The organism is Cetobacterium sp. ZOR0034, assembly GCF_000799075.1.
In the GTDB taxonomy this organism is placed as follows: Bacteria; Fusobacteriota; Fusobacteriia; order Fusobacteriales; family Fusobacteriaceae; genus Cetobacterium_A.
In genome coordinates, this window is the sequence record NZ_JTLI01000007.1 from 57,672 (window position 1) to 115,342 (window position 57,671).

47 protein-coding genes (2 of these 47 cut by a window edge) are annotated in these 57,671 nt (G+C 31.1%); 23 read left to right on the forward strand and 24 right to left on the reverse strand.

The window, feature by feature from the left end; all coding sequences use genetic code 11:
* Positions 1 to 1,272, reverse strand: partial view of a maltose/glucose-specific PTS transporter subunit IIBC gene (malX, locus tag L992_RS02465; protein ID WP_047383653.1) — the 5' portion only. 267 nt of this gene lie to the left of the window's left edge; only the first 1,272 of its 1,539 coding nucleotides appear in the window; its start codon is at positions 1,270 to 1,272; its stop codon lies off the left edge, out of view.
* A gap of 224 nt (positions 1,273 to 1,496) precedes the next feature.
* On the opposite strand from malX, the gene L992_RS02470 reads away from it, so the two are divergent.
* On the forward strand, positions 1,497 to 2,927 hold the full coding sequence (locus tag L992_RS02470; RefSeq protein ID WP_047383654.1) for an amino acid permease: 1,431 nt from the start codon (positions 1,497 to 1,499) through the stop codon (positions 2,925 to 2,927).
* 60 nt (positions 2,928 to 2,987) lie between these two features.
* Here L992_RS02470 and L992_RS02475 read toward each other — a convergent pair whose 3' ends face one another.
* Positions 2,988 to 4,592 carry an AAA family ATPase gene (locus L992_RS02475; RefSeq protein WP_052193881.1) on the reverse strand — a complete coding sequence of 535 codons (1,605 nt, stop codon included), beginning with the start codon at positions 4,590 to 4,592 and terminating at the stop codon, positions 2,988 to 2,990.
* Between the two features lie 32 nt (positions 4,593 to 4,624).
* Entirely contained in the window at positions 4,625 to 5,968 is a 1,344-nt protein-coding gene (locus tag L992_RS02480; protein WP_047394186.1) for an MATE family efflux transporter, read from the reverse strand.
* 316 nt (positions 5,969 to 6,284) lie between these two features.
* On the opposite strand from L992_RS02480, the gene L992_RS02485 reads away from it, so the two are divergent.
* The gene (locus L992_RS02485) at positions 6,285 to 6,914 is read left to right on the forward strand and encodes a PBECR4 domain-containing protein (protein ID WP_047394188.1); all 630 of its coding nucleotides are present in this window, start codon (positions 6,285 to 6,287) and stop codon (positions 6,912 to 6,914) included.
* Between the two features lie 32 nt (positions 6,915 to 6,946).
* Here L992_RS02485 and L992_RS02490 read toward each other — a convergent pair whose 3' ends face one another.
* Positions 6,947 to 8,260: a sodium-dependent transporter gene (locus L992_RS02490; RefSeq protein ID WP_047394190.1), complete on the reverse strand. Its 1,314-nt coding sequence runs from the start codon at positions 8,258 to 8,260 to the stop codon at positions 6,947 to 6,949.
* A 350-nt stretch (positions 8,261 to 8,610) separates the two neighbouring features.
* Between L992_RS02490 and L992_RS02495 the strand changes: the two genes are divergently transcribed.
* Positions 8,611 to 9,522 (forward strand): GTP pyrophosphokinase family protein, encoded by a 912-nt coding sequence (locus tag L992_RS02495; protein WP_052191783.1) that lies wholly within the window; start codon positions 8,611 to 8,613, stop codon positions 9,520 to 9,522.
* Between the two features lie 24 nt (positions 9,523 to 9,546).
* A complete protein-coding gene (gene pap, locus L992_RS02500; protein WP_052191784.1) occupies positions 9,547 to 10,995 on the forward strand; it encodes a polyphosphate:AMP phosphotransferase in 1,449 nt (482 codons plus the stop codon).
* A gap of 19 nt (positions 10,996 to 11,014) precedes the next feature.
* On the opposite strand, the gene L992_RS02505 is transcribed toward pap, so the two are convergent.
* Entirely contained in the window at positions 11,015 to 11,251 is a 237-nt protein-coding gene (locus tag L992_RS02505; protein WP_047383658.1) for a hypothetical protein, read from the reverse strand.
* Positions 11,252 to 11,403: 152 nt separating this feature from the next.
* Here L992_RS02505 and L992_RS02510 point away from each other — a divergent pair, with 152 nt between their 5' ends.
* Complete coding sequence (locus L992_RS02510) at positions 11,404 to 12,165, forward strand: hypothetical protein (protein ID WP_047383660.1); 762 nt, start codon at positions 11,404 to 11,406, stop codon at positions 12,163 to 12,165.
* Between the two features lie 64 nt (positions 12,166 to 12,229).
* Here the strand turns inward: L992_RS02510 and melB are convergent, their stop codons facing one another.
* Genes melB through L992_RS02525 form a run of 3 tightly spaced genes read right to left on the reverse strand, consistent with a single transcriptional unit; the run spans position 12,230 to position 16,861 of the window.
* Positions 12,230 to 13,585, reverse strand: coding sequence for a melibiose:sodium transporter MelB (gene melB / locus L992_RS02515; protein WP_047394194.1), 1,356 nt, complete (start codon positions 13,583 to 13,585; stop codon positions 12,230 to 12,232).
* A 42-nt stretch (positions 13,586 to 13,627) separates the two neighbouring features.
* Positions 13,628 to 15,823: an alpha-galactosidase gene (locus tag L992_RS02520; RefSeq protein WP_047394195.1), complete on the reverse strand. Its 2,196-nt coding sequence runs from the start codon at positions 15,821 to 15,823 to the stop codon at positions 13,628 to 13,630.
* 12 nt (positions 15,824 to 15,835) lie between these two features.
* Positions 15,836 to 16,861 carry a LacI family DNA-binding transcriptional regulator gene (locus L992_RS02525; RefSeq protein ID WP_047394198.1) on the reverse strand — a complete coding sequence of 342 codons (1,026 nt, stop codon included), beginning with the start codon at positions 16,859 to 16,861 and terminating at the stop codon, positions 15,836 to 15,838.
* Between the two features lie 237 nt (positions 16,862 to 17,098).
* On the opposite strand from L992_RS02525, the gene L992_RS13060 reads away from it, so the two are divergent.
* The 11 genes from L992_RS13060 (at position 17,099) to L992_RS02580 (ending at position 28,588) form a co-directional block, all read left to right on the forward strand.
* On the forward strand, positions 17,099 to 17,428 hold the full coding sequence (locus L992_RS13060) for a DUF1622 domain-containing protein (protein ID WP_052191785.1): 330 nt from the start codon (positions 17,099 to 17,101) through the stop codon (positions 17,426 to 17,428).
* Positions 17,429 to 17,576: 148 nt separating this feature from the next.
* Positions 17,577 to 18,488 carry a ribokinase gene (gene rbsK, locus L992_RS02535; RefSeq protein WP_047394201.1) on the forward strand — a complete coding sequence of 304 codons (912 nt, stop codon included), beginning with the start codon at positions 17,577 to 17,579 and terminating at the stop codon, positions 18,486 to 18,488.
* A 2-nt stretch (positions 18,489 to 18,490) separates the two neighbouring features.
* A complete protein-coding gene (gene rbsD / locus L992_RS02540; RefSeq protein ID WP_047394204.1) occupies positions 18,491 to 18,898 on the forward strand; it encodes a D-ribose pyranase in 408 nt (135 codons plus the stop codon).
* Position 18,899: 1 nt separating this feature from the next.
* Positions 18,900 to 20,396, forward strand: coding sequence for a ribose ABC transporter ATP-binding protein RbsA (gene rbsA / locus L992_RS02545; protein ID WP_047383667.1), 1,497 nt, complete (start codon positions 18,900 to 18,902; stop codon positions 20,394 to 20,396).
* Complete coding sequence (gene rbsC / locus L992_RS02550) at positions 20,396 to 21,322, forward strand: ribose ABC transporter permease (protein ID WP_047383668.1); 927 nt, start codon at positions 20,396 to 20,398, stop codon at positions 21,320 to 21,322. Before rbsA ends, rbsC begins: the two co-directional genes overlap by 1 nt.
* Positions 21,323 to 21,355: 33 nt before the next feature.
* Positions 21,356 to 22,234 carry a ribose ABC transporter substrate-binding protein RbsB gene (gene rbsB / locus L992_RS02555; protein WP_047383670.1) on the forward strand — a complete coding sequence of 293 codons (879 nt, stop codon included), beginning with the start codon at positions 21,356 to 21,358 and terminating at the stop codon, positions 22,232 to 22,234.
* 124 nt (positions 22,235 to 22,358) lie between these two features.
* Complete coding sequence (locus tag L992_RS02560; protein ID WP_047394205.1) at positions 22,359 to 24,431, forward strand: molybdopterin oxidoreductase family protein; 2,073 nt, start codon at positions 22,359 to 22,361, stop codon at positions 24,429 to 24,431.
* A gap of 11 nt (positions 24,432 to 24,442) precedes the next feature.
* Positions 24,443 to 24,847, forward strand: coding sequence for a 4Fe-4S dicluster domain-containing protein (locus L992_RS02565; RefSeq protein WP_047383672.1), 405 nt, complete (start codon positions 24,443 to 24,445; stop codon positions 24,845 to 24,847).
* A gap of 2 nt (positions 24,848 to 24,849) precedes the next feature.
* On the forward strand, positions 24,850 to 26,124 hold the full coding sequence (locus tag L992_RS02570; RefSeq protein ID WP_047394208.1) for an NAD(P)/FAD-dependent oxidoreductase: 1,275 nt from the start codon (positions 24,850 to 24,852) through the stop codon (positions 26,122 to 26,124).
* Between the two features lie 22 nt (positions 26,125 to 26,146).
* Positions 26,147 to 27,088 (forward strand): TDT family transporter, encoded by a 942-nt coding sequence (locus L992_RS02575; protein ID WP_047394209.1) that lies wholly within the window; start codon positions 26,147 to 26,149, stop codon positions 27,086 to 27,088.
* A 192-nt stretch (positions 27,089 to 27,280) separates the two neighbouring features.
* The gene (locus L992_RS02580) at positions 27,281 to 28,588 is read left to right on the forward strand and encodes a bifunctional diguanylate cyclase/phosphodiesterase (RefSeq protein ID WP_047394212.1); all 1,308 of its coding nucleotides are present in this window, start codon (positions 27,281 to 27,283) and stop codon (positions 28,586 to 28,588) included.
* Here L992_RS02580 and L992_RS02585 read toward each other — a convergent pair.
* The 4 genes from L992_RS02585 to L992_RS02600 all read right to left on the reverse strand — a co-directional run bounded on the left by L992_RS02585 (position 28,585) and on the right by L992_RS02600 (position 33,813).
* Positions 28,585 to 29,379 carry an endonuclease/exonuclease/phosphatase family protein gene (locus tag L992_RS02585; protein WP_047383676.1) on the reverse strand — a complete coding sequence of 265 codons (795 nt, stop codon included), beginning with the start codon at positions 29,377 to 29,379 and terminating at the stop codon, positions 28,585 to 28,587. The genes L992_RS02580 and L992_RS02585 overlap by 4 nt on opposite strands.
* Positions 29,380 to 29,384: 5 nt before the next feature.
* Positions 29,385 to 31,019 (reverse strand): PTS transporter subunit IIBC, encoded by a 1,635-nt coding sequence (locus L992_RS02590; RefSeq protein ID WP_047383677.1) that lies wholly within the window; start codon positions 31,017 to 31,019, stop codon positions 29,385 to 29,387.
* A gap of 18 nt (positions 31,020 to 31,037) precedes the next feature.
* Positions 31,038 to 32,687, reverse strand: a complete 1,650-nt coding sequence (locus tag L992_RS02595; RefSeq protein ID WP_047394214.1) for an alpha-glucosidase — start codon at positions 32,685 to 32,687, stop codon at positions 31,038 to 31,040.
* 142 nt (positions 32,688 to 32,829) lie between these two features.
* Entirely contained in the window at positions 32,830 to 33,813 is a 984-nt protein-coding gene (locus tag L992_RS02600; RefSeq protein WP_047394217.1) for a LacI family DNA-binding transcriptional regulator, read from the reverse strand.
* Between the two features lie 181 nt (positions 33,814 to 33,994).
* On the opposite strand from L992_RS02600, the gene L992_RS02605 reads away from it, so the two are divergent.
* The 3 genes from L992_RS02605 (at position 33,995) to L992_RS02615 (ending at position 38,006) form a co-directional block, all read left to right on the forward strand.
* Positions 33,995 to 34,846 (forward strand): sensor domain-containing diguanylate cyclase, encoded by an 852-nt coding sequence (locus L992_RS02605; protein ID WP_047394219.1) that lies wholly within the window; start codon positions 33,995 to 33,997, stop codon positions 34,844 to 34,846.
* Positions 34,847 to 35,052: 206 nt separating this feature from the next.
* Complete coding sequence (locus L992_RS02610; RefSeq protein ID WP_047394221.1) at positions 35,053 to 36,669, forward strand: alpha-glucoside-specific PTS transporter subunit IIBC; 1,617 nt, start codon at positions 35,053 to 35,055, stop codon at positions 36,667 to 36,669.
* An 11-nt stretch (positions 36,670 to 36,680) separates the two neighbouring features.
* Positions 36,681 to 38,006, forward strand: coding sequence for a 6-phospho-alpha-glucosidase (locus tag L992_RS02615; protein ID WP_047383688.1), 1,326 nt, complete (start codon positions 36,681 to 36,683; stop codon positions 38,004 to 38,006).
* A 25-nt stretch (positions 38,007 to 38,031) separates the two neighbouring features.
* On the opposite strand, the gene L992_RS02620 is transcribed toward L992_RS02615, so the two are convergent.
* The 4 genes from L992_RS02620 to L992_RS02635 form a co-directional block, all read right to left on the reverse strand.
* Positions 38,032 to 38,748, reverse strand: coding sequence for a MurR/RpiR family transcriptional regulator (locus tag L992_RS02620; RefSeq protein ID WP_047383690.1), 717 nt, complete (start codon positions 38,746 to 38,748; stop codon positions 38,032 to 38,034).
* Positions 38,749 to 38,844: 96 nt separating this feature from the next.
* Positions 38,845 to 40,470 (reverse strand): PTS transporter subunit EIIC, encoded by a 1,626-nt coding sequence (locus tag L992_RS02625; protein WP_047394223.1) that lies wholly within the window; start codon positions 40,468 to 40,470, stop codon positions 38,845 to 38,847.
* Positions 40,471 to 40,486: 16 nt separating this feature from the next.
* The gene (locus tag L992_RS02630) at positions 40,487 to 43,048 is read right to left on the reverse strand and encodes a glycoside hydrolase family 38 C-terminal domain-containing protein (RefSeq protein WP_047394226.1); all 2,562 of its coding nucleotides are present in this window, start codon (positions 43,046 to 43,048) and stop codon (positions 40,487 to 40,489) included.
* Positions 43,049 to 43,127: 79 nt separating this feature from the next.
* Positions 43,128 to 43,844, reverse strand: a complete 717-nt coding sequence (locus L992_RS02635) for a MurR/RpiR family transcriptional regulator (protein WP_047394229.1) — start codon at positions 43,842 to 43,844, stop codon at positions 43,128 to 43,130.
* Positions 43,845 to 43,984: 140 nt separating this feature from the next.
* Here L992_RS02635 and L992_RS02640 point away from each other — a divergent pair, with 140 nt between their 5' ends.
* The 4 genes from L992_RS02640 (at position 43,985) to L992_RS02660 (ending at position 49,051) form a co-directional block, all read left to right on the forward strand.
* Entirely contained in the window at positions 43,985 to 45,136 is a 1,152-nt protein-coding gene (locus L992_RS02640; protein ID WP_047394231.1) for a glycerate kinase, read from the forward strand.
* 116 nt (positions 45,137 to 45,252) lie between these two features.
* Positions 45,253 to 46,467: a molybdopterin molybdotransferase MoeA gene (locus L992_RS02645; protein WP_047394234.1), complete on the forward strand. Its 1,215-nt coding sequence runs from the start codon at positions 45,253 to 45,255 to the stop codon at positions 46,465 to 46,467.
* Entirely contained in the window at positions 46,460 to 47,545 is a 1,086-nt protein-coding gene (mobB, locus tag L992_RS13295) for a molybdopterin-guanine dinucleotide biosynthesis protein B (protein WP_081982668.1), read from the forward strand. Before L992_RS02645 ends, mobB begins: the two co-directional genes overlap by 8 nt.
* Positions 47,546 to 47,704: 159 nt before the next feature.
* Positions 47,705 to 49,051 carry a diguanylate cyclase domain-containing protein gene (locus L992_RS02660; protein WP_197053373.1) on the forward strand — a complete coding sequence of 449 codons (1,347 nt, stop codon included), beginning with the start codon at positions 47,705 to 47,707 and terminating at the stop codon, positions 49,049 to 49,051.
* 54 nt (positions 49,052 to 49,105) lie between these two features.
* On the opposite strand, the gene L992_RS13065 is transcribed toward L992_RS02660, so the two are convergent.
* The 8 genes from L992_RS13065 to L992_RS02700 all read right to left on the reverse strand — a co-directional run.
* Positions 49,106 to 50,794, reverse strand: a complete 1,689-nt coding sequence (locus L992_RS13065) for a hypothetical protein (RefSeq protein WP_052191786.1) — start codon at positions 50,792 to 50,794, stop codon at positions 49,106 to 49,108.
* A gap of 11 nt (positions 50,795 to 50,805) precedes the next feature.
* Positions 50,806 to 51,402 carry a hypothetical protein gene (locus tag L992_RS02670; RefSeq protein ID WP_047383700.1) on the reverse strand — a complete coding sequence of 199 codons (597 nt, stop codon included), beginning with the start codon at positions 51,400 to 51,402 and terminating at the stop codon, positions 50,806 to 50,808.
* An 82-nt stretch (positions 51,403 to 51,484) separates the two neighbouring features.
* A complete protein-coding gene (locus tag L992_RS02675; protein WP_047394238.1) occupies positions 51,485 to 53,866 on the reverse strand; it encodes a glycogen/starch/alpha-glucan phosphorylase in 2,382 nt (793 codons plus the stop codon).
* Between the two features lie 19 nt (positions 53,867 to 53,885).
* The gene (locus tag L992_RS02680) at positions 53,886 to 54,719 is read right to left on the reverse strand and encodes a hypothetical protein (RefSeq protein WP_047383702.1); all 834 of its coding nucleotides are present in this window, start codon (positions 54,717 to 54,719) and stop codon (positions 53,886 to 53,888) included.
* Between the two features lie 19 nt (positions 54,720 to 54,738).
* The gene (locus L992_RS02685) at positions 54,739 to 55,512 is read right to left on the reverse strand and encodes a TrmB family transcriptional regulator (protein ID WP_047383703.1); all 774 of its coding nucleotides are present in this window, start codon (positions 55,510 to 55,512) and stop codon (positions 54,739 to 54,741) included.
* A 9-nt stretch (positions 55,513 to 55,521) separates the two neighbouring features.
* On the reverse strand, positions 55,522 to 56,379 hold the full coding sequence (locus L992_RS02690; RefSeq protein WP_081982672.1) for a sugar ABC transporter permease: 858 nt from the start codon (positions 56,377 to 56,379) through the stop codon (positions 55,522 to 55,524).
* On the reverse strand, positions 56,376 to 57,266 hold the full coding sequence (locus L992_RS02695; RefSeq protein ID WP_052191787.1) for a carbohydrate ABC transporter permease: 891 nt from the start codon (positions 57,264 to 57,266) through the stop codon (positions 56,376 to 56,378). The genes L992_RS02690 and L992_RS02695 overlap by 4 nt, the downstream gene beginning before the upstream one ends.
* 55 nt (positions 57,267 to 57,321) lie before the next feature.
* Positions 57,322 to 57,671 carry the end of an extracellular solute-binding protein gene (locus L992_RS02700; RefSeq protein ID WP_052193882.1) on the reverse strand. It continues 892 nt past the right edge of the window, so 350 of the gene's 1,242 nt are visible here — the last part of the coding sequence; its start codon lies beyond the right edge, outside the window — the gene reads right to left on this strand; the stop codon is at positions 57,322 to 57,324.

Consider the following 57,671-nt stretch of genomic DNA (forward strand, 5'->3'; position numbering starts at 1 on the left):
TCCTTCTGAGTTATCTCTTCCTGGAGTAGGAATATCATACTTTTCAATATACCACTTAAATACAAAGTAGTAAATAAGGAACCAAACTATTCCCACAGGAATAACTAAGTACCATTTTGTCCATAGGCCTTGGAACACTCCAAACACTAAGAAATCAATTATATTTCCATCTGTATTTCCAATAACTACTTTTAATAATCCCATAACCATAAATCCAAGTCCTGTCATAATAGCATGGAACACATAAAGAACTGGTGCTATAAACAGGAATATAAATTCGATTGGCTCCGTTATTCCTCCAACTGCTGATGCAACAACCGCTGATAAAAGAAGACCTTTTATTTTATTTCTATTTTTTAAATACGCCGATTTATATATTGCTAATGCTGCTCCTGCTAAACCAAACATGAATGTTGGCATTTTCCCCTGAGATAAGAACTTTGTTACGTCTGGTGATACAAACTCTGGTCCTGCTGCAAACTGATTGTAGAATATATTTAAAGCTCCGTGAATTGTTTCTCCAGCCGCTGTAACATAAGTTCCCCCAGCTTCAGTAAATCTAATTGTTGCTACTAAAATATGGTGTAATCCAAACGGAAGTAACAATCTCTCTCCTGCTCCGAATAAGAATGGTCCAAACGCCCCTGCACCTGCAATAATAGCTCCAACTTTATTTATTCCAGCTGCAAAGAACGGCCATACCATAGGTACAAACAATCCTATAACTGACATTATTAAAACTGTAGCTACAGCTACAAATCTTGTTCCTCCAAAGAATGAAAATGCATCTGGTAACTCTATATTCTGGAATTTTTCATGAATAAAGAATACTATAACTCCACAAATTAAAGCACCTAAAGCTCCTGTATCTATACTTTGAATTCCCATAACCATTCTTGTATCTACAACATCTAGCAACCCTCTTTCACTCAGATAGAAATTTGTTCCAAGTTGCATAGATATATATCCCATAAGTCCTGCGAATGCTGCAATCTCTTTATTTTCTCTTGCCATCCCCAACGGTATTGCAACAGCAAACATCAATGGTAAAAATGAAAATGCTACCAAACTCACTTTTATCATAAAATTAAATATACCTTGTAAAAAACCATTTCCTAAAAATGGAAACATCTCAATTGTAGTTCCACCCGTAAATGCTGCTCCTATTCCTAAAAGTATTCCCATCGCTGCTAATAATGAAACTGGCAACATAAATGTTTTTCCTAAGCTTTGGAAAAATTCCCATGCACTTATTCTATTTTTAGTCGTCATCACACACTCCCCTTATTTTTTTATATACTAAATTGTATATTTAAAATTTATTTTGTTCAATTGTTAATCTTCTTCATATTTTTTTGAAACAAATTTATAGTATATATTTTTTGAAAATCATTTTTCATTTTTTTATATATAAAAAATATTTGATTTATGTACTTTTTTACTGTACAATTGTACATATTAAAGTGAAATATTTAACAAAAAGGAGTACTGTAACAATGGAATCAAAAAAATTAAACTGGCGTATGCTTGCAATGATGGGATTCACAATTGTTTGGGGATTTGGAAACGTTGTTAATAACTACGCAAACCAAGGACTTACAGTTGTTGTATCTTGGATTTTAATCCTTTCTCTTTATTTCTTACCTTATGCACTTATGGTAGGAGAGATGGGATCTGTATTTGAACAAAAAGCTGGAGGAGTTTCAGGTTGGGTTGGCTCAACTTATGGTCCTATGATAGCTTATCTTGCTGGATGGACTTATTGGGTTGTACACATCCCATACTTAGCACAAAAACCACAAAGTGCACTAGTTGCATTAAGTTGGGTTTTCTTCCAAAACGGAGATATTATAAAAACATTTAACCCATTACTTTTACAAAGTATTGTTTTAGGGATATTCATACTATTCCTTTGGTTATCATCTAAAGGAATGAACTCTTTAAAGAAAATCGGAGCCCTTGCTGGAACATCTATGTTCTTTATGGGTATTTTATATATCTTACTAACTGTAGCTGCTCCATCTCTTGTAGATGCAAAGTCTGCAACTGAGGTTTGGACACTATCAACGTTTTTACCTAAGTTTGACTTTACATACTTTACTACTATATCTATGTTAGTATTTGCTGTTGGAGGTTGTGAAAAAATATCTCCATATGTAAAAGATGTTGAGAATCCTAACAAGAATTTCCCTAAAGGGATGTTAGCTCTTGCAGCTATGGTTGGAATGTCTGCACTGCTTGGATCATTCGCTATGGGAATTATGTTCAACAGTAGCAACATACCAGCTGACTTAAAGATGAACGGTCAATACTACGCATTCAAACTTCTTGGTGAATACTATGGAGTTGGAAATGCTCTTATGGTTTTATATGCTGTAGCTAATACTCTATCTCAAATATCAGCACTTATGTTCTCGATTGATGCTCCACTTAAGATATTAATCGGAGAAGGGGATAGAAACTTTATACCAGCTGCTTTCACTAAAGTTAATGAGAATGGTGCACCAATAAATGGTTACAAATTGACAGCTGTATTAGTTGGAATTTTAATAATAATCCCTGCAATCGGTATTGGGGATATGAACAACCTTTATAACTGGTTACTAGATCTGAACTCTATCGTTATGCCTCTTAGATATCTTTGGGTATTCTTAGCATATATAGGACTTAGAGGATTTGTTAGAAACAAAAACTTACACTCTAATTCTGGATTTAAATTTGTTAAAAATGATAAGATCGCAACTGCAATCGGAGTTTGGTGTTTTGCCTTCACATCATTTGCTTGTCTAATGGGAATCTTCCCTAAAAATATTGAGACATTCAGTTCAGAGTGGTTCTTCCAAATTACTCTTAACATTATGACTCCAATAGTTTTAGTTGGACTTGGACTTATCTTCCCTAAGATAGCTAGAAAACATAATAAATAAGATATTAAAAAAGCTTAGAAGCTGGTTTTACTAGCCTCTAAGCTTTTTTACTTTTTTACTTTAATCAACTTGGCTCTCAATAGCGACATCTTTTCCACTAAAAGCCATTCCTATTTTTATGATTTTCAACACTCCGTTGTTTTTCATAGATACATCATATTTTTTTTCATTTATTTGAGCTAAAGCTTCTCTTGCTTTTTCTTCGATGGAATCTTTATCACTCGTTTTAAACTCAAATATAAGTCCATAATTTCTTTTATCTTTTGGCTCTAAAGCGATATCGTATCTCCCATATCCACTCTCTCTATTTGAAGTTATTGTATATTTATCTCCTAATGTTAAAAGAAGTCCTAACATAAAGTGGTGATAGTATTTTTCACTATCTGCACTATCGTGATAACTGATTGCTGATAAATACATCTTTTTGAATTTACTTGTAAAAGAATTTAAATTCCCCAAAAATAGATCTTCCATCATAGTTCCATAAAAATGAACATCACCTTTTGTATAAACTTCTATAAAACTTTGTCTAAAAAAGCTTTTAATCTCTGCGTTAGGTATTTTTAAAGAGTATGATTTAAGCCCGGTTATTGATGAGACTCTAGCTTCTTCATATGTTAAATATCCAGAAAATAACATTAACGACCATATTGTATTTATATTATTTAAATCATCAAAGATTATATTTTCTGAAATTGCTTCCCAAATTGTATCACCTTTAAATATTAGTTCTAACTCTTCAAAAACTTTGCTGTCATTTTTATTTAATAACTCTTTTATTAAACTATTATCGCTTGTGTTTACCCAATATGAGTTCAGTTCATTTTTACTTGCAAAGTTAATTATAGACCAGGGATTGTACACGCAGCTTTTTCCAAACTTATAGCCGTTATACCATTTTTTAACATCCTCTACTTCATACTCTAACTCGTAGTATTTTAACAGCTCTACAACTTCATCTTCAGTCAATCCAAAATGATTAAAATCACTATCTAAAAGACTCGAAACAGTTAGGTTGTTCAATCCTGAAAATATACTTTCTTTTGCTATTCTCAATATTCCTGTAAGCACAGAAAACTCTAGATACGGATTCCCTTTTAATCCTGCACTTAAAAAATTACGGAAGAAAAATATCGCATCATTATAATACCCTTGTGAATAAGCTGTAACTAGAGGTGTATCGTATTCATCTATTAAAATAATAACTTTTTTATCATATTTTTTATAAAGAGCTGCAGATAATGTCAAAAGAGCATTTTCTTGTTCTGCTCTCTCTTCACCTAAACTCAAACCATGTTTAGTTGCTTCACTTTTTAGTAATAATCCAAGTTTATTTAAACAAAGCTCCCAATTATCAACTTTTATATCTTTTAAACTTATATATATAACAGGATACTCTCCAAAATATATCATTTTATCTGTGGCAGTTATTGCCAAATTATTGAATAAAGTTTTATTACTCTCTTTATTTTCTATATCAAAGAAATATTTTAGCATCGACATATTCAAAGTTTTACCAAACCTTCTCGGTCTAGGTAGCAAAGTTACCTTAGATTTCTTTTCCAACAACTCATCTATAAACATAGATTTATCAACTAAATAAAAATCATTTTCTCTCGCTTCTTTAAAATCATCCACTCCTAAAGGTAAATTTTTCTTAATCATTCTCCACCTCACTTTAAGAATTTTTCATTATATTATACCACATTTTTATAAAACTTGTCCCGATAGAACTTTGCAAAAATTGCAGCTTCTACTGTCCACTGAAGTGAGGTAATCCACCAGAAATATGTCACTGGCATCTTTTTTAAATATATAAAGTAGTACATCAACGGTAATCTTATACACCAGTTACAAAACAGAACTATTCTAAACGGCGTCTTCGTATCTCCCATTCCCTTTAGAGCTGCTGATAATACCATATCTATAGCGGTCGGGATTTGTTGAATTGAAGCTATTGTCAAACATGCCGCTCCAAGAGCTATAATTTCAACTTCATCACTTTTAATAAAAATTCGTATGAGATCTTTTGAAAAAATCAAAAATATTATCGAGAAAAATCCCATAACCATAACAGCTAAAAGTAGTGATACATTAGCATATTCACGGGCTTCTTTTAAATCTTTCTTTCCTATACTATATCCAACTAAAGAAACAGCCGAGATAGCGAATCCCCATCCTGGCATAAACGAAACACTCTCTATCGTAACTGTTATTTGGTTTGCTGAAAATGCCAAACTTCCGAGCTTCATCACCATCATTACACTCAAAAGCCTCACTATACTAAAAGCTCCTTCACTAAGAGCGGAAGGAATAGATAGCTCCACTAGCTCTTTTAAATTAGAATAGTCTATCCTACCTTTCAAAGTCAACTTAAAAGGTAACTCTTTTAATTTTGTCAAAATAAATATAAAAGCAAGTATATTTCCAGTTGTAGTTGCTATTGCTGCCCCAGCAATCCCAAGCTCTGGAAAACCAAACTTTCCAAAAATAAGAACATAGTCGAGCGATAAATTAACTATATTAAGTATTGCAGCAGCGTAAAGAGGGATTTTTGTATTTTTGGCTCCTCTAAAAACACCATTTAAAACATTTGTAATCATATTAAACAGCAATCCAATAGAACATATCCTCATATATTTATAGCTCAACTCTAATACTTCACCTTTTGCTCCACCTAAACTCAAAATCTCTTTTGAAAATATAAAAAAGATAGAAAACATAATAAAGGCTATGAAAATACCAATCTTCACTCCAAGATTAGCTACACTCTTAGCTTTATCTTCATCTCCTCCGCCAAGAGCTCTAGCTACTATAGAAGTAATAGATATTGATAATCCCATACCTATCAATATATTTATGAAAGTATACATAATCTCAGAGCTAAATCCTACGGCTGAAACAGCTGTTCCCCCTCCATACTTCCCAACCATAAGAGTATCTAAAACCCAGATAAGCATATAGAGTATCATCTCTCCAACCGCTGGAATAGCTAACTTTATAATCTCTTTAGATCTATTTATAAAAACCTCTTTTTTCATAAACTCACCCCTTTAATCGCGAATTTAATCTATAACTATTCTTATTTACTAAAATATACCATAGTTTCATTCGTTTTACAAAAATTAAAAATTGACTTTTAACATAATAAAGAGTATAATTTATTAAAGTAAAGGTGAACTAGCACCTAAAAAACCTAAAATTTAAATCAGACATAAGGGCTGATACCGTTGGTAGGCAACAGAAAAACCTAAAATTTAAATCAGACATAAGGGCTGATACCGTTGGTAGGCAACAGAAAAACTAGAAGTTAAAGACCACTTTAAAGTGGTCTTTATATTTTCATTAGGAGACTATGTGAATACAAATATTAATAAAAAAGATATTTTAAAGAAACTAAAAGTTGCTTTAAATAACTACGAAACTTTTTTAAAAAATAAAGATTTCATAATTATTTATAAGGATAATTCTAACAATTTCATCTTCAAAAGAATGATTTTTTTAAAGAAAAACTTTTTTCATCTAACAGGGCTAAAGTCACACCTGAAAGCCGAAGTATTTTATAATCATTTAAAAAATGGGACTCTTGGTTTAGCTGACTTTAATTTAAAATCTGATGGTACAACTCGCTTAAAACTTGATGTTTTAGAAAGCTTTCATTTTTTACTTTCTTCTGAGTGCGAAATTGGAGAATACGATTCTAACAATTATAAGAATATTCGATTAATGTCACATACAGTTTTAGGAAAAAAAATAACCTGTTTAGGATTTATTCGTTCAAATACATGTTACTATCCAAATACTTTATTAAAGGAAAATCTTAAACAAATAACCATATCAACCAATAAAGTAATTACAATTTTGAAAAAATCACTAGAAAATAAAGATTACTCAATTAACTTTCTTAATAAAAATTATACTCAAGTAGACTTAGAAATAATTTTAAATTCATCAGAATCTAAAATAACAATTGAAAAAGTGGATTGAAATCTCAATCCACTTTTTATAATTTAACCCTTCTATCCTATCCCTCCATATAAAACACCTAAAATCAGTATTATTATAACTCCGGGAACAAATATATATTTTCCTATTTTAACAACATATTTTCCTATCTTATAATTTGAACCAGAATCTATCTCATACTCTATAGCTTCAGCTTTTATACCATAGAAATAGAATCCTAAAACTAAAAGTGCACCTAGAGGTATTAGATATATCGTCATTAAATCAGCAAAAGCTCCAAACATACTCATATCTAAATCAAGTGGCAATCCTAAGCAGAAAAGCCCTAATCCAACAACAACACTCGCTTTAACTCTTGAAATCCCAAACTTTTGCATAGCTGCTTCTACTGGAACTTCTAACTGATTTATAGCTGAAGAAACCGCTGCAAAGATAACACTTAAAAAGAATATTATTCCTAAAAACTTTCCACCTGGAATATTATTGAAGACAGATGGTAAAGTTATAAACAGTAAACTTGGACCTGCTCCGGGATTAAATCCAAAAGCAAAAGCTGCTGGTATTATTATAAACCCTGCCATAAGTGCAGCCAAAGTATCTAAAACACATGTTTGAATTACACTTGTAGATATATTAACATCCTTATCTAAATAACTTCCATACACAAGAAGTGCTGACCCACTCACACCAACCGTGAAGAAAGCTTGTCCTAAAGCCATAACCCAAGTCACTGGATTTAAAAGTTTATCCCAATCTGGATTTAAAAGATACTTCACTCCCTCCATAGCTCCAGGTAGAGTTAACGATCTTATCATAAGACCGAAAAATATTAAAAACATCAGTGGCATTACAACTTTATTTATCTTTTCGATACCTTTTATAACTCCTAACGATATAACTCCAATACTGATTAATACCGCAATCAAATGCCAAACTATAGATTCGGCATTTCCAGCAAAACTACCAAAATATTGTTCAAAATTTATTGTTGCAACATCTAAAGTTAAATATGTCACAAAATATTTTATTATCCATCCAAAAACTATAACATAAAATGTAAATATTCCCGCTACAGATGCTATCGGCAAAACTGGTAAAATCTTTGCAAGAGGAACACCTCTTTTTTGCATCAACTCACCAACACCTAAAACACCCTTTTTCATCATTCTACCAAATGATATCTCTCCAACTAATCCTATATACGCAAATAATGCCATAAATATAAAATACGGAATTAAGAAAGCTCCTCCACCATATGTTCCTAGCTTCCAAGAGAAAAGCCAAATATTTCCAAGCCCTATAGCTGCTCCTACACATGATAAAATAAATCCAATTCTGTTACTAAACTTCTCTCTTTTGTCGTTCACTTAACGCACCTCCTAAATTTTAAATAAAAAAAATCCACAGACTATACCTGTGGAATAAATGTTTTTCTCATTTTTATCTATCAGATACAATCTTTTTTAGTTTTTACCAAGCTAAAATAAGTTTGTATCCTTTTTTCTAGGTTACAAACTGACTATGGCCACCACCAAAATAAAATTGTCGCTGTTAAAGATGTATTAATTTTTTGAATATCTATTCTTTTTATCATTTTTAATACACCTCCTAGATTTATTATTTCAGCTATTGTAGCATTATAAAATAAAAAAAACAAGGATTTTTTAATTTTTGTGATATAACTATAATATATATTTTTATTTAAAGGATGGAAACTATGGAAAATATTAATTTTAGTCAATTTCAAATTTTAAATTATTATAAAAAAAATAGAGAGCTCTACAGAAAAATGGGTAAAAGATTAGAACGTTTTCTTAAACACTCCTTTGAAAAAGAGAAAATTGTTTATCACTCAATAACTAGTCGTGCTAAAACACGTGAAAGTTTTCAAAAAAAATTAGAACGAAAAGGCTATACATCTATCGATTTAGCAACTGATCTTTGCGGGTTGCGTGTTATAACCTTCTTAGAAAGTGAAACAAAAATTGTCGAAGCCTATCTGAGAACTGTTTTTCTGATTGACGAGAGTAACAGTGAGGATAAAAGTGATAATCTTGGTGAAGATAAAGTTGGATATAAAACTATACATCTTGTTGCAACTCTACCTGAAAATCTTCTAGCTCTTCCAGAGTTTGAAAGATTTCGTGATTTAAAATTTGAGATTCAAGTAAGAACGATTTTACAACATGCTTGGGCCGAAGTTGAGCACGATAAAAATTACAAATTTAGCGGACATCTTCCTCCAGATATAAAAAGACGTTTTAAACTTTTAGCTGGATTTTTAGAGATTGCAGACAGAGAGTTTGAGAGTATTTCAAAAGAGATAAGTGAGTATGAAAAGAAAGTTGTTAACACAATTGAAGGAAATACGCTTCATGAAATTGAAATCAACTCTACATCTCTTAGAAAATATCTAAATAACAAATTCAATATAAACTTCTCTCAAGGAATAAGTCCAAAAATTATCAATCTTCTTCATGAAAGAGGTATAAATACCTTAGAAGATTTTGTAAAAATAGAAGAGCTAGAGATTATGCAAAAATATTTTGGAAACAACAGTAAAAAATTTCCAGCTCGTTATGATCTGATGATAAAGCATCTTTTGGATTATCGTGAAAAGTTAAATTAATATAAGTTTAAGGAGGATTTTTTTATGGGTATTTTAACTAATGAAAGTTGTCTTAAAATGAAAAGAAAAGAGTTTGAAAAAACAATCGAACCTTTAAAATTAAAACTTGGTGAACTTCAAAGAACAGCTAAAGAAAAGGGGCTACCTATTTTAATTATCTTTGAAGGCCTTGAAGCTTCAGGAAAAGGTGCTGTTATAAATGATATATTACTTACTTTAGATCCTAGAGGATATAAAGTTGTAAGTCATAATCATCCTTTAGAAGGAAACTCTCTACCTTTTAAACAATATATAGAAAATATCCCTGGAAAAGGAGATTTTCATATCTTTGACAGATCTTGGTATGATTATGCTTTTACAGAGGAAAGTAATCTTACAAGAAGATGTAAAGAGATAAATAAAATAGAACGTTCTCTTCTTAGAAGTGGAATGCTTATTATAAAGTTCTTTCTGCATGTATCTAAAAAAACTCAGAAAAAAAGATATATAAAAGCCAAAAAAAATCCAGCACAGTCATGGAAAGTAACCCCATACGCTTGGCAACAAAATTTTAATTATAAAACTATTGCTGGTACTTGGGAAGATATTTTAGAACGTACAAATAATTTCGATTGTGGTTGGAATGTGATTTCTTCAGATAGTATTTATGGAGCAAAGTCAGAGATTTTCAGAATTATTGTTGAAAAAATAGAGAGTCAATTAAATGCAAAGGAAGTTAGACCAGATGATGTTCTTTTACCTTATAAAAAACCGTTCTCTCTGGATAAAATAAATCTAGAGAAAGCCCTAGATAAAAAAGAGTATAAAAAAGAGCTAGAAAAACTTCAAAAGAAAATTTATAATCTTCATCATGAAATTTATACAAGACGTATTCCTGTAATTATAGCTTATGAAGGATGGGACGCTGCTGGAAAAGGTGGAAATATTAAAAGATTGGTTGGGCGTATGGACCCTCGTGGATATGATGTTATTCCTATCGCTGCACCAAGCACTATTGAAAAAAACCATCACTATCTATGGAGATTCTGGAAAGCTATTCCTAGAAATGGACACATCTCTATCTTTGATAGAACTTGGTATGGAAGAGTTCTTGTTGAACGTATTGAAAAGTTTGCTACAAACTATGAATGGAAGCGTTCATATGCAGAGATAAACGATATGGAAAAGCAGTGGATAGATGATGGAGCTATCGTTTTAAAATTCTGGTTACAAATCTCAAAAGATGAGCAGTTAAAACGTTTTAAAGAGCGTGAAAATACACCTGAAAAAAAATGGAAAATCACAGAGGAGGATTGGAGAAATCGTGAAAAATGGAAAGATTATAACTCTGCAATTGAGGACATGATATCTCGAACTTCAACGACTACAGCTCCTTGGCATATAGTTCCTGCCAATGACAAATATTACGCTAGAATCTTTGTTTTAAAAAGATTTATTGATGCTATCGAAAAAAGACTTTATGGTAAAAAATAGATTTTAACAAAAGAGAGGATTATCTCGAAATCCTCTCTTTTGCTTTTATAAAAGTTTTATTACAGTATAAACATCTTGAAGTAAGCTTATCCTCAGATTCATCTTGGAATTGAACCGAAAAATCATTGTTATTGACACTCTTACCACAAATTCTACAAATCTCATTTCTACCATCTCTTTGCTCAAAAATAAGTTCTATATTTTCTGAAATATTTCTGAAAATCTCCTGTATTTTTCTAAAATTGAAAAAACTCACCAAAGCGTCACCTCACATCTTAATACTTATTCCTCTTAATACAAAAATTATAGCCTATTCCTTTAATATTTCCTATACTAATAAAAGGAAAATTTGTTTTTTTTAGAAAATAAGGATTAGAAGAATTTTCTACACTTTAGGAGGGATTTATTATGAAAAAAGTTGTTTTATTATTAAAAAACGGAAATAATTTAGATCTTATTTTAAAAAGCTACCAACATCTTAAAACTCACTTTGGCTTCGAACTTGTACCTTTATATATTAGAGACATCGCTTATAGAGCTCCTATAAGTGAAACACTTCTAAACTCAGGTGAAGCTGCCTTTGTTTTAAACGGAATGGAGGATGAGTTTATTTCTAAAATAAATTCAGCTTTTGAAAAATACAATATCGATACTAATTTATTGATTCAATCAGAAGTTGGAGTTGATGAAGTTAAAACTCTTTTAAAAACCGCAGATCTTTTAATGATTGAACAATCTTCATATTTAAATGATATCTTTCTAGAACTATTAAAAATATCATTTAGACCCATCCTTGTTTTAAGAGGAAAACCTCTTAGCTTTGAAAATATCTCCATAATATCTAACGATGGAATAAAAGTTAATAAGAGTGTTTATAATTTTTTAAATCTTTTCCCTAATTTAGATCTAGAAAGTTTCCCTATTTTAACTTGGAACTGTGATTATGAGAAACACCATCTGCTAGACCTTTTAAAAAACAAAGGATATAAAGGGGATATTATTCCTTTTAGTTCAAAAGATGAATCTCTTGAAGATTTCTATTTTGCAGCTAACAAATCTAGTTTGATTCTAATGGGAAATCTAAGTCGTTCATTCTTTATGGAGAAAATAACAAATAGAACAGGCTTAAATCTTCTAGAAAATTTAGAAACACCTATTTTTATAGGATAGAAAAATAAGATAGAAAAAATGAATAAAAAAAGCCCTCGGTCTTATTATAAACCGAGGGCTTTTTTTAAGCCTCTATCTCTCTTTTCACTCTTATTGTTTCAACAATCTCATCGTAATAGTCTCCATTCAATTTATAGTATTTTCTATATATCACATACCCACAAATAGAAAGTAAAATTGGGAACACTATCATCAAATATTTTATTCCTAATACAGCTGAAGCTGTTTGAGCTACATTTGGTACATAACCAACCATCGATAATCCCATACCTATTAACCATCCACTAACTGCTGAAGCTGATTTAACAAGTAATGTTTGAACTGAGAATATAACACTTTCATTTCTAGAACCAAACTTGAACTCTCCATAATCAACAACATCAGCTAACATTACAGTTGAAATTCCAAGTGTTAATCCAGAACCTAACTTTGCAACGATTCCTGATATCGCAATCAATGTAGCATTTCCCGGAGCTATTACTCCAGAGAAGAATAACATCAGGAAACCAACAACTGGAAGAGCACACGCTAGGAAAAATACTTTCTTTCTTCCAATTTTACTAGAAAGAATCGGGAACATCAATAACGATCCAATCTCTGCAAGTCCAGAGAATCCTGTGAACACCGAGAATAGTTTTTCTATTCCAACAACATATTTAAAGTAATAGATTGCAACTCCACCAGATATTTGAGCCATTAAGTTGAACATTAAAACTGTTCCTATTAAAGCTACAAGTTGATCATTTTTTAATATTAGCTTGAAAGCTTCTTTAAGGTTTATCTTTTCACTCGCTTTTTTACTAACAACCTGCTCTTTTACATTCATAACAGTTAAAATCGAAGTAAAAATAAATATCACTGCAATTCCTAATGAAAGCAATGAGAATCCTCTAGCTTCGTTTCCTTTTCCTAAATACGCTATAAGTGGTAATCCGAAACTTCCCAATGATAACCAAGCTAAACTTGCAAATATTCTTGGAACAACCGCAATTTGCTCTCTCTCCTTTTTATCACTTGAAAGAGATGGTATCATTGACCAGAAAGGTATATCCATAATTGTATAAGTCATTCCCCAAAGTATATACATTATTGAGATATAGATATATAAACTTTTACCTGTAAAAGCCTCTGGCTTTGTAAACATTCCAACAACAGTTACAGCATTTAAAATTGTTCCTATTAAAATCCAAGGTCTGAATTTCCCCCATTTACTTCTTGTGTTATCCACAAGCATTCCCATAGCAGGATCATTTATAGCATCCCACATTCTAGCAACTAAAAACAACGTTCCAACAAATGCTGGAGCTAATCCTAAAACATCTGTAAAGTAATACATTAAGAATATATAAACTATTGCACAAGCATAATCTTTTCCAAGAGCACCTAAACCGTATGATAACTTCATTTTTAAACTAACCATTGTTACTCCTCCCGTGAATATCTTTAAATTATCTTTAAATCACTATTTAACTTCTTTCAACTTAAAAACTTTACTTTTGAAATCTTGTGTTTCTGAATCTTTTGAAAAATATCTATCTAGTTGTGGAAATACAATTCCAACGTTCATAAGCTCATCCCCATAAGCTTCAAACTCACCATTTACAGAGTATTTTTTATCTGGATTTAATCCTTTTAATATCACTTTTGCATTGTACCCTGGATTTGGTGATGCTAAGATTGTAAAGTGCCCTACTAAAGCCTCTTCTCTCTCCTTATCAACAACCATCCAAGCCGCACTATTTCCTTCAAACGGACTTTCTAATCTATAGAAATCTCCGAACTGTATTAATCTCCTATTTTCTTTGTAAAATTCCAGATGTTTTTTTACACTCTCTTCAGTGCTCTCATCAAACTTTAAAAGATCCAACTCATATCCGAAATTTCCAAAAGCTGCAACATGATTTCTGCACTCTAAACTAGTTTTTCTAGCTGTTTGATGATTTGGTATATCCGAAACATGAGCTCCCATACTTATAAGCGGATAAGCTAGCGATGTTCCATGCTGAATGTTTAATCTTACAATTGCGTCTGTATCATCACTTGTCCAAACTTGTGGCATATAGTGTAGCATCCCTGCATCAAATCTTCCCCCTCCTGATGCACAAGACTCAAATAGTATATGTGGGAACTTTGTCGTTAACTCCTCTAAAATCTCATAAAGTCCTAAAATATATTTATGAGGTAGATCTCTATAAGTTATCTCTGTCATATTTCTATTCATATCCCATTTTACATAAGATATTGGAGCCTCAGAGAATCTTTCAGATAAGATATCTACAATATACTTTCTAACCTCTGGCTTTGATAAATCTAAAATATACTGATTTCTTCCCATAGATAATCTTCTATTTTTTACACCAAGTATCCAGTCTGGATGCTCCTCGTATAGTTTACTATTTTTACTGATCATCTCTGGCTCAAACCAAAGTCCAAATCTTATATCTTCATTTACTACTCTTTCACCTAATCCTTTAACTCCATTAGGTAGTTTATCTAAATTCGGGAACCAATCTCCTAAAGATGTTTTATCATCATCTCTTTTTCCAAACCATCCATCATCTAAAACGAAAAGCTCGAACCCTAATTTTTTTGCCTTCGAAGCCATAGCTACAATCTTATCCTCGTTGAAGTCAAAGTATGTCGCTTCCCAGTTATTTACCAAAATTGGTCTCTCTTTATCTCTCCACTCACCTCTAGCAACTCTTTCACGGAATAATTTATGGAAAGTTTTACTCATCTCATTCATTCCATTCTCACTGTAAACTATTATTGCTTCTGGTGTAGTAAAACTCTCTCCGGGATTTAAATTCCATTTAAAATCAAATGGATTGATTCCCATCGTAACTCTTGTGGCATCAAAATGATCTACCTCTACGTGAGCTAAGAAATTTCCAGAGTAAACAAGTGCAAATCCTATGCTCTCTCCTGAATCCTCTGTCGTATTCGGACGCTTTAAAATTATGAATGGATTTTGATGAGCACTACTTGCTCCTCTTGTACTATCTATATACTGTGATCCAACTTCTAATTTTCTAGTTTTTATGAATCTTTCTCTAGCCCAAGCTCCAGAAAGATGTATCATCTCATAGTTATAATCAGGTAGATCAAGGGCAAAACTCATAGCTCTATTTATATCTATCTTTTCCGTTCCATGATTTACAAATCTAGCATTTCTTGTTATTACATCTCTATTTTTATAAACCGTATATGTTAAGAATAATTTACAGTTTAAAACTTCATCTTTTAACTCAATTTCTAACGTATTTGCTTCATCCTCACTTTCAACATAGGTTGAAGGTAGTCCATCTAATCTCTCCTTACCCTTATAAACTCTATATCCCTTATATACGAAGTCACTAACTCTGCTGCCATCCTCTGACTCTAGCTCAAAAGCTGGTTTTCTAAAATCTGTCGTTCCATAAGATGGATACTCTTGTTTGTAATACTCAAGTGAAAATCCTGGGTCATCTTCATGATGAGCTATTATTCCTATCCCTACTTCGGGTTGATAGAAAAAGTGTTTAAAGCTTTCTCTATGTCTTATTTTTTTTCCAAAATATAGATGACCTAACTGCTCATTTTTCATAACATTGAATATATAACTTGTATTTGGTCCTTGTAAGTGAAACTCTCTATTCTCTTTATTTATGTATATCATCTTTCCTCCCGACTAATCTAAATAACTCTCTTTTATATATTCATTCAAACTCTTTATAAGTCTAGTTTTTACAAAGTTTAATCTATTTTTTTCACTATTTTCAACTACCAAGAGTTCTACAGCTAATTTAGCTAAGCTATTTATATCTGGTGCGACTGACATTATTCCAAGCGGAATTGTATTTCTTAAATTATCAAATCCTACAATAGGGATTCCTTTAATCTCTCGCTCTTTTAAAATCTCATCCACACAATAACTCATATTATCATTTGCACAGAAAACTGCATCAAACTGAACATCTTTATCTAAAATAGATTTCATAATCTCTCTTGCTTTTTCATCAGAGTAATCTCCATTATAAACTATTGGAGAGATTCCAAAACTTTTAACAGCTTCTAAATACCCTTTTTCTCTCTCTTTACCTGAAAGTTTCTCTTTATCTCCTGAAATATGAACTATTTTTCTCTTTCCTATTTCTAACAGATGATTTGTAGCTAAAAGTGCACCTGTAAAATCATCTGTATTTATATAATAAACCTCATTGTTTGAAGATATTGGATTAGAGGTATAGTCTACCAAAACCATCGGTGAAAACTTCTGTAAAATATTTTCTATATTTTTATCTCCATCTTTAAATCCAATAAAAACTCCACCTACTATGCTTCTATTCATATATAGAGATTCAATTTTATGAAAGGTATCATCATTTATAACATCTACCAAAAGTTGATACTCCAATTTTAAAGATTCTTTCAAAACTCTATTTATAAAATCAAGATAGTAACCAAAAGATAATCCATTATCCAATATTCTATTTTTATCACTATTATCTCCATAGATAAAAAGTCCAATAGTTCTGCTTTTCTTTCCCGCTAAAACTTGAGCACTACTATTTGGAATATATCCTAACTCTTTTATTGCTCTTAAAACAATCTCCTTTGTTTCAGGCGGAACATTTGAATAGTTGTTTATAACCCTTGAAACTGTACTTCTTGACACTCCAGCTAACTGAGCTACCTTAGTACTATTTATTTTCATTCTTCCTCCATTCTCTAACAAAAAAATATTTTTTTGTTTCGTGAACACGTGTTTATTATATTTATAAAACGATTATATTGTATTTTGAACACTTTTACAATATTTTTTTATTTTTTAGATATTAGTTATTTTACCTCAGTAAAAAAAGTTAAAATATAAATGTTTTTCTTTTAAATAAAAGGAAGATTTATTTTTTTTTGTAGAAATTAAAGGATTAAATTACTTCAGGAGGTTTTTATGCTTACATTCGAACATTTTATTATGGATTTTTTTAAAGTTTTTCTACACTGGTTAGCTTTTTTCTTTACAGCTCTTTCTATTGGTGTTATCTGTTTTGGTTTTTTAAAAAGTTTAAAACTTTTATTTCCCAATAAAGAGAAATTAAGTTTTAGTAAAATCATGAGAGATAACTTTGATAAATATATTTTAGTCGGTTTGCAATTTCTGATTATCGCAGATATTATCGACACAATTATATTAAGAGATCTTCAAAACATAATTTTAGTTTTACTTATTGTAATTATAAGAACCATCATGAGTTGGGAGATTGAGAAGCATAAAAGCTGAAACTTTTCACAAGGTTTCAGCTTTTATGCTATTGACAATATTTTTTTAGTGTGCTACATTAAAGGTATTAACTAGTTTTAGGTGTAATTGTGTACACTATTAAATCACAATATATTATTTCGACATATTATTTAAGGAGATATTAAGAATGAAAAAAATTGTTGTTGTTGGGAGCATTAACATGGATTTAGTTACAATTTGTGAGAGAGCACCTCGTGGTGGAGAAACTCTTTTAGGTAAAAAATTCATGCAGATTCCTGGTGGAAAAGGAGCTAATCAAGCTGTTGCTATTGGAAAAATGAACAGCTCAGTAACTATGCTAGGAAAAATTGGTAAAGAGGGTATGGGAGATATTCTTTTAAACTCTATGAAAAAAGATGGAGTAGACGTTTCTAACATTGAATATTGTGATGAAGCTACTGGTATTGCGAAAATTATCGTTGAAGAGAATGGACAAAATAGAATAATCGTTGTCCCTGGTGCAAACTACTCTGTAGATAACGATTATATAGATAGACATATTGAAACTATAAAAAACTGTGACATAGTTGTTGCTCAACTAGAGATTCCAGTTGAAACTGTAAAATATTCTTTAAAATTAGCTAAAGAGTTAGGGAAAACTACAATTTTAAACCCAGCTCCAGCTAGAGAACTTGATTCTGAAATCATTAGTAACTCTGATTATATTATTCCGAACGAAACTGAATTAGAGATTTTATCTGGAATTCCTGTAACAGATGAGGAAAGTGTTGTGAAAGCAGCTCATATTCTACTAAACAAAGGTGTTAAAGGACTGATTGTAACTTTAGGAAGTAAAGGATGCATGTTTATAAGTAAAGAGATTAAAAAATCTTTCCCTGCTTATAAAGTAAAAGCTATTGATACAACTGCTGCTGGTGATAGTTTCATTGGTGGATTCGTAAATGGTTTAGCTGCTGGATTAACTTTTGAAGAGGCAATCGATAGAGGAACTCGTGTTGCAGCAATCTCTGTAACTAGAATTGGAGCACAAACTTCTATCCCAACTCTAGAAGAAGTATTAAATTTTAAAGGAGAATAATAATGAAAAGAGGAAGACTTTTAAATAGCGAATTATCTTATGAAATATCAAAAATTGGACATACATCACACATAACTGTTTGTGATGCAGGCCTTCCATTCCCAAAAGGAGTTAAAAGAATTGATCTAGCTATAGAAGCTGGATTCCCTAGTTTTATAAACACTTTAGATGCTATTCTTTCTGAGATGATGGTTGAAGAGATTGTTTTAGCAGAGGAGATTAAAACTATAAATCCTACTGTTTTTAATGAAATTCTTGAAACTTTCCAAAAAAATGGAATGAACCCTAAAATCAGTTTTGTAACTCATACAGAGTTTAAAGAGACTACAAAAGATAGTGAAGCGATTGTTAGAACTGGAGAGTGTACTCCTTATGCAAATATAATTTTAAAGTCAGGAGTAGTTTTCTAAAATGAATAAAGAGATTATTTTAAAAATGGAAGGTATACATAAATCTTTCCCTGGTGTTAAAGCTTTAGATGGAGCTTCTTTAAACGCTTACAAAGGAAGAGTTATGGCTTTGATGGGAGAAAACGGTGCTGGTAAATCCACTCTTATGAAAATAATGACTGGTATATACACTAAAGATGCTGGAACTGTGGCCTTCAAAGGAAAAGAGGTTGCCTTCAAGGGAACAAAAGATTCACAAGAGGCTGGAATAGCTATAATTCACCAAGAGCTAAATCTAATCGGACATATGAGTATAACTGAAAATATATTTTTAGGAAGAGAGCTTACTAATAGTTTTGGAAAAATTGATTGGACTCTTATGCATAGAGAAGCTAGAACTTTACTAGATCTTTTAAATGTTGAAGATAGCGAGAAAACTCTTATTAAAGATTTGACAATTGGAAAAATGCAGATGATAGAGATTGCTAAAGCTCTTTCTCAAAATGCTAAACTTATAGTTATGGATGAGCCAACTGATGCTCTAACTGATAAAGAAACTGAAAGTCTTTTCAATGTTATAAGAGAACTTACTTCAGAAGGAAGAAGTATCATCTATATATCACACAGATTAAAAGAGATTCCTGCAATCTGTGACGACATTACAGTTTTAAGAGATGGAAAGTTTATCTCTGAAGCTGAAGTTAAAGATATAGATGAAAACTACATTATACAAAGTATGGTTGGAAGAACTCTTGATGAGCAATTCCCAAATGTAGTTGTAACTCCTGGCGATGAAGTTTTAAAAGTTGAAAACCTTTCTGGTGAATATGTTAAAAATGCATCGTTCACTTTAAGAAAAGGAGAGATTCTTGGAATTGCTGGTCTTATGGGAGCAGGAAGAAGTGAACTTGTTAAAACTATATATGGTTATTATAAAAAATCTTCTGGAAAAGTTTTTGTAGATGGAAAAGAGGTTAATATCACTTCACCTGAATCTGGAGTAAATAATGGAATAGCTTATGTTTCAGAGGATAGAAAAGGAGACGGTTTAGTTCTAGGGTTAAGCGTAAAAGAGAATATGACTCTTTCATCTTTAAAATTCTTCTCTAAAAAGTTTGGATTAAATAAAAAATCAGAAAATAACTCTGTTCAAGAATACATTGAAAAATTCAGTATAAAAACTCCTTCAGAGAATGCAATTATCAAAAACTTAAGTGGTGGAAACCAACAAAAAGTTGCTATAGCAAAAGCTCTTTTAACAAATCCTAAAATTCTTATTTTAGATGAACCAACTAGAGGAGTTGACGTTGGAGCTAAAAAAGAGATCTATGATGTTATAAACGAACTTAAAACTAAAGGTTTAAGTATAATTATGATTTCATCAGAGATGCCGGAAGTTATGGGATTAAGCGACAGAATCATGGTTGTCCATGAACACAAAATCAGTGGAACACTTTTAAAAGATGAGTTCACTCAAGAAAAAATAATGAGATATGCAGTAGGAGTTGAAAATAAATAATGTTAAAAAAAATATATAACAATAAACCTTTAATCGGGTTAATTGTTTTCTCTATAATAGTTTCATTCTTAAATCCAAGATTTTTATCTATGGGAAATATTTTAAATGTTTTAAGACAAACATCTATAAACTCAGTTATCGCTATTGGGATGACTCTTGTAATTTTAACAGGTGGAATCGATCTATCTGTTGGTTCTATTCTAGCTTTAACTGGAGCTATGGGAGCAAGTTTAATAGCTAATGGAGTAAATCCTGTACTTGCTATTTTTATAGCTATTGTTCTTGGTGCTATATTTGGTATTTTTAATGGATTATTAATATCTTATGCAAAACTTCAGCCTTTCATCGTAACTCTTGTTACTATGACTCTTTTAAGAGGAGCAACTCTTGTTTTCACAGATGGAAAACCTATCCCTGTTAGAGATGGCGGAGATTTCTTTGATAATATCGGTGGAGGATATATCCTTGATATTCCTATTCCTATCTATATTATGATTGCTCTTTTCATTGCTGGATACTACATTTTAAATAATCTGAAATTTGGTAGATATATCTATGCTATTGGTGGAAACGAAGAAGCAACTAAACTTTCTGGAGTAAACACTTCTAAATATAAAACTCTTGTTTATGGAGTTGCAGGAGCTCTCTCTGCATTAGCGGGTGTTATCATCACATCTAGACTTGGTTCTGCTCAACCTACCGCTGGATCTGGTTATGAATTGGATGCTATCGCTGCTGTTGTTCTTGGAGGAACATCACTGGCTGGTGGAATTGGAAGTATTGCTGGAACTGCCCTTGGTGCAATTATCATAGGTGTTTTAGGAAACGCTTTAAACCTTTTAAATGTTTCGTCATACTATCAAATGATGGTAAAAGCTGCTGTAATTCTTATTGCGGTTTTAATAGATAAAAAATCTTCAAAATAACAGTATTTAAAATAAAAAAATGGGTGGTTAATTATGAAAAATAGATTGAAGTATTTAGGATTTATGACTCTAGTTTTAGGAATGAGTACTCTTGCTGAAGCTGCAAAAATTGGATTTGTTGTTTCAACACAAGATAACCCTTTCTTCGTTACTCTTAAAGAGGGAGCAGTTTCTAAAGCCAAAGAGATGGGACATGAGATTATAGTTTTAGACTCTCAAAATGACCCTTCTAAAGAGTTAGGAAATGTTGAGGATTTACTTATAAATAAAATAGACGTTTTACTTATAAACCCAACTGATTCTGATGCAGTTATATCATCAGTTAAAGCTGCTAACCGTCGTAAAGTACCAGTAATAACTTTAGATAGAGCTTCTAACAGTGGAAAAGTGGTAGCTCACATTGCATCTGATAACATTGCTGGTGGAGAGTTAGCTGGAAACTTTATCATCGAAAAGTTAGAGGGAAAATCAGTTAAAGTTGTTGAACTTGAAGGAATTCCTGGAACAACTGCTGCTCGTGATAGAGGAGAAGGGTTTAATAAAGCTGCTGCTGGAAAATTAGATATAGTTGCTAAGCAAGCTGCTGATTTTGATAGAACAAAGGGGCTTAATGTTATGGAAAACATACTTCAAGGTCAATCTGAAATCAATGCTGTTTTTGCTCATAACGATGAGATGGCTCTTGGAGCTTTAAGAGCTATTGAAGCTGCGGGTAAAAAAGATGTTTTAATCGTTGGCTTTGATGCTACAGAGGACGCTGTTAAAGCCGTTAAAGAGGGTAAATTAGCTGCAACAGTTGCACAAAAACCTGGAGAAATTGGTGCAGAGGGTATTATTGCTGCTGATAAAGTAATAAAAAAAGAAAATATTCCTACATTTATTCCTGTACCTTTAGAGCTAGTAACACAATAGTTTAAACATATTTAGAATAAATTTTGAGCTTTTTTATAGTAGTGTGACTTTAATCACACTACTTTTTTTTATTTAAAAGTATTATAATAGATAAAATACTTGTATACCAAGGAGGAGATGTATTATGAATAAAATTCAAACGACTTGCAACTATTGTTCGCTTGCTTGCAACATGGATTTTTATGTGGAGAACGGATCTATTAAAAAGGTTGTTCCATCTGAAAAATATCCTGTTAATAAAGGTTTCAGCTGTATTAAGGGGCTTAACTTAGATAAGCAACTTACTTCAGATGATTTTCCTAAAAACCCTATACTAAAAACATCTACCGGAAGAGAGGAGATATCTTGGGACTCTGCTTACTCACTTTTCAGCCAAAAATTAAAAGATATCACAGAGAAGTATGGTAAAGAAAGTGTAGCTGCTATAAGTACTGGTCAACTTGCCTTAGAAGAGATGGCTTTAGTTGGACATGTTTTTAGAAACTATGTAGGTGGACAACTAGATGGAAATACAAGACTTTGTATGGCAACTTCGGTTGTAGCTCATAAGCAAAGTTTTGGTTTTGATGCTCCTCCTTATACTTTAAACGATTTTGAACTTTCTGACACAATCATTTTTACTGGAGCTAACCCTGTTGTAGCTCATCCTATCATCTGGGATAGAGTAAGAAAAAACAAAAATAAAAAAGTTATCGTTATAGATATCAGAAAAAGTGAAACAGCTATGAATGCTGACTATTTCTTCTGCATAAAACCAAAAAGTGATCTTGTTCTTTACTATACTATAGCTAACTACTTAATCGAAAAAAATTGGATAGACAACTCATACATAGAAAATTTCTCTGAGAACTTTGAAGATTTCAAAAAGCATGTAAGTAAGTTCTCAATAGATGATATTGAAGAAACTGTTGGAATTACAAAAGATCAGTTTATAACTTTAGCAACACTTATCCACGAAGGAGATGCCGTTTCTTTCTGGTGGACTATGGGTATCAACCAAAGTTACCAAGCTGTTAGAACTGCTCAAGGAATAATAAACTTAGCTGTTATGACTGGAAATATTGGAAGACCTGGAACAGGAGCTAACTCTATAACTGGGCAATGCAACGCTATGGGTTCTCGTTTATTCAGTAACACTACTGGACTTTATGGTGGTGGAGAGTATGCTGATGAAGCTAAGAGAAAAGTTGTTGGAGAAGCTTTAGGTTTAGACCCCGCTATATTCCCAACAAAACCAACTTTACCATACAATGTTATTATAGAAAAAATAATCTCTGGAGAGATAAAAGCTCTTTGGATTCTTTGTACAAACCCTAGACACTCTTGGACAAATAACTATGAGTTCAAAAAAGCAATTGAAAAATTAGAACTTTTCGTTGTTCAAGATTTATATCCAAACACTGATAGTTCAGAGTTAGCAGATCTATTCCTACCAGTTGTTTCTGGAATTCAAAAAGAGGGAACTCTTATTAACACAGAGAGAAGAATCTCTAAACTAAATCCAGTGCTGCCAAAACCAGAGGGAAGATTCACTGACTTTGAAGTTATATACAATTTAGGAAAAGCTTTAGGAATGGGAGATTTACTAAATGGTTGGGAAACTCCTGAGTTAGTTTTCAATAAGATGAAAGCTGTTACAAAAGGAACTCCTTGTGATATAACTGGAGTTAGCTATAAACTTTTAGAAGAGGGATATGGTGTTCAGTGGCCATTCCGTGAGGGTGAAGTTTTAGTTGATCATGAAAGAAGACTTTATGAAAATAATGAGTACTACACTCCTAGCAAAAAAGTTAAATTTATGTTTGAAGATATCGCTGAAAATCCTGTTCCAACAAATGCAGAGTTCCCATACGTTTTAAACACTGGAAGAGGAACTGTTGGTCAATGGCATACTCAAACTAGAACAAGAGAGATAACTTATGTAAATGATTCAACATCTAATAAATCATATATCTATATCTCTAAAAGCTTAGGAGAAAAATTAGGTATTGAAAATGGAGAGGAGATTCTTGTTCACTCTATCAATGGTAGAAGTAGTAAATTCTATGCACTACTTACAGAAAATCTGCCTCACGATGTTTTATATGCACCTATTCACTATATAGAAACAAATAATCTTACACTTTCTATATACGACCCTTACTCTAAAGAGCCATCATATAAATATGCACCTGTCTCTATAGAGAAGATTAATTAGGAGGGATTACTTTGAAAAGAATAAAAATAGATAGAAGTAAATGTATTGGATGCCTAACTTGTGTTAGTGCTTGCTTAGTTTCACACGACTCTGCCGACTCTAGAAATAGAGTCGTGCTGAGCAGTGATTTTAAATTCTCACCAATATTCTGTAGAAATTGTGATTTGCCAGAGTGTGTTTACACTTGTATGAGTGGAGCTATGAGAAAAGACAGTGAAACTGGTTATGTTACTTATGATAAAAAGAAGTGTGCTAGCTGCTATATGTGTATTATGGCCTGCCCATATGGAACTTTAAAAGAGGATAAAGCTACTAAAAAAGAGATTATGAAATGTAATATGTGTACACATAATCCTGACGGGCCACAATGTGTGGCTAAATGTCCAATGGCTGCTATCACTCTTGAGGAGGTTTAAAAATGAGATATGTTATAATTGGTGCTTCGGCTGCTGGAATAAATGGAGCTGAAAACCTAAGAGCTTTAGATAAAAATGCAGAGATTATTTTAATCTCAAAAGATACAGAAGTTTACTCTAGATGTATTCTTCATCACTATATTGGAAATATGAGAGATGTTGAAGGAATAAACTTTGTCGATAAAGATTTCTTCCAAAAAAACAATATAAATTGGATGAAAGGTAGAGAGGTTATCTCTTTAGATGAAAAAAATAAGTCTATACAATTAGATAACGGTGAAGTTGTAACTTATGACAAAGTTTTGATTGCAACTGGTTCTAGACCATTCTTCCCTCCTCTTGAAAATATTCATGGAAAAACGAATGTTGTTGGTTTAAAATCTTTAGATGACTGTAATACAATTTTAGAACTTTCTAAAACTAGCAAAAACATAGTTGTTGTTGGAGCAGGGCTTATCGGTATGGATGCTGTTGTTGGATTGCTACATAATGAAAATGTAGATGCTAAAATTTCGCTAATTGAGATGGCAGATAGATTGCTTCCACTTCAACTGGATAAAGAAGCTTCTTTAGCTTATGAAGAAAAAATGATTGAACATGGAGTGGATCTACACTTCACTTCAAAAGTAACAGGTCTTGATGTAAATCCTGAAAATGACTCACTGATAAATGGATTATATTTTGAAACTACTAGAGAGGACAGAACTGATATCGAGCACATCCCAGCAGATTTAGTTATAGTTTGTGCTGGTGTTCGTCCTAATATTCAATTTTTAGAAAATACATCTATTGCCACTGATAGATTAGGATTACTTTTCAATCCAAAAGGTGAAACAAATGTAAAAGATGTATATGGAGCTGGGGATGTAAGTGGTAGAGGAACTATTTGGCCTGTGGCTGTAAAAGAGGGGATTGCTGCAACATCAAATATGGCTGGAGTTGAAAGAGATATGGATGATTTCTTCTACGCAAAATCAACTATGAACTTCTTTGATATTCCTACTCTATCTTTAGGGTGTCACAGTGCATTTGATAAAATTGAAGGATTGACTGTTGAAAGCATCAGAGAAAGAAATGGTGTTTATAAAAAAATTGCTCATAAAGATGGACATATATATGGAGCTATAATTCAAGGTGACTTAGCTTACACAGGTGTACTAGCACAACTTATAAGACTATACATCGATATATCAAAAATTAAAAAATCAGTATTCAACATTGATTACTCTGACTTCTTCAATATAGATGCAGAGTTACAATTTGAATACAGAGACTAAAAATTAATAAAAGGAGATGAAAATGATTAAAACAACACTTGATAGGCTTGAACGTTTTCCTGTAGGAGCTATCGCCACAACAGTTGGTGCATGTACTCTTGCAAACGCTTATCTACTACTAAACTTTACTCTTCTTAGAAGTATTTTTATGATTATTGGAATAGTAGTATTTATCTTAGCAACAATTAAAATATTTAGACACAAAGAGGCTTTTTTAGCAGAGTATAGCAATACAATTCCTGCTAGTTTATATGGAACATACTCTATGCTAGCAATGATCATAGGGGCATTTTTACTTCCATATAGCCCTTTCTTAGGAAAAAATCTATGGTTATTTGGAATTTTCTTCCACGCATTTGCTATCTGTATATTCACATATAGAAATGTAATTAAAAACTTCAAAATTGAAACTTTTGTACCTAGCTGGTTTGTTACTTATAATGGAATAATGGTTTCTGTTGTTGTTGGTGGAGCTATGAATGAACCTACTATTTTAAAATGGGTTACAATCTATGGTTTGATAGCTTTCTTCTCAATAATACCATTTATGATTAGAAGACTTATTACAAAACCGTTACCAGATATGGTTTATCACACAAAAGCTATTCTATTGGCACCGTCAAGTCTTTGTGCTATTAGCTATTTAAATGTTATGAAAGAACCAAATCTTAAAGTTGCTATTTTCCTTTATGGAATAGTTTTCATTACTCTGATCTCTATTCTATTAAGTATTCCAAAGTTCTTCAGTTTTAACTTCCATCCAGGATTTGCAGGAACTACCTTCCCAATGGCTGTTGGAACAGTTGCAACATTCAGAATGAGTGCTTACTTAGCGAGTATAAATCTTGTAGAATATTCAAATATACTTAGAAATATAGCTGGAATTCAACTTTATATCACTACCGGAATAATTTCATTCGTATTTTATAATTTCTTGAAAAAAGTTAAAGCCACTTCTAAATAAGAAGTGGTTTTTTTTCATACGCAAAATATTATATTTTTCTCTTTATCGAACATATAAAACTACAAAAAACCACTAGTCCACTTAAAGCAAAATAAAGTGTATTTTTTCTGAAAAAATTATATTGCTTTTTCCTAATTTTAATGATATATTTATGAGGCATTTCATTTAATTTTTATGTCAAGGGGAGGAATAGTGGGCATTAATTTTATGCTTTTAATTTTCATCGTATTTCAAATAGGAGTATTTTTAAAGTATTTACAAATAAAAAAGCAATTAACAAAAGATGATTTAACAAAGCTATATAGCAGAAAAACTTATAACGAGTTTTGTAAATCGAAAAACTCTAGTACAGGGGTTACATTTTTATTAAATCTTAATAATTTTAAAAAAGTAAATGATCTATACGGTCATGAAGAGGGAGATCTAGTTTTATCTCAAACAAGTATATTCTTAAAACAAATCTTTATAAAAGATGAGATTTTTAGAATTTCTGGAGACGAGTTCTACATATTTTCATATAATATCAAAAATCCTTCAGATAAAATAGAAAAACTAAGAGAGTTATTTTCTAACTCTTTTTTAATGAAAAAATATAATGTTTCATTTACTTTAGGTTATCATAAAAAATCTAGTTGTATCTCACTACATGAATCTTTAAAGTGCTCTGATATGGCTATCGCAGCAATCAAAAAAAACAGTGAAATTTGGTATAAAGAGGCAACAAGCAACTTTATTGAAAGAGCAAGAAGAAATGAAAAAATCAAGTCTCTTCTTGAAACTTCAATAAACAACGAGTTTTATGCTGTTTTTCAACCTAAATACAATCTTAGTGACAATACTTTAAGCGGTGCTGAAGCTCTAGCTCGTTGGGAAAATCATGAACTTAAGTTTATAAGTCCTGCAGAGTTTATTCCTTTAGCTGAAAAAATGGGAATTGTTTATAAAATTGATTATAAAATCGCTGAAGAAGCTATAAAAAAAGTTGCATCTCTTTTAGATAAAAAATCTATTAAAAATGATTTTAGACTGTCATTTAATATGTCATCTGAAACTTTTATGAGAGAGGATATGATTCCATATATTTTTGATCTTCTAAATTTTTATAAAGTTGATGGAAAAAATATAGAGATTGAAATAACAGAAACTATGATTTTAACTAATTCAAAAACTACAATTGAAAGATTGGAAAAATTAAAGGAAAAAGATATACTCATATCTATGGATGATTTCACAGCTGGATATTCTACGGTTGGACTTCTAGCGACACTTCCAGTAGATATAGTAAAGTTTGATAGATCACTAATTTTAGCTATGAACGAAGATGAACAAAAAGGAAAAGTTATATACAAAGGTTTAGTTAAAATTATGAAAAGTTTAGGTTTAAAAATTGTTGCAGAGGGTATAGAAAAACAAGAGGATTTAGAATTTCTTATTCAAAACTCTGTCGAATATGGTCAAGGCTTCCTTTTAGGAAAGCCTCAAAGAGACTTTCTAAATTAGAAAGTCTCTACAGCTACTCCAAAATGATCAGAGATTACATCTCTATTCTTTCCATTAAAAATAACTTCACTAGATTTTATTTTTAATTCATCTCTATTACTTAAAATAAAATCTATTCTTTTTGAGGCATTACATTTTCCTTCCCATCCAGCTATAGCTCCAGGAACTGTAACTCCATCATCATTTTTTAAAGCATAGGAGTATGTATCCCTAAGCCCTCTTTCCAAAAGATAATCATATCCCTCTCCTCTAACATTGGCATCATTATTAAAATCCCCCATAAGAAAATATCTATTTCCTCTTTCATTCGCAAATTTTAATAAATCATCAACTTGCTTTTCAAAAGAGTTATCAGAATCATTCCACCAACCAAGATGACAGCTATAGAAATCTACAATCTCTTCCCCTATACTTTGTGATATCATAGTAAATTTTCTACTTTTCCAAAAATTAGTATCTTTTGAAGTTCCAATAAAATCACTTATATGCTCTTCAATCTCTCCTTTAAATAGAATACCAGTCCCTTCATGAAAAACATCATAACCTATATGGTGATAATCCCAAACAAAGTTATAAATTACTCCTATTCTTTTCAACTCTTCACAAAGTATATATGCAAAATTACTTTCTCTCACATCACTATAGACAATTTTATCCGCTATAAGTTGATTCACCTCTTGTAACGCTATTATATCATACCCCTCTTGAACAATAACTTCGGCGAGGTATTTCATTTTTTCTATTTGATTTTCCTCCTGCCATGAGTGACAGTTCAAAGTAAGTAGTTTCATTTTATTTATCTCCCTAGTATATCTATTATTTTACATTTTAATATATCTGCTTTTGGTCCATATATAGCTTGAACTCCACAGTCTTTCACTATAAGACCTATCGAACCTGTTTTTTTCCAAAGGTTTTTATCTCCAACAACTTCTGAATTTTTGACTGTAACTCTAAGTCTAGTCATACACGCATCTACTTCAACTATATTTTCACTTCCACCTAAAAGTTCTATAATTTTAACAGGAATCATATCTGCTGATTCTGAAACCTCTTTCTTCTCTGTAACCGCTTCTTCATCATCAATATAGTTTCCTTTTCTTCCCGGTGTTGGTAAATCATATCTTTTAATAATAAAGTTGAATAAAGAGTAGTTCAAGAAGAAAAATCCTCCACAAGCTATAACAAAGTTTATCAAATCTCTATATAATCCTGCTTTTATCATCAGCGGTAAACGAGATAGTAACTCAAGAGATCCAAACGAGTGAACTCTTAAAGATATTATATCCACAAGAGCAAAAGCTACTCCTGTTAAAACTGCATATGCAACATACAATACTGGAGCTACGAACATAAACATAAATTCTATCGGTTCAGTTACTCCTGTTAAAAATACAGCTAACATAGATGATAAAAATATTGTTTTATACTGAGCTTTTTTATCACTATCTACATTATTTAACATCGCAAGTCCAATTCCTAACAGCGAAGCTGTTGAAAGAATCACTTGTCCAGCTTTAAATCTTGCAGGTACAACTGTTTCTAAAAGATTTTTATACCCTGCAATATCTCCTGCAGATTTCAGATTATTTAAATCAGTTATCCAAGCTAACCAGATTGGATCTTGCCCAGCCATTACACTTCCCGCTGCTGCTCCTGTTAAAACTGTATATGTTCCTCCAAGTTCTGTATAGTTCATAGGAATTGTTAACATATGATGTAATCCAAATGGCAGCAGTAATCTTTCCAAAGCTCCGTAGACAAATGGTGCAAGAACTGGTGCTGTATTTCTAGAAGTTGCTATCCATTCTCCAAAACTGTTCAATCCCCACTGAACGAATGGCCAAACAAGCGATAAAATTGTTGCCATTACAAACGAACCAAATATAACTACAAATGGGACAAATCTTTTTCCATTGAAAAATGCTAAAGATTTTGGTAACTTATCAAAGTTTTGATATTTATTAAACAGTACCGCTCCTAAGAATCCTGATAGTATTCCTACGAAAACTCCCATATTTAAAGCTGGTGCACCCATAACGCTCGTGAAATAGTTTTTAACTAGCAACTCTTGCCCTGTAAGTGATTTTACAATAGCATCTGGATTGCTTAAAATCGCTCCATTTATACCAAATATGGCTCCTGTGATTCTATTTGTAAGTATAAATGCCATAACTCCTGCAAATGCTCCGCCAGCTTTTTCTTTTGCCCACGATCCCCCGATCGCCGCAGCAAAAAGAATATTCAAGTTTACTATGACTCCCCAACCCATATCCTCTATGATTCTTCCTAACATATCTAGTCCACTACTACCCAAAAGTTTTCCAATAGAAACCATAAGTCCTGCTGCAGGCATAACTGCTATAACCACAATTAAAGCCTTTCCTAATTTTTGCCAAAAATCAAATGATACTAAACCGTTCTTTTTCATTTTAACACTCCCCTATTATTAAATTTTATAAACTACACTTTCATAAGCTCTAATCTGAAACTCTTTAGATTCTCTAGTCATATTCTGATAATTAGATATCACTATGTTTTCATCTTTTAATTCAAACTCTGAAAGATCTAAAGTCTTCTCATTTTTACTCAGATTAGCTAAAACCAAATATTTTTTATCTTCTGATTCTCTTAAATATGCAAACACATCCTCATCACTTTCTAAAATCAGTTTAAAATCTCCATGTATTAAAGTTCTGCTTTCTTTTTTTAACTTTATCAAATTTTTATAATAGTTGTAAATAGAATTTTTATCATTCAGTTGATTTTTTACATTTATAACTCTATAATTCTCGTTTACTTTTAACCAAGGTTGTCCTAAAGTGAATCCAGCATTCTCTGAATCATCCCATTGCATAGGAGTTCTAGAGTTATCTCTAGACGTATTTGATAAAATCTCCAAAACATCTTTTTCCGGTACTCCAGCCTCTAGTTTTTCTTTTCCTTCATTTAAACTTTTTACATCTTTAAACTCTGAAAGCGAATCAAAATTTGTATTAGTCATACCTATCTCTTGTCCTTGGTATATAAAAGGAGTTCCCTTTTGTAAAAAATATGCTGTTGCAAAAGCTTTCGCTGATTCTGACCAATACTCCTTATCGTTACCCCATGTCGATGTACTTCTTGGTATATCATGATTCTCTATGAAAAGAGCATTCCACCCCTTATCTTTTAAAGCTATCTGCCACTTATTTAAAACATCTTTATATGCTTTTGGAGAAAATTCTGCTTTCCCCTCATAATCCCATAACTTTAGATGCTCAAACTGGAATATCATATTGAACTTTCCTCTTTCACTACAAACCCACTCATCGGAACTTTCAGCATCTACCCCATTCGCTTCTCCCACTGTAACTATATCATACTTATCAAAAGTTGACTCCTTTAGCTCTTTTAGGTATTTTTGGATTCCATCCACATTCATATGCATATCAAAAGAATCAACATATCTCTTTCCCAGAGGATTTGGCATATCCGGAAACCCTTCAGCTTTTTTTATATGACTTATTGCATCTACTCTAAATCCATCAATTCCTTTATCCAACCACCAATTCATCATTTTATAGACTTCTTTTCTCATATCCTCATTTTCCCAATTCAGATCTGGTTGTTTTTTAGAGAAAAGATGAAGATAGTACTCATCTGTTTTTGAGCAGTGCTCCCAAGCTGATCCTTTAAATATACTCTCCCAGTTATTTGGTTCAGCATCATCTTTTCCCTCTTTCCAAATATACCAATCACGTTTTGGATTGTCTTTTGATTCTCTGGCCTCTATAAACCATGGGTGCTCATCACTTGTATGATTTATAACAAGATCAATTATAAGTTTCATATCACGTCTATGAGCTTCAGCTAACAATCTATCAAAATCTGACATATTTCCAAACTCTTCTAAAATATCTTTATAATCACTGATGTCATATCCATTATCATCATTTGGACTCTTAAAAAACGGAGATACCCAAATCAAATCAATACCTAACTCTTTTAAGTAATCTAACTTTTCAATTATACCATTTAAGTCCCCAATTCCATCTCCATTAGAATCTTTAAAACTTCTTGGATAGATTTGATAACCCACAAGTTCTTTCCACCACATTTTATCTCCTCCAATTTTGTGCAAACGTTTGCCTTTTTTTATGAAACCATTCTAGCATTTTTTTAAAAATTTGTCTATATACAAAACAAAAAAGTTGCAAAAAAGTTACTACATACTTTTTTACAACTTTATTTTAATATTATTACAACTCTATATTCACCACTCTGCTACTATTTTCAGATTTATCTTCGATATGATCAATCAAAATATCAACAGCCTCTATTCCTAACTTTTCAGGTTTTATATCTACTAAATAAACTTTTTCACGCCAACTCTCTTTTAAATTCGTCTTATTGAAACTTACAATATTTACATCATAATTTTTCTTCTCTTCTAAATATTCTAAAAATCCTTTCAATAGATTATCTTCAGAGATTATAAAATTCTTAGGATTTTCCAATTTAAATATTTTTTTAGCTAAACGATACCCCTCTTCTCTTGAAAAATCATTTCCTAAAAAGATTTCACTTTCCAACCCTAACTCATTTGAAGCAGATTGAAATCCATCTATACGATTGTTTGTCATTGTTAATTTTTTATCTCCTCCAACAAAAAATATCTTTGATTTTTCCAATCTCTTTATTGAAGGAAATAAAATCTTTTTTACAGCTTCATAAGTAGCTTTCAAATTGTCATTATCAACCCATAAAACCCCATCTTTATTTTCTGGTTCACCTATTATAACAAAAGGAAATTTTAACTCTTTCAAAAATTCTATACTTTTATCCTCTTTTCTAGTCGACATCAAGCAAATCCCATCTACAAATCCACTTTCAACGAGTTTTTTGGTACTCTCATACTCCTCTTTTTCATTTTTACAAAAGTCATACATAATATAGTAATCTCTTTCTTTAGCTTTTAAACTTATCCCTTGCATAATCTCTATAAAAAATGGACTCGAAAATAGTTTTATAGCTTCTTCAGGCATAATAACTCCAAGAACTCCACTTTTTTTCTTCACTAAACCTCTTGCCATTATATTCGGTTTATAATTTAATTTTTTTATTGATTCTCTAACTTTCTCTTTTGTACTTTCACTTATTTTAGAGCTATCAGATATCACTCTTGAAACTGTTGAAATAGAAACTCCTGCATCTATAGCAATCTCTTTTATTGTTATTTTCATTTTTCTAGCTCCCTATAACTTTATTTTTTTACATTATAGCGAACTTTTTTGTATTTACAAAACATTTTTTATTTCAATTTTATTTTTTAGTAGATTTTTTTTTATAATATAAGTATAATATAATGCACTAATATAATTACAAATCATTAATTATAAATATAAGGGAGGGTTATGTAAAATTATGTCTAATATAAATTTCTTTGAAAAAATAAGTTGTAGCGCTTTAATCTGTAAAAATGACCCTTATTCTACAATACTTCAGGCAAACTCTGCTTTTTATAAATTAATTGGATACACTAAAGAGGAGATGTTTCAACTTTTTGAAAATAAATTTTCTGAATTAGTCATAGATGATCTAGAAGAGATCTTAAAAAAAGTCGGTAATGCAGTAAAAGATAAAAATGTTTTGGATTATGAATATAGAATAAAAAATAAAAATGGAGATATCTTGTGGATTCACGATATAGCAACATATAATCCCGAAGATGATCTTTTTTATGTTGTTATTATGGATATTACATATCGTGAAAACATCTTAAAAAATATCTCTAAATCTTCAGAACTTGATTCTTTATCTAAACTTTTAAATAGAGGTGCTTTAGAAAAAAGAATTGAAAAAAAGATTTCAAATAAAAAAACTGAATCTCAAGCTATATTTCTGATTGATTTAGACAATTTCAAACAACTCAATGATACTATGGGACACCAAGTTGGAGATGAAATTATAAAAATAACTGGTGAAAAACTAAAATTAATTTTTGGAAAAGATTCTATTGTTGGTCGACTTGGAGGAGATGAATTTATTGTTTACTTAGATAATCCTTCTTCTGAAAAGCTACTTCATCATTATGCTGAAAACATTTTAAATAACTTAAAATTTGATTCAAATAACATTATTATCGAATCATCTATAGGTGTCATTTATGACAAAAATAAAATTTATAACTTCGATAACTTATATAAATTTTCAGATATTGCACTTTATGAAGTCAAAAATAAAAAAAAGGGCAATTATATACTAAAAAGTATTTGAATTCCAAAAATAAATGAAATATACTTAGAGGCTTTTTATTGAGCCTCTTTTTTTATATTTATCTAAAATTATACATAGAAATTTGAACGTAACATGTTACGTTCGTTGTAATGTGTGTTTTTAAGCCTCCAAGTATTGATTCTGAACTTTTTTTATTGTATACTCAGATTAACAAAGGATCCTAGAAAAAAATTAGGAGGTACAAAATGTTAAAATTCTTTCAAAGATTAGGTGGGGCACTTTTTGCACCTGTGCTACTTTTCCCGTTTGCAGGTTTAACAGTTGCTTTAACTATTATTTTAAAAAATCCAGATTTCGTTGGTTCTCTTGCAGATCCAAATGGTACTTTCTACAAACTTGTTTACATAATCGAAGAGGGTGGTTGGACAGTATTTAGACAGCTTCCATTAATTTTCGCTGTTGGTTTACCTATTGGTTTAGCTAAAAAAGCTCATCCGAGAGCTTGCTTATCAGTTTTAGTAACTTATCTTACTTACAACTACTTTATTAATGCCATCTTAACATTTTGGGGGAGTAGTTTCGGAGTAGATTTCACACAAAATATCGGTGGCTTAAGTGGACTTACTACAATTGCAGGTATTAAAACTCTAGATACAAGTATTGTTGGGGCTATTGCTATCTCTGGTCTAACAATCTATATACACAATAAATTTTTCGATACAAAACTACCTGACTTTTTGGGTATATTCCAAGGAAGTGCCCTTGTTGGAATGATTGCCTTCTTAGCTATGATTCCAGCATCATACGTAACATGTTTGGTGTGGCCAAAAGTTCAGATGGGAATCTCATCTTTACAGCTACTGATGACATCATCTGGAACTTTTGGAGTTTGGTTATACACTCTACTTGAAAGAATTCTTATTCCTACTGGACTACATCACTTTGTTTATGGTCCATTTATATTCGGACCAGCTGTTATTGATGGTGGTATTCAAGTAGCTTGGGCACAAAATTTATCGACTTTTGCAAACTCAACTCTGCCGTTAAAAGAACTTTTCCCTGCTGGTGGATTTGCACTACATGGAAACAGCAAAATGTTTGGAGCTATTGGTATAGCCTTAGCTATGTATAAAACAGCTCGGCCAGAAAAGAAAAAAGTCGTTGCTGGACTTCTAATACCAGCTGCACTTACAGCTGTTTTAGTTGGAATAACTGAACCATTAGAATTTACATTTCTATTTATTGCACCTTTCCTGTTTGCAATACATTCTGTTTTAGCAGCTACTATGGCCGCAGTTATGTATGCATTTGGAGTTGTTGGAAATATGGGATCAGGACTTATTGAAATTGCCGCTATAAACTGGATTCCACTTTTCAAAAATCATAGTTCTATAATGTTTACACAATTAGCAATTGGAATTGCTTTCATTCCTGTTTACTACTTTGTTTTCTCTTTCTTTATAGAAAAATTTAAGTTAAAAACTCCTGGAAGAGAGGATGAAGAGGAAGAAGTTAAACTTTATACAAAACAAGACTTTAAAAATAAAAAAGATTCTAAAAATGGAAATATTGTAGTTGAAAATGCTTATTTTGATCAAGCTTACTCTTTCCTTGAAGCTTTAGGAGGAGCTAGTAATATAGAGGTTGTAAATAACTGTGCAACTAGACTTAGAGTAACTGTTTTAAATGAAAGTTTAGTGGAAAATGATGCAACTTTCAGAGCCGCTGGTGCTCATGGTGTTGTTAGAAAAGGAAAATCATTCCAAATTATCGTGGGGTTATCTGTTCCACAAGTTAGAGATTGTTTTGAAGATTTAATGAATAAAGAGTTAGAAAATACAAAAAATTTAATTAACGTATAGGAGGATTTATTATGAAAAAGTTTTCAATTTTAATCGCAGGTGGAGGAAGTACATTTACTCCAGGAATAATTTTAATGCTACTAGACAATTTAGACAAGTTCCCAATCAGACAGATTAAAATGTATGATAATGACGCTGAAAGACAAGCTAAAATTGGAGATGCTTGTGCAATACTTTTAAAAGAAAAAGCTCCAGAGATAGAGTTTAGTTATAGTACAAAACCAGAAGAGGCTTTCACTGATATAGATTTCGTTATGGCTCATATCAGAGTTGGAAAATATCCAATGAGAGAATTAGATGAAAAAATACCTTTAAAGCATGGAGTTGTTGGTCAAGAAACTTGTGGTCCTGGTGGAGTTGCTTATGGTATGAGATCTATCGGAGGAGTTATCGAACTGATTGACCACATGGAGAAATACTCTCCAAACGCTTGGATGTTAAACTATTCAAATCCAGCTGCTATAGTTGCTGAAGCTACAAGAAGATTAAAACCAAACTCAAAAGTACTTAATATCTGTGATATGCCAATTGGAATTGAAGTTAGAATGGCTGAAATTCTTGGATTAAATTCTAGAAAAGATATGGATATAATGTATTATGGTTTAAATCACTTCGGTTGGTGGAAATCTATAAAAGATAAAGCTGGAAACGATTTAATGCCAAAAATTAAAGAACATGTTGCAAAGTTTGGATACGTGGAGGATAAGGGGGATAACCAACACACAGATGCTAGCTGGAACGATACGTTTGCTAAAGCAAAAGATGTATACGCTGTAGATCCTACAACTTTACCAAATACTTACTTAAAATATTATTTATTCCCTGATTATGTTGTTCAACACTCTGATAAAGAGTATACAAGAGCAAATGAGGTTATGGATGGAAGAGAGAAATTTGTGTTTGGAGAGTGTGATAGAATAGTTAAAAATAAAACTTCAAAAGATACTGGTCTACATATAGATGAGCATGCTTCATATATAGTTGACTTAGCTAGAGCCATTGCTTTCAATACAAAAGAGAAGATGTTATTGATTGTGGAAAATAACGGCGCTATCGTTAATTTTGATTCAACTGCAATGGTTGAAATCCCATGTATAGTTGGAAATGGTGGTCCTGAGCCTTTAGTTATAGGAGCTATTCCTCAATTCCAAAAAGGACTTATGGAGCAACAAGTTTCTGTTGAAAAACTGACTGTTGAAGCTTGGATAGAGGGTTCTTACCAAAAGTTATGGCAAGCTCTAACTATGTCAAAAACTGTTCCAAGTGCAACTGTAGCAAAAGCAATTTTAGATGATTTAATAGCTGCAAACAAAGGATACTGGCCAGAATTAAAATAATAAAAAACTAAAGGGAACTATTTTACTAGTTCCCTTTTAAATATCCATCTATTAACTCTTCAAAGAAAAGAATACTATTTCCAAAAAAATCATTCTTCTCTAAATTCCTATCATCTAATAGATTACTATTTTTTACTACAAATGTTACTTCAGAAATTTTTTCCATACTACTTCCGACTATCCCTGTTATCACAATAATTGGAACACCATTCGCCTTTGCCTTATTACAAAGATTTAATATAGCTGCTGTTTCTCCTGATTTCGAAACAACAATTAGCAGTGGTTTCTCATCATAATCTCTCTCAACATTCTCCATATATTCAGACATCATTGAAAAATACCCTAAAACCATAAGTTTATCATTTATATATCTTGCTATATGAGCTGAAAATCCAACTCCATGAACAAATATAGCCCCTCGTTTTCTTCCTTTTAAAAGATTCCTAAACTTCATACCTTTTTGTAAAGTGAAGTCCTGACAATAACTGCTCTTTAAATCTTTCTCTGCTGAATTAGATTTAAGACTCAGCTCTAATCTATAAACCATATCGATAAATCCTTTATACCCCAACTTTTTAGAAAGATTCATAACCACAGAAGTAGAAGCAAAACACTCTTTTGCAACACCTCTAACTCCAACTTCTAAAGCTTTTTCAATGTTGTTTACAATATAGCTAAGTGCTAACTCCTCTGATTCTGTCAGATTATATCTTTCACCTAACTTATAGATATCTATCTCCATATTTCCCCATTCCTTTTTTATTTACTACTCCAAAAACAATTATAACATATAAAAATAACTGAATTCAATAAATGAACTCAGCTATTTTTTATATTGTTATTTCGCCCCAAAAATATAGTCATCTAAAAGATTTCTCATTTTTGTAACTCTTCCCCCGAAAACTATATGAACATTACTAGAATCTGGAACTATCACTCCATTAGGCTTAGTCTTTTTAATTAAATCTACATTAACTATTGAACTATCCTTTACCTCTATTCTAAGTCTTGAAATACAGTTATCAACTTCAACTATATTTTGTAATCCTCCAAGACCATCTATTAGATCTTTAACCTCACTATTTGCAGAGGTATTCTCAACTTTTGTATCTCCAGCTTTACAGCTTTCTTCATCTTGAGTATCTTCAAAGTCAGATGCATTTCTTCCTATTATCATAACATTGAACTTTTTTATTGTAAAACTATAAACAAAGTAATACATGATAAAGAATATTGGTCCGATTGCTAAGAATAGATGCCATTTTGTAACTGTTCCTTGCAGTGCTCCAAACACTATCCAGTCAATTAATCCACCTTGGATATTTCCAATTGTAACCTCTAGCATTGCTGGCACCATAAATGCAAGTCCTGCTAAAACAGAGTTCATAAACCAAAGTGCTGGTGATATAAATATAAATGTAAAATCAATTGGTTCTGTTATTCCTGTAAGTATAACTGCTGTTAATCCAGGTATGAAATACTTTAAGAACTTCTCTCTCTTTTCAGGTAAAGCACACTTATACATAGCAAATAGTGCTCCTGGCATTCCAAATACCATGTGTAAAATCTTTCCTTGAGCTAAGTAAACCGTAGCCTTTGGAGAGAATGGAAGGTGATTTTCTAACTCCGCAAAGTAGATGTTCAGACCTCCAACTTGAGTAGTTCCTGCCACATTCTCTATTCCACCAAGAGCTGTAAATCTAAACGCTTGGTTTAAAATGTGATGAAGTCCAGTTGGATTTATAGCTTTTTCTACAAATCCATATAAGAATACTCCAAATGTTCCTAACTTTGATATAATAGTTCCTAAGCTCATGATTGCATCATTTATTATTGGCCAGATATAAACTAAAGCCATTCCAACAAGTGGCATCATTAAAACTGTAGCTATCGGTACAAATCTTTTTCCACTGTAGAAACTTAGAGCTGGATGTAACTCCACCTGTCTAAATTTGTTGTGGATAGCTGCTCCTAAAAGACCAGCTATCATTCCACCAATAACATTCATATTATATACAAATATTCCTAAAACATTTGTGAATAGTGCGTTATGAAGAGTCGCTTCAATTTGACTCATCCCCATAAGATTGATTAGGTAGTTTATATCCGTTGTTTTCGGTGTATAACCCTGCATAGCTAGAAGATAGTTCATTCCAACAAGCATAGCTATATAACCTATAACTGATGAGTATACTGCTACCTCTTTATCTCTTTTAACAACCCCTAAAGGAATAGCCATTGCGAAAAGTAGTGGCAATTGAGCAAATGGCACTCCTGATAATCTTCTAATAAAACCTAAAACTAATTGTGCTGTATCCCCTTGTAAAAAAGGTAAAAACTTAACTATATTTGGATTTTGTAAAGCTGCTGATAACCCTAAAAATATCGCCATGAATGATAGGATTGATATTGGAAACAGCAGAGTCTTTCCAAAACTTTGAAGCTCTTTTTTTAACTTTTGCATTTTAATACCCCTTTGACTATTTTCTATCGATAACGATGTTTAAAATCTCTTGGCTCTTTAAAGAGTAACTCTTTATAGCTTCTAATTTCTCTTCAAACATATTACTTAAGAAAACATCTCCATTTAATTCTATTTTAATCTCTCCTGCAGTTGGGTTAAACACTCTTAAGAAAGTATTATTTCCATCAGCACTCTCTTTTAAACTGCTTACTACCGCTCCATTTAGATCTATATTTAAATTAGTATCTATATTCTTTCTAACGTTTGGTACGTTTATGTTGAATCTGTTGAACTCTTTTAATTGATATCCTTCTACTGGTGTTAAGAATTCACGAGCTTTCTCACTGTTATTTTGCTCAGTTTTGAAGAATGTAAATCCTAAACTGAAGTTAAACTTCTCTTTGTAAAGTTGGTTATCTGGAGTTTCAATCTCAATTCCAGATGGTCTTCCTGGTCTATTTATAAGTTCTCTTTTTCCAAGATGAGAGAATGTTCTAAATAGAGTTATGTAAACTTTTTTATCTACTACTTCATACTCTTTTAATCCGTAAGAGTACATAGTCGCTTCTGAAGTTTCTGATTTTAAAGAAACATATGAGTTGAATGTTTCAATTGAAACTGGCTTTTCTGCCCACTTATCCTCTTCCCAAATGCTTAACTCTTTCTCAAAGTAAACTGGTTTTTCCACTACACATAGATGTGAATCTGATTCCACTCTATCTGTATCTATCTCTGTATTTAAAACCGCTCTGAATCTAGTATCTTCTAAGTAGTTTACATGTTCAATTCCAACTTTTACAACATCTTTAAGCCCTAAAGAGATTGTTACATTGAATTTTGCTGTAGCATCTAAAGATTTTTCATCTCTAGAGTTTTGATTCTTTGGTAATTTATATGTTAGGTTGTAATTTAAAATTGATTCGTCCTTCGACGTTAATACTGTGCATCCATCTATTACAACCTCTTTAGAGTCTATTATTAAATCTTTATGTGGTGGTGAGTAGTCATAACTATCTCCTGCATCTCCACTTGTCTCTATATAGAATGCATCTTCTATAACTCTGTTTTCAGATTTTAGTAGTACATTCAGCTTGTTATTTTCTACATAAATTTTATAGATATCATTTTCTATAGAATCTCCAACAACTTTTTCAGAAACTAAGCTATAGCTTTCTCCATCTTTATAAGATAAGTATTTTACAGATAATCCATCTATCTCATCTATTACGAAGCTTACTTTTGTTTTGAATACTTTTATATCTAAAAGTCTAGCTGCAACTTGTCTATCAATAAGTCCTGCATCTACAATCTCTTGCTCTAATACAGCGTACTCAATCTCTTTTTCACCATTTAAAATTTTAAAGTCGCTTGTTCTTGTTATGAACTCCATCTCAACTTTCTCATTTTTTCTAGCATAAGGTAGGTAGTTGTAAAGAGTAACTACATTCTCATCATTTGTTGAAGCTAAAGATATAAGTCTCATATAAAGTTCGATTTGAGTATCTAAAATCTCTTTTACTTGAGTTAATCTTTGTTTTATATCTCTATTTACTAAATCTGAGTTACATCCTCCGATACTATCATGTGCATGAGCTCCAAATAACTCTTTTAAGCACTTTTCGAATATCTCATGAGGGTAATCGATTCCTAACTCTTTTCCTAAAAGAGCAAGTGGCTCTAAAACATTGTATATTTTATACTCTAACTCTGTATTTAAAAGTTTTATATCCATTCTTGTTGAAGTTATTGTCTTATGAATTCTAGCATGCTTACTGTGGTTTAGCTCTCCCTCAACAGTTTCTAGGTTTATATCTCTTAGAGTATCAATGTAGCTTTCAAAATCAGATACAGCTACCTTATCCTCTTTATAGAAATCTCTCATGTTTTCCATAATAGAGTGGATATCCTTTTGAATTGGCATTTGGTCATGTCCATTCATAACTAATCTAGCATTTCCAGCTGAATATTTATCCAGAACCTTCATGATTTTTTCCATTCTTACTTTCAGCTCATCCTTGTCGCTCTCTAGATATTTAGCTCCTTGGTATCCTGTTGCTAAGTTTATTCCAAAAATTACGCTTCCATCGATTCCTTTCCATAAGAAATCTGATTTTTCTCCTTTTAACTCACTGTATCCTCTCCAGAAGAAAGTACTCTCTATTCCAAATTGTGAATAAATTTGTGGCATTTGAGCCGAATGACCAAACGTATCAGGAACATATCCTACGTTCATTACATCTCCATACTCCATAGCTTTCTTTACTCCGTAGAATAGGTTTCTAATGATTGATTCTCCGTGTACTAATAGTAAATCTGTTTGTGTATACCAAGGTCCAACTCTTAGAGCTCCCTTTTTAACTAAATTTTCTGTTCTTTCTTTCCACTTTGGTGCAAATTCGATAAAATCGTCTAACATAACACTTTGACCATCTAAAACATAGATTATATCCTCGTGCTTTTCTAAAAACTCTATAACTTCAAACATATGGTTTCTTAAAAGTACTTGTGTTTCAGCTTTTGTAAAATACCACTCTCTATCCCAATGTGTGTGCATTAATATTTTTATATCTCTACTCATTCTAATCGCCTCTTTGTTCTTTTTTTAACACTATTATAAACTAACTGAACAAAAAGTCTTAATCCTTTTTTGTGGATAATTATCCAATTTGAGATTTGTTTATCAACTCATTTATCATTATTATCATATGTAGCTGTTGCTCTCTCGATATGGCATCTAATTTATCTATCGATATATTATGAGTAAAAGCACAATCTGAAAGCTCATGTAGTGAACTCCCAAACTTTGTGATAGATATCACGACTTTCCCTCTGTCTTTGAAGCTTTTAGCAACATGTTTTACTCTCAGGGTTTCTCCAGAGCTTGAAATTATAAAAAGTATAAAATCATCAAACTTCTCTATCATCTTCTCCTCTGTTACAACAATTGCCTGAAATCCTAAGTAAAGTAGCTGTCTTTGAAAATAAAGAGCTGTTATCTCAGAAGCTCCCAAGCCGTAAATCAAAATTTTTCTATTTTTTTTCAAAATCTCTACAATCGGTTTTAAATCTTGAAAGTTTATATTTTCGATATAAAAAAATGTATTATTAATGCTACTATTTTTTGAATTTTTCATTTTTTGTAAATCTTGCTCTATAGAATACTTCAACTCACTGAAACCTTTAAAACCAAGTTTTTTACAAACTCTATTCACTGTAGCCTGTGAAGCATAAGCCTCTTCACAAAGTCTAAGAACAGAGTACTCAGGAATTTTTTCAAAATTTTTCTCTATAAAATCTAAAATACTCTCCTCGCTTTTTGTAAATTTTGCTTTTAACTCTCTTGTTTGCAAAACATTTATAATCCTATATTCCATCTAAGATCTCCCTCTCTATTTTTTTAATAGATATTAACATGAAACTGAATTTATGACTAATATTTTAAAAAAAATGTTGATAATCTGAAATAATTGTATTAAACTAATCGCAATTATTAAAATTTTTTTAGGAGGAAAAAATGAAAGTAGTAATAGCGATAGATTCGTTTAAAGGAAGCCTTAGTTCTGTAGAATTAGGAGCTGCTATAGAGCTTGGAATTAAGGAGGTTTATCCAGATGCTGAAGTAAAAAAAGTTGGAATAGCAGATGGAGGAGAAGGAACTTTACCAGCTTTAGTTGAGGGAGCTAATGGTAAATTTGTAGAACTTACAGTTCATGGACCACTTATGGATGAGATAAAAGCTAAATATGGTATTCTTGGAGATAACAGTGCTGTAATTGAAATGGCTGAAGCTTCTGGTTTACCTCTTTTAAAACCAGAAGATAGAAACCCTATGAAAGCCACAACTTTTGGGACTGGAGAGCTTATAAGAGATGCAATTTTAAAAGGATGTAGAGATTTTATAGTTGGTCTTGGTGGAAGTGCAACAAACGATGCTGGGGTTGGAATGCTTGCAGCTCTTGGATATAAGTTTTTAGATAAAAACAAAAAAGAGCTTATCGGTGGAGGAGAGATTTTAGATAAAATTGCATCTATCGATTTCACAAATGTATTGCCTGAATTAGCAGATTGCAAGTTTACAATCGCTTGTGACGTAGACAATCCATTCTACGGACCTAAAGGAGCTGCCGAAATCTACTCTCGTCAAAAAGGTGCAACAGAAGAGATGGTAAAAATTCTAGATAATGGTCTTATGAGCTTTGCTAAAGTTATAGAAAAGGAGATTGGAATAGATGTTTCAAATCTTCCTGGAGCTGGAGCTGCTGGTGGACTTGGTGGTTGTCTAATGGCCTTTTTCAAGGGTCAGCTAACTTCTGGAATAGATATCGTTTTAGAAACAGTTGAACTAGAAAAAACTCTTGCTGACGCTGACTTTGTTATAACTGGTGAAGGTAGATTAGATCATCAAACAGCTATGGGAAAAGCTCCTGTTGGAGTTGCAAAAATAGCTAAAAAATTCGATATCCCTGTTATTGGATTAGCTGGTGGAGTTACTGAGGATGCAGTTAAAACTCATGAAAAAGGAATTGATTCTTTCTTCTCAATCATAAACTATCCAATCTCTTTAGAAGAAGCTATGAAAAAAGAGACAGCGACTAAGTTTGCTAAGAGCAATGCCGAAGAAGTTTTCAGATTGATTAAAGTTTGTGAGAGAAAATTCTCTAAGTAAATATAATTCATTGATTCTCTCTATTCTTTTATTTAAGGTAAGCTAATTTTAGCCTACCTTTTTTTCATTTCTATGATATATTAATTATAGAAAAATTAAATTATACGAGGTGTTTTATGGAAAAAATAAGTTTAGAGCTCGCTCTTGAAACTCTAATTAATAAAGTTAATATAATAGAAGAGCTAGAAGAAAAAAATCTTTTAGATATCCTTGGATTTATACTAGGTGAAGATATCCTATCCCCTTTAAATAATCCACCATTTAATCGTTCACCTTTAGATGGATTTACATTTAATAGTTTTGACACGATTGGAGCATCTAAAGATAATCCCGCTACCTTTTTTGTTAAATCTGAGATTTTTGCAGGAAGCTACTGTGATGATAAAATAAATAAAAATGAAGCTTTTAGAATTATGACTGGAGCTCCCATTCCAAGCAGTTGTAATTGTGTCATAAAACAAGAGGAGGTTCATTTCGATGAAAAAACAGGTATTTTAAAAATTTATAGAGAGTTAAAAAATCATGAAAATTTCTGTTTCGAAGGCGAAGATCTAAAAGTTGGTGAGCTTGTTGTTCAAAAAGGAGAGGTTATCACATACAACCACATCGGAGTCTTTGCATCTTTAGGTATCCATAAAGTTAAAGTTCTAAGAAAGCCTAAAATAGGTATACTTAGCTTAGGAAGTGAACTTCTTATGCCTGGTGCTTCTTTAGCTCCTGGAAAAATATACAATAGTAATCTTTTCACTTTGATGAGTAAGTTAAAGTTTTTAGGTCTTGATGGTATTATGTATCCTCCAATGTCAGATAATCCAATCCTGGTTTCGAATTTTATTGAGAAAGAACTAAAAAATATCGATCTGCTTATTACTACAGGTGGAGTTTCTGTTGGAAAAAAAGATATTATGCATGACGTTATCAAAGAATTAAAAGCAAATAGATTATTTTGGAAAATAGATATTCAACCTGGAACACCTGTTTTAGCAGCTGAAAAAGATGATAAACTTATTTTATCTCTTTCTGGCAATCCCTTTGCTTCACTTGTTAACTTTGAACTCTTGGGAAGAGCTATTATTTATAAAATGAGTTCAGGAACTATTAAAAATACTAAAACAATCGAAGCGATAGTTAAAGGTGGCTTTAACAAATCCTCATCTAAAAGACGTTTCATCAGAGGTTTTTTCCATAATGGTGAAGTTTTTTTAAATGATAAAAAACACTCCTCTGGAACAATCTCGTCTCTTATTGGAAAAAACTGTATTGTTGAAATATCTCCTGGAACGAGTTCTTTAAAAGAGAACGATAAGGTCAAGGTGATTTTAATTGATTAAATTTGAAGATATTGATATTTTAGTTCTTGCTGGTGGGAAAAGTAGCCGTATGAACTACAATGACAAAGCTCTTTTAAAAATTGGCAATAAAACATTTCTAGAAAACTTAGAGATTCTATTTTCTAACTTTAATAGAAAATATATCTCATTAAACTCATCACAAAATATATCTAATGACTCTTTTATTAGAATAGATGATGAATACAGTGAAATTGGACCTATCTCTGGGTTATATTCCGGGCTTTCAAAGTGCATAGGAAACTACCTCTTTGTTACCCCTTGCGATGTTCCAAATTTAACTAAAGATTTTATAACTTACATAACTGATTTTGTCTCTAATGAATATGACGCCTTCATTGTCAAAGATAAAGATGGATTTATACATCCATTGATGGGAATATACAATAAATCTTCATTAGAGAAAATAAAAAAATCTATCGACTCTAAAGATTATAAAGTTTTAAATCTTGTAAAAAACCTAAATGTTAAATATATCGATTTAAAATATACAATTTTTGATGATTCAAAAATTTTAAAAAATATAAATACTCCTGAAGATTATAAAAATTTAAATATCTCCTCAGAAAATAAAACTAAATTTTTTGCAATATCTGGAGTTAAAAATTCAGGAAAAACAACTCTGATCACAAAACTTTTAAAAAAATTTAAAGAGAATGGTTATAAAGTTGGAACGATAAAACACGATGGACATGATTTCCAAATGGATAATCTTAACTCTGATACTGATAAACATTCTAAGTCCGGAGCTATTGGAACCCTTATTTTTTCAAAAAATAAATTTATGTTCTTAGAGCAAACAGAGGAACAACCCCTTGATTTCTACCTTAAATTCTTCCACGATTATGATCTAATTATTCTCGAGGGATTTAAAGGTAGTATATATCCAAAATTAGAAATAATAAGACAAGAAATCTCAAATATAAGTGTTTCTAATCCATTAAATCTAAAATTTATTGTGAGTGACTTAAAAAATATCGATAATAACAAAATTTTAAAAATTTTAGATTTGAATGACATTGATACTATTTTTGAAGAAATAAAAAAATATGTTTTTTAAAGAATTATTTTTTTAAATTACTGTTGACTATTTCCTACAAAAACTATATAACATAGGATATGGTATTTATAATACCATAAAAAAATATAGGAGTTATAAATGAAGTCACAAAATATAAAAAAAAATAAACTTATAATTTTTCTAATGAGTCTCATTCTTTTGATTACACTTTTTTTATCTACAAAACAAATCTTCACTAGAGCAGAAGAGATAACTATTTTGATAAATAAAGGTGCTTTTATTGATGTTAGTGGAAAAGTTAACGATAAAGTCTTATTATTAGAATCTATAGCAAACTTAAAGTATATTAAAGATAAAAGTATTCCTATCCAAGAAAGAGCTCTTTCTTTAAGACCATTCCAAGAAAAATACGATTTTCTTATGATTGCTCTTATGGACAAAGATGGATTTACATCTAGTTCTCTTCAAGGTGGTTTAGCTGACCTTTCGGATAGAGAGTATTTCAAAAAAGTAAAGACACTTAAAACAAACGTTATAAGCGATGTTATTATAAGTCGAACAACTGGTGAAAAAAATATAGTTATTGTTCATCCTTTTTTAGATAGTGAACAAAATTTTGATGGCGCAATTTTCATCTCTATTCGACTATCTGACTTAATAAGTCTAAAAAATAGTTATGGCCCTTCAAATAAAGGTTATACAACTACTATTTTAGACGATGATATGAATGTTATTGCTGGTGATTTTAAAGGTGATTATTTACAACTTAAAAATAATTTAATTAACAATAATCCTTCAGGAGTTTTCTTTAAAAAAAGAAATGGCGATTTGCATTTTATTGCTTTTAACAAAAAAGAGCTTTCAAATTGGTATATAATTACAGATTTAAATATTTCTCAATACTTTTTTGGAACTCTAGCTAGTACTTTAATTGTAATTTTTGTTTTTGTAATATTATTTTTAATGATTTTTAAAAGTTTTGACGTTAATAAAAAAATTGAAATCCAACCTTTACTCGATTCTTTAAATCAAGACTATCTTTCTGGAACTTACAATCGAAAGTATTTAGAAGAATATATCAAAAATTATTTTAAAAAAGAAAAATTAGAAAATCATAAATCAGCTTTTATTATTTTAGATATAGATAATTTTAAATCTATAAATGATGAACTTGGTCATACTACTGGGGACTATGTAATTAAAGAATCTGCAGATAAAATAAAAGATATATTTTATGAAAATTCTGTTATATCTAGAATTGGTGGAGATGAATTTATAATTTTTATTGAAAATATTGAAAATGATAAAATTATAATCAATAAAATCAAAAGTTTATTGACTCTTATGAACACGAGCTATGGTAGAGATGAAAAGAATGTAAAAATTTCTGCTAGTATTGGAATAACTTTCACAACTAATAATAATTCTACTTTTATTGATCTATATAACGAAGCGGACACTGCTCTTTATAAAGCTAAAGAGGCTGGAAAAAATTGTGCTTATATCTCTAACAGTATAAATGAACCTATTATTAAATTAAATTAAATTAAATTAAATATAAAAGCTATCAAACCGAAATATGGTTTGATAGCTTTCTTTCTATACTAATGTGCTATAGTAGTCTACAAATGTATATTGCTCCCACTTTCCTTTTATAACATTCAAAACTCTATTATTATTATATTGAATCAAAATCTCACGATTTTTTAGTAATTTCTCAATATCATCTTGCAACTTTTTATTTTTTTCTTCCATATCTTCAATCTCTAAAAACTTAATATACTCTTTCAATCTATAAAGAGTTTCATAGTTCTGAGTTCCGCCATAATCTTTTAAGATCCAGCACGTTTCCATCTCTTTATCTAAGTTATAATCTAATTTAATATTTTTACTGAGAATAAAATCTCCAATTTTATACTCCTCTTTATTTAAGATATTCTTCTGAAGAAATACTCTTAAATTATCTTCTCCACCGTATCTCGTATAATATAAATAACTCTGACTTATTTTTAAATACTGAGTGTTTAAATCACTTTCAATTCCATTTTCTTGAAACAGTATAAAAATAGGTAAAAATATATCTAATAAATAGCTATAAACAAGCTCTTTTCTAGTCAATAATTTATCAGCTTTTTTCCTATAATATCTCGAATATCTTATGCAGTCCTCTACAACCGAATGTAAATTTAAATCCTTTGTATCTACATTTAGTTGTCTTGATTTAACTACCAATTCATCTCTATAAAAATTATACACCTGCTCAAACCATCTCTGCATACCTACAATGAATCCTGGAATATCATTATTTAAACTAAAAAGAGCAATCTCTCCTATTATCAATGTTTCTCTTCTAAATTGTTTCTTACAATATTCTCTAATCGCTTTAATCTTTCCTTTTGTATCATCTGTATAGAATATTACTCTATCTATATAATAAAGTTTTCTAAAATCATCTATTAAAAAACTATCCAACTTTATATCTGTTTCTATTTTCTTAACCAACAAAATTTTATTTCTATTCAAATAATCCACAAGTGTATACGTATAGCCTTTTTCATATTTATTTCCCAATTTGTAACTATTTTTATACTTCAAATACTCTACAAATATATCTCCATTTCCTTTATGCTCTAAATCTTTAAAATTAGACAGCAGTATATTTACTACCGGTATAAATATCCTTTGATACCACGCTGTGGAACGTTCGTAACTCTCATCTCCTAATGAATAAAGCTCTGAAAATTTTCTTACTTCATCTCTAAGTTCTCTATACATACTGCTCTTTGAACATTCTATTCCATTCAATCCAGTTTCTTTTTCAAAACTAAATCTCTCTCTTGATAAAATATCAGAATCTTCATTCTTCTCAGAAAAAAACTCATAAACCTCAGCTTCAATAGAGTGAAAGTTTAAATTTTTAGCTACAGAAACTCTATGATTGCCATCATACACAAAGTACTCTTCCTTTATCTTATAAAGAATAACTGGTGGCAAACTTCCATCTTCTAAACTTTTTAAATAAACATTTACCCATCTAACTCTAGATTCCTCTCTGATTGGATTGAAATCTTTATCAAAATCTTGAGCTTTTTCTACACTTCCAACTATTTTTGATAAGAGAACCTCACGTACTCCTAAATAAACTCTATTTGATAGTTGTTCTTCTTTTTCTACTACTGAGAACTCTTTTATTCTTTTTCCCTCTCTATCAAAAAAATTAAACCTAGTTTTTCTTAAGGCTTTTCTAAAAGCTAATTCAGCTTCCTCTTTTTCTATAAATTGTTTCATCTCTCCTCCTCCTAAGAAAAATCCAAGTCTAAAACTTTATATCCAAATACATTTATTATCTTTGTATTTTCAAGCTGTGCCTCTTGAATCTCATGATGACTTTTCAAATGTACATGCCCATGCAACCAATACTTTGGTTTTAATAGATCTATTGCTTTTCTATAGCTATTGAATCCTTTGTGAATTGGATCATCTCCTTCGTTTATTCCACCAACAGGTGAGTGACTAATCACTAAATCAACTGTTTTAAATACAGTTTTCACATAACTTTTCATTACCATAAAAAACACATCTTTTTCACTATACTGATGATTTCCCCTTGAATAGATATGACTTCCATCAAATCCTACTATTTTTATACCTTTTACTGTACAGTTTTCACCTGAATCTAAATTTCTACAAAAACTTATGTCATGATCCTCTGCGTATATGTGATTTCCATTAACATATACACACTCTTTATTTAAAATTGTAAAAAGATAATCTAAATATCTGTTGCTTACATCCCCACATGAAACTATCAACTCTACATCTTTAAACATCTCTTTCAAAGTTTCTGGAGAATATCTCTCTAATATCGCCTCATCACTAACCGCAAGTATCTTCATATTTTGTCTCCTAATTTTAAGTGTAATAAAAAAATCAAGTTATGATAAAAACTACCACAAAAATGTGGTAGTTCCTATTTTTTTAAATTTTTTGAGGTTTTATATTCCAAATCTCTTTTGCATATTCAGCTATTGTTCTATCTGACGAAAACTTTCCTCCGTTAGATATATTTATCCAAGCTTTTTCTCCCCAGTTCTCTCTGTTTACAAACTCTTCATTAATTTTATCTTGAACTCTTCTAAACTCAGCAAAATCTTGTAAAACAAAGTATTGATCTGGTTTATGCCATGAAGCTCCCTTCATCAATGAATCATACAACTCTTTATAGTACCCTGTTCCTTCATCGTTTAATGTTCCATCAATAAGAGCATCTACAACCCTTTTCAATCCTGGTGTCTCATTATAAGGAACATATGGATTATATCCCTCTTTTTTCATTTTTTCTACATCCTCTACTTTTAATCCAAAGATATAGTTATTCTCCACTCCTGCTTCTTCAACAATCTCAACGTTCGCACCATCTAATGTTCCAAACGTAAGAGCTCCATTTATCATAAACTTCATATTTCCTGTTCCTGAAGCTTCTTTTCCTGCTGTAGATATCTGTTCTGAAATATCTGCCGCTGGGAATAGATATTGAGCTGCTGAAACATTATAATTTTCTATAAATATAACTTTTATCATATCTTTTATATCCAAGTCATTATTAATAATCGAAGCTACTTCATTTATCAATTTTATTGTTCCTTTTGCTCTCATATACCCTGGAGCTGATTTAGCACCAAAGATATATGTCACTGGATGAATTTTCATCTCTGGATTCTCTTTTAATCTATAATACAGATCTAAAATATGAAGTATGTTTAACATCTGTCTTTTATACTCATGAAGTCTCTTTATTTGAATATCAAAGATTGAACTTGGATTTATTTTAATTCCAGAAGTTTTTTCTATGTAATCTGCTAACTCTTTTTTCTTTTCAAATTTTATATTTAAGAATCTATCTATTATATTTTTATCTGCAGAGTATTTCTCTAAATTTTTCATTTCTGAGAAGTCTGTAATCCATCTATCTCCTATAAGCTCTGTTATAAGTTTTGATAGCTGTGGATTACATTGCAACATCCATCTTCTTTGAGTTATTCCGTTAGTTTTATTTAAGAATCTATCTGGGAAAAGCTCATACCACTCTTTCAACTCTATATGTTTCAGTATATCTGTATGAAGAGCAGCAACTCCATTTGTTTTAGATGATCCATAGATTGCTAACCAAGCCATATGTATCATATCCCCTTGAATAATGCTCATTCTCTCTCTTCTAGATCTATCTTCAGGATATTTTTCCTCTAAAAGATTTAAAAATTGATAGTGAATTCTCTCTGTTATTGCAGATATTCTTGGAACAACCTCTTCATATAAACCAATCCACCATTTCTCTAAAGCCTCTGACAAAATAGTATGATTTGTATACGCAAATGTTTTTTCTACAATTGCCCAAGCGTCTTTCCATAATAAACCTTCTACATCTGTTAGTATTCTCATAAGTTCTGGTATAGCTATAACAGGATGAGTATCATTTAATTGTATCGATACAAACTCTGAAAATTTGCTAAAATCATTTCCATGAATTTTTTTAAATTTTCTAACTATATCTTGCAATGAAGCTGATGTAAAGAAGTATTGTTGCTTCAATCTTAATTTTTTACCCTCATTTGTTGAATCATTTGGATAAAGGATTCTAGATATATCTTCAGCTCTATTTATATTTTCTAAAGCTTTTTCATAATTCTGATTGTTAAACTCTTTCAAGTCTAACTCCTCTATTGCTTTAGCTTCCCAAAGTCTTAAAGTATTCACATTATCTGTTCCATACCCTATTATTGGCATGTCATATGGTACCGCTCTAACCTTAGAATCTCCAAATTCAACAATAACCTCATCAAAAGGTCTAGCTACTGTCCAAACATCCCCATATCTAAGCCATGTCTCTGGAGTCTCAACCTGAAATCCATTTTCTATCTTTTGCTTAAAAATTCCATTTTTATACTTGATTCCATATCCTGTTCCTGGTAGATTCAATGTCACCAACGAATCCATAAAACAAGCTGCTAATCTTCCAAGTCCTCCGTTTCCAAGCCCAGCATCCTCTTCAGCTGCTTCTATAGTATTTATATCTAACCCTATCTCTGATAGTACTTCACTTATCTGTTCATAAACTCCTAAATTTATCAGATTATTTCCAAGAGCTCTTCCCATAAGAAACTCTGCTGAGAAATAAAAAGCTTGTTTTTCCTCTTCATATTTTTTTCTAGTTTCTAACCAGTTCTTTGATATATTATCAAGAATTACTCTGCTTAAACTCTGATAGATTTCAAAAGAGTTAGCTTCATCAATGCTCTTATTAAATAAAACTCCCACTTTAGTTTCTATCTCACTTTTTAAAAGATCTTTTCCAATTAGCATTCTGTACACTCCTTATTTATTAATTTTCATTTAATTTTTTCATAAGTTCTGCGATCTCTAACTCTTTTTTCTCTAACTCAGCTTTTAATCTAGCTTTTTCTCGAAGTTGCTTTAATATCTCCTCTTTATTTTGAATTTCAGTGTTAAGCTTTTCGTTTTCATTTTTTATACTCTTTAACTCTTCCCCCGTTTTAGTTGTCGAATGAACTATTTTTTTAGTCGGTTTTGTATCTAAAAATGTTGAAACCTCTTTCGGCTTGTTTCCATCTCCAAAATATATATTGGTTTGAATAATAGGTCCTTTTTTAGAGTTTAAATTTATAGGAATTATCATTTGAGCATAATTTTTTAAAAGTTTCTCATTCTGAAACAAAGGTTTATCTATCAATATCTCCTGTGATGTTGTAGAATTACCAAATAGAACTTTTAAATTCTCAATTGGAATTAATTTAACCTCTATTTTTTCTCCAGGTCTAACTCCAGAATCTATAGGTTTAGTATAGAATCCACTATCCTTTTGATTTAAATTAAATAATCTCTGCTCTTTTCCATCAAACCCTATATACTTCGCATCCGTCCAACTTAGAAAAATTACATCTTTCGATATATTTTCAAATGTTAAATCTATCGTTTCATCTAAAAAGTTTATATCCATATTGAATCTATCCGATGAAATTCTTCCATCTTTTGTCAATAGTGGATAATCTCTTAAGGTAGAGTCCTTTGCCCCATAAATTGTAGTTTTAGTACTTCTTATATCACTCTTTACAGATTGATGTTTTATTTCATTTGAACTACATCCTGATACCAAAAGTGTTGATACTAACGCTCCTAAAAAAAATAGATTTTTCATTCATTCACCCCATTTTATTTTAAAAATCTAAAGTTATTATTTTATTGATATTATGTCCAAATTGATTTTCTAATTTCATCAAGTGGATATCATTTTTTATATGCTCTGTTACAATATTTACAAGCAGTTTATTCTCTGAATATGTCCCACAGAACTCCCCTTCATAATTACTTCCTATTATTGCTGCCGTCGAATCTATTGCAACCATTATTCTTTTTTCCGAATCAGTCACATTCAAATTAAAACTCTCTCTTATATAAGCTTCAATCCCAAGATTCGCATAATCAGTTTTATTAAAACTGAAAAGTATAATTCTAACTCCTTTTTCTTTTAATTTTTTAAAATCTTTTTCAAATTCAAATAGATCCAAATTCGTATTTATATAAACAACTTTCTCTGCTCTTTTTAAAATTGTTTTAAACCTATCTTTTATATCATCAAAAGAGTTTAAGTTATAAAATTGTTTTTGTTTTCCACTTACTCCAACTTTATTTAATTCATCTTTTAAAAATTTTGTAGCACTTTCCACATTTTTTTTATAGTTTTCAAATATCTCATTCAAATCCATTGTTTTATAAAAAGTTATCTCTTTATCCAAATATGAATTTATATATCCTTTTTTTTGTAAGATATCTAAATTTTGATAAACTGTTGTTCTTGGATAACCTAAAGTTTTGGCTATTTGAGAACCATTTGTTCCTGGGTTTTTTATCAACTCTAAAAAAACCTCTGCTTCCTTTCTTCCGAAACCAACCTTTTCTAAATTTTCTAAAATCTTTTCATTTTCTACCAAAATATCCTCCTATTCTTTAACTCCCCCTACAGTTAAACCTCCTACAAGATATCTTGATAAGCTGACAAATAGTATTACTACAGGTATGCTTGTTATCAATGCTGCTGCTGAATATGTTCCCCACTCTGCGCTAAATGATCCTTGAAGATTTACTAATCCAACTGGAAGAGTTAATTTCTCTGCTGATGTTAATATTATTCTAGCTATTACAAACTCCGACCAAGCTGTCATAAATGAAAATAACGCTGTTATTGCAAGTGCCGGTGTTGAAATAGGTAATACTATTTTATACATAACCTGCCATACTTTGCAACCATCAATATAAGCACTTTCTTCCAAAGACTTTGGAATTGTATCAAAATACCCCTTTAACATCCATACAGAAAAGGGAACTGATACTGCTACATAAGGTATTAATAATCCTAAAAAACTATTCATTAGTTTTAATTTTACTAAAATTATAAACATAGGTAATAGTAACATCGGTGCTGGAAACATCTGTGTTACTAGAAATGTCATCATCCCAACCTTTCTTCCCCAAAACGAAAATCTTGAAAAAGCATATCCTGCTGTTATTGATATAAATACTCCAATTACTGCTGTCAATAAAGATATAATCAATGAATTTTTTAACCAAATCAATAAGTCCGTTTCAAATAAAGCTTTTCTAAAATTATCTAATGTTGCATCTGGCGGTATTATTCTTAAACTTGTTGAAAACAGTTGATTCCCAGGTCTTAGAGCTACCGACAAAACATTTAATAGAGGATAAAGAGTTATTGCACAAAACAGTATCAATATAAAATATATTCCTATTATCTTTTTCCAACTATCATTTTTTTCAAAATATATACTTTTATCTATCATCTGATTTCCTCCTTAAAAATATTGCTTTTCTTTACGTAGATAATAGAGAAAATCAATAAGAATATAAATATAAGTACCGAATATGCCGCTGCAAAGCCATATCTATAGAAATTAAATGCTAATCTATAAACATCAGTTACTAAAATTTGAGTCTCTTTATTTCCATATCCACCTGCTAAAATTATTATTATGTTTAGCATATTGAATGTCCAAATTGTTCCTAAAATTATTGCTGGAGTTAATGTCGGTTTTAATAATGGCAAAGTGATATCTTTAAATTTACTCCAAGGACTAGCTCCATCTATATCTGCTGCCTCATAAAGTTCGGCCGGGATAGATTGAAGTCCACCCAATGTTATCATCATCATAAATGGAAACCCTAACCATATATTTGTTATTATAGCTGCATAAAAAGTTAGTTTAGGATCACTTAACCAAGGTAAATTTTGAATTCCAAACCATCCAAGCATTAGATTTATAGCTCCAAAATTTTGATTAAACATACCTTTCCAAGTAAGAGCAGCTATATATTGAGGCATCGCCCATGGAATTATAAGAAATACTCTCAGAATAGATTTTCCTGGTAGCTTTCTATTTAGTAAAAGAGCTAAAAATAATCCTATAGTCACATGAAAAAATACGTTTACAAAAGTCCAAATTATAGTTCTTATAAATGTTGCTAAAACATCTGGATCTTGAAATACTCTAATATAATTTTGTAAGCCTACAAATCCAGGGTTTTTAAATGTTCTTAAACTCATATTAGTTAAAGATAACCAAAATCCATATCCTAGTGGATAAAATACCATTATTGCCATTACAATAAAAGCTGGTGCTATAAATAAATATGGTGTGTTTTTACCTACTAGTCTTCCTTTTCCACTCATAATCAGTCTCCTTTTTTAATTTTGGAGGTTGGAAAAACTCCAACCTCCCTATATTTTATTCACCTTTTATAGTTTTTATTCCATCTACTGCATCTTTTTGCATTTTTTTAGCAGCATCTTGTGGTGTCATCTTTCCATTTATAACAGCCTCTAAATTTGGTCTTATTGCATCCCAAATCGCTCTCATCTCTGGAATTACAGGCATTGGAACTGTATGTTCAATCGTTGCTATTGAATCTTGCATAAGCTTATCATTTTTAACTGCTGGTAAGTTTCTAGCTGCTTCTATCCCTGGTGCTTGAGATTGATTTATTGCAATTTCAGCATTAACTTCTGGAGAGAATATATAGTCAAAGAATTTATTTAAAGCTTCTCCTTTTGAATCAGAAGTATTTTCAGATAATG

Excerpts from the sequence above, each read along its gene's own strand:
- L992_RS02675 (WP_047394238.1), bottom strand. The coding sequence starts at position 53,866 with ATGCTAATTGGAAAAGATCTTTTAAAAAGTGAGATAGAAACTAAAGTG.
- L992_RS02585 (WP_047383676.1), bottom strand. The coding sequence starts at position 29,379 with ATGAAACTACTTACTTTGAACTGTCACTCATGGCAGGAGGAAAATCAA.
- L992_RS02600 (WP_047394217.1), bottom strand. The coding sequence starts at position 33,813 with ATGAAAATAACAATAAAAGAGATTGCTATAGATGCAGGAGTTTCTATT.
- L992_RS02495 (WP_052191783.1), top strand. The coding sequence starts at position 8,611 with ATGGAAAATATTAATTTTAGTCAATTTCAAATTTTAAATTATTATAAA.
- L992_RS13060 (WP_052191785.1), top strand. The coding sequence starts at position 17,099 with ATGCTTACATTCGAACATTTTATTATGGATTTTTTTAAAGTTTTTCTA.
- L992_RS02640 (WP_047394231.1), top strand. The coding sequence starts at position 43,985 with ATGAAAGTAGTAATAGCGATAGATTCGTTTAAAGGAAGCCTTAGTTCT.
- L992_RS02570 (WP_047394208.1), top strand. The coding sequence starts at position 24,850 with ATGAGATATGTTATAATTGGTGCTTCGGCTGCTGGAATAAATGGAGCT.
- L992_RS02630 (WP_047394226.1), bottom strand. The coding sequence starts at position 43,048 with ATGAGTAGAGATATAAAAATATTAATGCACACACATTGGGATAGAGAG.
- melB (WP_047394194.1), bottom strand. The coding sequence starts at position 13,585 with ATGGTTAGTTTAAAAATGAAGTTATCATACGGTTTAGGTGCTCTTGGA.
- rbsC (WP_047383668.1), top strand. The coding sequence starts at position 20,396 with ATGTTAAAAAAAATATATAACAATAAACCTTTAATCGGGTTAATTGTT.
- L992_RS02475 (WP_052193881.1), bottom strand. The coding sequence starts at position 4,592 with ATGATTAAGAAAAATTTACCTTTAGGAGTGGATGATTTTAAAGAAGCG.
- L992_RS02635 (WP_047394229.1), bottom strand. The coding sequence starts at position 43,844 with ATGGAATATAGGATTATAAATGTTTTGCAAACAAGAGAGTTAAAAGCA.
- L992_RS02620 (WP_047383690.1), bottom strand. The coding sequence starts at position 38,748 with ATGGAGATAGATATCTATAAGTTAGGTGAAAGATATAATCTGACAGAA.
- L992_RS02510 (WP_047383660.1), top strand. The coding sequence starts at position 11,404 with ATGAAAAAAGTTGTTTTATTATTAAAAAACGGAAATAATTTAGATCTT.
- L992_RS13065 (WP_052191786.1), bottom strand. The coding sequence starts at position 50,794 with ATGAAACAATTTATAGAAAAAGAGGAAGCTGAATTAGCTTTTAGAAAA.
- L992_RS02610 (WP_047394221.1), top strand. The coding sequence starts at position 35,053 with ATGTTAAAATTCTTTCAAAGATTAGGTGGGGCACTTTTTGCACCTGTG.
- L992_RS02560 (WP_047394205.1), top strand. The coding sequence starts at position 22,359 with ATGAATAAAATTCAAACGACTTGCAACTATTGTTCGCTTGCTTGCAAC.
- L992_RS02575 (WP_047394209.1), top strand. The coding sequence starts at position 26,147 with ATGATTAAAACAACACTTGATAGGCTTGAACGTTTTCCTGTAGGAGCT.
- rbsA (WP_047383667.1), top strand. The coding sequence starts at position 18,900 with ATGAATAAAGAGATTATTTTAAAAATGGAAGGTATACATAAATCTTTC.
- L992_RS02695 (WP_052191787.1), bottom strand. The coding sequence starts at position 57,266 with ATGAGTGGAAAAGGAAGACTAGTAGGTAAAAACACACCATATTTATTT.
- rbsD (WP_047394204.1), top strand. The coding sequence starts at position 18,491 with ATGAAAAGAGGAAGACTTTTAAATAGCGAATTATCTTATGAAATATCA.
- L992_RS02480 (WP_047394186.1), bottom strand. The coding sequence starts at position 5,968 with ATGAAAAAAGAGGTTTTTATAAATAGATCTAAAGAGATTATAAAGTTA.
- L992_RS02590 (WP_047383677.1), bottom strand. The coding sequence starts at position 31,019 with ATGAAAAAGAACGGTTTAGTATCATTTGATTTTTGGCAAAAATTAGGA.
- rbsK (WP_047394201.1), top strand. The coding sequence starts at position 17,577 with ATGAAAAAAATTGTTGTTGTTGGGAGCATTAACATGGATTTAGTTACA.
- L992_RS02625 (WP_047394223.1), bottom strand. The coding sequence starts at position 40,470 with ATGCAAAAGTTAAAAAAAGAGCTTCAAAGTTTTGGAAAGACTCTGCTG.
- L992_RS02690 (WP_081982672.1), bottom strand. The coding sequence starts at position 56,379 with ATGATAGATAAAAGTATATATTTTGAAAAAAATGATAGTTGGAAAAAG.
- rbsB (WP_047383670.1), top strand. The coding sequence starts at position 21,356 with ATGAAAAATAGATTGAAGTATTTAGGATTTATGACTCTAGTTTTAGGA.
- L992_RS02470 (WP_047383654.1), top strand. The coding sequence starts at position 1,497 with ATGGAATCAAAAAAATTAAACTGGCGTATGCTTGCAATGATGGGATTC.
- L992_RS02595 (WP_047394214.1), bottom strand. The coding sequence starts at position 32,687 with ATGTGGTGGAAAGAACTTGTGGGTTATCAAATCTATCCAAGAAGTTTT.
- L992_RS02615 (WP_047383688.1), top strand. The coding sequence starts at position 36,681 with ATGAAAAAGTTTTCAATTTTAATCGCAGGTGGAGGAAGTACATTTACT.
- L992_RS02670 (WP_047383700.1), bottom strand. The coding sequence starts at position 51,402 with ATGAAGATACTTGCGGTTAGTGATGAGGCGATATTAGAGAGATATTCT.
- L992_RS02525 (WP_047394198.1), bottom strand. The coding sequence starts at position 16,861 with ATGAAAATAAATAGTACTAAGGTAGCTCAGTTAGCTGGAGTGTCAAGA.
- L992_RS02680 (WP_047383702.1), bottom strand. The coding sequence starts at position 54,719 with ATGAAAAATCTATTTTTTTTAGGAGCGTTAGTATCAACACTTTTGGTA.
- pap (WP_052191784.1), top strand. The coding sequence starts at position 9,547 with ATGGGTATTTTAACTAATGAAAGTTGTCTTAAAATGAAAAGAAAAGAG.
- L992_RS02645 (WP_047394234.1), top strand. The coding sequence starts at position 45,253 with ATGGAAAAAATAAGTTTAGAGCTCGCTCTTGAAACTCTAATTAATAAA.
- L992_RS02520 (WP_047394195.1), bottom strand. The coding sequence starts at position 15,823 with ATGATATACATAAATAAAGAGAATAGAGAGTTTCACTTACAAGGACCA.
- L992_RS02605 (WP_047394219.1), top strand. The coding sequence starts at position 33,995 with ATGTCTAATATAAATTTCTTTGAAAAAATAAGTTGTAGCGCTTTAATC.